56 protein-coding genes (2 of these 56 only partly in view) are annotated in these 56878 nt (G+C 68.3%); 24 read left to right on the top strand and 32 right to left on the bottom strand.

The window, feature by feature from the left end:
• The 4 genes from ACWGE0_RS01895 to ACWGE0_RS01910 all read left to right on the top strand — a co-directional run.
• Positions 1-21: the 3' portion of a carbohydrate ABC transporter permease gene (locus tag ACWGE0_RS01895; RefSeq protein WP_452258986.1), read on the top strand. 876 nt of this gene lie to the left of the window's left edge; the window shows 21 of its 897 coding nt (coding positions 877-897); the start codon falls outside the window, past its left edge; it ends in the stop codon at positions 19-21.
• Positions 18-836, top strand: coding sequence for a carbohydrate ABC transporter permease (locus ACWGE0_RS01900; protein ID WP_452258987.1), 819 nt, complete (start codon positions 18-20; stop codon positions 834-836). Before ACWGE0_RS01895 ends, ACWGE0_RS01900 begins: the two co-directional genes overlap by 4 nt.
• Positions 837-839: 3 nt before the next feature.
• Entirely contained in the window at positions 840-3575 is a 2736-nt protein-coding gene (locus tag ACWGE0_RS01905) for a glycoside hydrolase family 2 TIM barrel-domain containing protein (RefSeq protein ID WP_452258988.1), read from the top strand.
• A gap of 67 nt (positions 3576-3642) precedes the next feature.
• Positions 3643-4647: an LLM class flavin-dependent oxidoreductase gene (locus ACWGE0_RS01910; RefSeq protein ID WP_452258989.1), complete on the top strand. Its 1005-nt coding sequence runs from the start codon at positions 3643-3645 to the stop codon at positions 4645-4647.
• On the opposite strand, the gene ACWGE0_RS01915 is transcribed toward ACWGE0_RS01910, so the two are convergent.
• A complete protein-coding gene (locus tag ACWGE0_RS01915) occupies positions 4644-5906 on the bottom strand; it encodes a lanthionine synthetase LanC family protein (protein WP_452258990.1) in 1263 nt (420 codons plus the stop codon). The genes ACWGE0_RS01910 and ACWGE0_RS01915 overlap by 4 nt on opposite strands.
• 24 nt (positions 5907-5930) lie before the next feature.
• On the opposite strand from ACWGE0_RS01915, the gene ACWGE0_RS01920 reads away from it, so the two are divergent.
• Together ACWGE0_RS01920 and ACWGE0_RS01925 are read left to right on the top strand one after the other, a co-directional pair.
• Positions 5931-6782, top strand: coding sequence for an aminoglycoside phosphotransferase family protein (locus ACWGE0_RS01920; protein ID WP_452258991.1), 852 nt, complete (start codon positions 5931-5933; stop codon positions 6780-6782).
• A 30-nt stretch (positions 6783-6812) separates the two neighbouring features.
• Positions 6813-9854 (top strand): BTAD domain-containing putative transcriptional regulator, encoded by a 3042-nt coding sequence (locus ACWGE0_RS01925; protein WP_452258992.1) that lies wholly within the window; start codon positions 6813-6815, stop codon positions 9852-9854.
• An 18-nt stretch (positions 9855-9872) separates the two neighbouring features.
• Here the strand turns inward: ACWGE0_RS01925 and ACWGE0_RS01930 are convergent, their stop codons facing one another.
• The 4 genes from ACWGE0_RS01930 to ACWGE0_RS01945 all read right to left on the bottom strand — a co-directional run bounded on the left by ACWGE0_RS01930 (position 9873) and on the right by ACWGE0_RS01945 (position 13181).
• The gene (locus tag ACWGE0_RS01930; RefSeq protein WP_452258993.1) at positions 9873-10646 is read right to left on the bottom strand and encodes an ABC transporter permease; all 774 of its coding nucleotides are present in this window, start codon (positions 10644-10646) and stop codon (positions 9873-9875) included.
• The gene (locus ACWGE0_RS01935; RefSeq protein ID WP_452258994.1) at positions 10643-11593 is read right to left on the bottom strand and encodes an ATP-binding cassette domain-containing protein; all 951 of its coding nucleotides are present in this window, start codon (positions 11591-11593) and stop codon (positions 10643-10645) included. The genes ACWGE0_RS01930 and ACWGE0_RS01935 overlap by 4 nt, the downstream gene beginning before the upstream one ends.
• 67 nt (positions 11594-11660) lie before the next feature.
• Positions 11661-12779: a MalY/PatB family protein gene (locus ACWGE0_RS01940; RefSeq protein ID WP_452258995.1), complete on the bottom strand. Its 1119-nt coding sequence runs from the start codon at positions 12777-12779 to the stop codon at positions 11661-11663.
• A gap of 210 nt (positions 12780-12989) precedes the next feature.
• Entirely contained in the window at positions 12990-13181 is a 192-nt protein-coding gene (locus ACWGE0_RS01945; RefSeq protein WP_452258996.1) for a hypothetical protein, read from the bottom strand.
• On the opposite strand from ACWGE0_RS01945, the gene ACWGE0_RS01950 reads away from it, so the two are divergent.
• On the top strand, positions 13176-14162 hold the full coding sequence (locus ACWGE0_RS01950; RefSeq protein ID WP_452258997.1) for a DUF222 domain-containing protein: 987 nt from the start codon (positions 13176-13178) through the stop codon (positions 14160-14162). The genes ACWGE0_RS01945 and ACWGE0_RS01950 overlap by 6 nt on opposite strands.
• A gap of 150 nt (positions 14163-14312) precedes the next feature.
• On the opposite strand, the gene ACWGE0_RS01955 is transcribed toward ACWGE0_RS01950, so the two are convergent.
• The 4 genes from ACWGE0_RS01955 to ACWGE0_RS01970 form a co-directional block, all read right to left on the bottom strand.
• Positions 14313-14774, bottom strand: a complete 462-nt coding sequence (locus ACWGE0_RS01955) for a winged helix-turn-helix transcriptional regulator (protein WP_452258998.1) — start codon at positions 14772-14774, stop codon at positions 14313-14315.
• Positions 14771-15715 (bottom strand): LLM class F420-dependent oxidoreductase, encoded by a 945-nt coding sequence (locus tag ACWGE0_RS01960; RefSeq protein ID WP_452258999.1) that lies wholly within the window; start codon positions 15713-15715, stop codon positions 14771-14773. Before ACWGE0_RS01960 ends, ACWGE0_RS01955 begins: the two co-directional genes overlap by 4 nt.
• Positions 15712-16812, bottom strand: a complete 1101-nt coding sequence (locus tag ACWGE0_RS01965; protein ID WP_452259000.1) for an acyl-CoA dehydrogenase family protein — start codon at positions 16810-16812, stop codon at positions 15712-15714. Before ACWGE0_RS01965 ends, ACWGE0_RS01960 begins: the two co-directional genes overlap by 4 nt.
• 125 nt (positions 16813-16937) lie before the next feature.
• A complete protein-coding gene (locus ACWGE0_RS01970; RefSeq protein WP_452259001.1) occupies positions 16938-18422 on the bottom strand; it encodes an alpha/beta hydrolase in 1485 nt (494 codons plus the stop codon).
• A gap of 122 nt (positions 18423-18544) precedes the next feature.
• Between ACWGE0_RS01970 and ACWGE0_RS01975 the strand changes: the two genes are divergently transcribed.
• Positions 18545-19597 carry a hypothetical protein gene (locus ACWGE0_RS01975; protein WP_452259002.1) on the top strand — a complete coding sequence of 351 codons (1053 nt, stop codon included), beginning with the start codon at positions 18545-18547 and terminating at the stop codon, positions 19595-19597.
• Between the two features lie 66 nt (positions 19598-19663).
• Here the strand turns inward: ACWGE0_RS01975 and ACWGE0_RS01980 are convergent, their stop codons facing one another.
• The 5 genes from ACWGE0_RS01980 to ACWGE0_RS02000 form a co-directional block, all read right to left on the bottom strand.
• Complete coding sequence (locus tag ACWGE0_RS01980; RefSeq protein ID WP_452259003.1) at positions 19664-20413, bottom strand: glucose 1-dehydrogenase; 750 nt, start codon at positions 20411-20413, stop codon at positions 19664-19666.
• On the bottom strand, positions 20414-21919 hold the full coding sequence (locus ACWGE0_RS01985; protein WP_452259004.1) for an aldehyde dehydrogenase family protein: 1506 nt from the start codon (positions 21917-21919) through the stop codon (positions 20414-20416).
• 25 nt (positions 21920-21944) lie between these two features.
• On the bottom strand, positions 21945-22793 hold the full coding sequence (locus ACWGE0_RS01990; protein WP_452259005.1) for a 3-oxoacyl-ACP reductase: 849 nt from the start codon (positions 22791-22793) through the stop codon (positions 21945-21947).
• A 17-nt stretch (positions 22794-22810) separates the two neighbouring features.
• Positions 22811-23896 carry a Zn-dependent alcohol dehydrogenase gene (locus tag ACWGE0_RS01995; RefSeq protein ID WP_452259006.1) on the bottom strand — a complete coding sequence of 362 codons (1086 nt, stop codon included), beginning with the start codon at positions 23894-23896 and terminating at the stop codon, positions 22811-22813.
• Positions 23897-23986: 90 nt separating this feature from the next.
• A complete protein-coding gene (locus ACWGE0_RS02000) occupies positions 23987-24178 on the bottom strand; it encodes a ferredoxin (protein WP_452259007.1) in 192 nt (63 codons plus the stop codon).
• Positions 24179-24223: 45 nt separating this feature from the next.
• Between ACWGE0_RS02000 and ACWGE0_RS02005 the strand changes: the two genes are divergently transcribed.
• Both ACWGE0_RS02005 and ACWGE0_RS02010 read left to right on the top strand, forming a co-directional pair.
• Positions 24224-25384 (top strand): acyl-CoA dehydrogenase family protein, encoded by a 1161-nt coding sequence (locus tag ACWGE0_RS02005; RefSeq protein WP_452259008.1) that lies wholly within the window; start codon positions 24224-24226, stop codon positions 25382-25384.
• Between the two features lie 9 nt (positions 25385-25393).
• Positions 25394-26308 carry an acyl-CoA dehydrogenase family protein gene (locus ACWGE0_RS02010; protein ID WP_452259009.1) on the top strand — a complete coding sequence of 305 codons (915 nt, stop codon included), beginning with the start codon at positions 25394-25396 and terminating at the stop codon, positions 26306-26308.
• On the opposite strand, the gene ACWGE0_RS02015 is transcribed toward ACWGE0_RS02010, so the two are convergent.
• From ACWGE0_RS02015 to ACWGE0_RS02035, 5 genes are all read right to left on the bottom strand, one after another.
• The gene (locus ACWGE0_RS02015; RefSeq protein WP_452259010.1) at positions 26309-27280 is read right to left on the bottom strand and encodes a hypothetical protein; all 972 of its coding nucleotides are present in this window, start codon (positions 27278-27280) and stop codon (positions 26309-26311) included. It abuts the gene before it with no gap.
• Positions 27281-27299: 19 nt separating this feature from the next.
• Positions 27300-28262, bottom strand: a complete 963-nt coding sequence (locus ACWGE0_RS02020) for a hypothetical protein (RefSeq protein ID WP_452259011.1) — start codon at positions 28260-28262, stop codon at positions 27300-27302.
• On the bottom strand, positions 28262-29230 hold the full coding sequence (locus tag ACWGE0_RS02025) for a hypothetical protein (protein ID WP_452259012.1): 969 nt from the start codon (positions 29228-29230) through the stop codon (positions 28262-28264). The genes ACWGE0_RS02020 and ACWGE0_RS02025 overlap by 1 nt, the downstream gene beginning before the upstream one ends.
• Positions 29231-29272: 42 nt before the next feature.
• Positions 29273-30361 carry an NAD(P)H-dependent flavin oxidoreductase gene (locus ACWGE0_RS02030; protein ID WP_452259013.1) on the bottom strand — a complete coding sequence of 363 codons (1089 nt, stop codon included), beginning with the start codon at positions 30359-30361 and terminating at the stop codon, positions 29273-29275.
• A gap of 111 nt (positions 30362-30472) precedes the next feature.
• A complete protein-coding gene (locus ACWGE0_RS02035; RefSeq protein ID WP_452259014.1) occupies positions 30473-32059 on the bottom strand; it encodes an acyl-CoA synthetase in 1587 nt (528 codons plus the stop codon).
• A 74-nt stretch (positions 32060-32133) separates the two neighbouring features.
• Here ACWGE0_RS02035 and ACWGE0_RS02040 point away from each other — a divergent pair, with 74 nt between their 5' ends.
• Entirely contained in the window at positions 32134-32925 is a 792-nt protein-coding gene (locus tag ACWGE0_RS02040) for a crotonase/enoyl-CoA hydratase family protein (protein WP_452259015.1), read from the top strand.
• Positions 32926-33032: 107 nt separating this feature from the next.
• Positions 33033-33770 carry a hypothetical protein gene (locus ACWGE0_RS02045; RefSeq protein WP_452259016.1) on the top strand — a complete coding sequence of 246 codons (738 nt, stop codon included), beginning with the start codon at positions 33033-33035 and terminating at the stop codon, positions 33768-33770.
• Positions 33771-33773: 3 nt separating this feature from the next.
• On the opposite strand, the gene kstD is transcribed toward ACWGE0_RS02045, so the two are convergent.
• From kstD to ACWGE0_RS02065, 4 genes are read right to left on the bottom strand one after another with little or no spacing between them, the layout of a single operon-like run.
• Positions 33774-35483 carry a 3-oxosteroid 1-dehydrogenase gene (kstD, locus tag ACWGE0_RS02050; RefSeq protein WP_452259017.1) on the bottom strand — a complete coding sequence of 570 codons (1710 nt, stop codon included), beginning with the start codon at positions 35481-35483 and terminating at the stop codon, positions 33774-33776.
• Positions 35480-35932, bottom strand: coding sequence for a pyridoxamine 5'-phosphate oxidase family protein (locus ACWGE0_RS02055; protein WP_452259018.1), 453 nt, complete (start codon positions 35930-35932; stop codon positions 35480-35482). The genes kstD and ACWGE0_RS02055 overlap by 4 nt, the downstream gene beginning before the upstream one ends.
• Positions 35925-37454, bottom strand: a complete 1530-nt coding sequence (locus ACWGE0_RS02060) for an acyl-CoA synthetase (RefSeq protein WP_452259019.1) — start codon at positions 37452-37454, stop codon at positions 35925-35927. Before ACWGE0_RS02060 ends, ACWGE0_RS02055 begins: the two co-directional genes overlap by 8 nt.
• Before the next feature lie 25 nt (positions 37455-37479).
• Positions 37480-38523, bottom strand: a complete 1044-nt coding sequence (locus ACWGE0_RS02065; protein WP_452259020.1) for an LLM class F420-dependent oxidoreductase — start codon at positions 38521-38523, stop codon at positions 37480-37482.
• 45 nt (positions 38524-38568) lie between these two features.
• Here ACWGE0_RS02065 and ACWGE0_RS02070 point away from each other — a divergent pair, with 45 nt between their 5' ends.
• The 5 genes from ACWGE0_RS02070 to ACWGE0_RS02090 are packed head-to-tail and all read left to right on the top strand — an operon-like array spanning position 38569 to position 43025.
• A complete protein-coding gene (locus ACWGE0_RS02070; protein WP_452259021.1) occupies positions 38569-39528 on the top strand; it encodes a Zn-ribbon domain-containing OB-fold protein in 960 nt (319 codons plus the stop codon).
• A 7-nt stretch (positions 39529-39535) separates the two neighbouring features.
• Complete coding sequence (locus tag ACWGE0_RS02075) at positions 39536-40591, top strand: thiolase domain-containing protein (RefSeq protein WP_452259022.1); 1056 nt, start codon at positions 39536-39538, stop codon at positions 40589-40591.
• Positions 40592-41734 carry a thiolase domain-containing protein gene (locus tag ACWGE0_RS02080; protein ID WP_452259023.1) on the top strand — a complete coding sequence of 381 codons (1143 nt, stop codon included), beginning with the start codon at positions 40592-40594 and terminating at the stop codon, positions 41732-41734.
• Complete coding sequence (locus tag ACWGE0_RS02085; protein WP_452259024.1) at positions 41731-42591, top strand: TIGR03619 family F420-dependent LLM class oxidoreductase; 861 nt, start codon at positions 41731-41733, stop codon at positions 42589-42591. The genes ACWGE0_RS02080 and ACWGE0_RS02085 overlap by 4 nt, the downstream gene beginning before the upstream one ends.
• On the top strand, positions 42588-43025 hold the full coding sequence (locus tag ACWGE0_RS02090; RefSeq protein ID WP_452259025.1) for a nuclear transport factor 2 family protein: 438 nt from the start codon (positions 42588-42590) through the stop codon (positions 43023-43025). Before ACWGE0_RS02085 ends, ACWGE0_RS02090 begins: the two co-directional genes overlap by 4 nt.
• 48 nt (positions 43026-43073) lie before the next feature.
• Here ACWGE0_RS02090 and ACWGE0_RS02095 read toward each other — a convergent pair whose 3' ends face one another.
• Entirely contained in the window at positions 43074-44300 is a 1227-nt protein-coding gene (locus ACWGE0_RS02095; protein ID WP_452259026.1) for a cytochrome P450, read from the bottom strand.
• 142 nt (positions 44301-44442) lie between these two features.
• Between ACWGE0_RS02095 and ACWGE0_RS02100 the strand changes: the two genes are divergently transcribed.
• Positions 44443-45570, top strand: coding sequence for a steroid 3-ketoacyl-CoA thiolase (locus ACWGE0_RS02100; RefSeq protein WP_452259027.1), 1128 nt, complete (start codon positions 44443-44445; stop codon positions 45568-45570).
• Here the strand turns inward: ACWGE0_RS02100 and ACWGE0_RS02105 are convergent.
• The 4 genes from ACWGE0_RS02105 to ACWGE0_RS02120 are packed head-to-tail and all read right to left on the bottom strand — an operon-like array spanning position 45554 to position 47964.
• On the bottom strand, positions 45554-45943 hold the full coding sequence (locus ACWGE0_RS02105) for a hypothetical protein (RefSeq protein ID WP_452259028.1): 390 nt from the start codon (positions 45941-45943) through the stop codon (positions 45554-45556). The two genes, ACWGE0_RS02100 and ACWGE0_RS02105, sit on opposite strands and share 17 nt — an antisense overlap.
• On the bottom strand, positions 45904-46323 hold the full coding sequence (locus ACWGE0_RS02110; RefSeq protein ID WP_452259029.1) for a hypothetical protein: 420 nt from the start codon (positions 46321-46323) through the stop codon (positions 45904-45906). Before ACWGE0_RS02110 ends, ACWGE0_RS02105 begins: the two co-directional genes overlap by 40 nt.
• A 10-nt stretch (positions 46324-46333) precedes the next feature.
• Positions 46334-47200: an SDR family oxidoreductase gene (locus ACWGE0_RS02115; protein WP_452259030.1), complete on the bottom strand. Its 867-nt coding sequence runs from the start codon at positions 47198-47200 to the stop codon at positions 46334-46336.
• Positions 47197-47964, bottom strand: coding sequence for an SDR family oxidoreductase (locus ACWGE0_RS02120; protein ID WP_452259031.1), 768 nt, complete (start codon positions 47962-47964; stop codon positions 47197-47199). The genes ACWGE0_RS02115 and ACWGE0_RS02120 overlap by 4 nt, the downstream gene beginning before the upstream one ends.
• Before the next feature lie 63 nt (positions 47965-48027).
• Between ACWGE0_RS02120 and ACWGE0_RS02125 the strand changes: the two genes are divergently transcribed.
• Genes ACWGE0_RS02125 through ACWGE0_RS02140 form a run of 4 tightly spaced genes read left to right on the top strand, consistent with a single transcriptional unit; the run spans position 48028 to position 51323 of the window.
• Positions 48028-48795 carry an enoyl-CoA hydratase family protein gene (locus tag ACWGE0_RS02125; protein WP_452259032.1) on the top strand — a complete coding sequence of 256 codons (768 nt, stop codon included), beginning with the start codon at positions 48028-48030 and terminating at the stop codon, positions 48793-48795.
• Positions 48770-49567 (top strand): CoA transferase subunit A, encoded by a 798-nt coding sequence (locus ACWGE0_RS02130; RefSeq protein ID WP_452259033.1) that lies wholly within the window; start codon positions 48770-48772, stop codon positions 49565-49567. Before ACWGE0_RS02125 ends, ACWGE0_RS02130 begins: the two co-directional genes overlap by 26 nt.
• The gene (locus ACWGE0_RS02135; protein WP_452259034.1) at positions 49564-50277 is read left to right on the top strand and encodes a CoA-transferase subunit beta; all 714 of its coding nucleotides are present in this window, start codon (positions 49564-49566) and stop codon (positions 50275-50277) included. The genes ACWGE0_RS02130 and ACWGE0_RS02135 overlap by 4 nt, the downstream gene beginning before the upstream one ends.
• Entirely contained in the window at positions 50274-51323 is a 1050-nt protein-coding gene (locus ACWGE0_RS02140) for an NAD(P)H-dependent flavin oxidoreductase (RefSeq protein WP_452259035.1), read from the top strand. The genes ACWGE0_RS02135 and ACWGE0_RS02140 overlap by 4 nt, the downstream gene beginning before the upstream one ends.
• Here ACWGE0_RS02140 and ACWGE0_RS02145 read toward each other — a convergent pair.
• From ACWGE0_RS02145 to ACWGE0_RS02160, 4 genes are read right to left on the bottom strand one after another with little or no spacing between them, the layout of a single operon-like run.
• Positions 51307-52437 (bottom strand): acetyl-CoA C-acetyltransferase, encoded by a 1131-nt coding sequence (locus ACWGE0_RS02145; protein WP_452259036.1) that lies wholly within the window; start codon positions 52435-52437, stop codon positions 51307-51309. The genes ACWGE0_RS02140 and ACWGE0_RS02145 overlap by 17 nt on opposite strands.
• A 19-nt stretch (positions 52438-52456) precedes the next feature.
• Positions 52457-53050, bottom strand: coding sequence for a TetR/AcrR family transcriptional regulator (locus ACWGE0_RS02150; protein WP_452259037.1), 594 nt, complete (start codon positions 53048-53050; stop codon positions 52457-52459).
• A gap of 14 nt (positions 53051-53064) precedes the next feature.
• Positions 53065-53808, bottom strand: coding sequence for an SDR family oxidoreductase (locus tag ACWGE0_RS02155; RefSeq protein ID WP_452259038.1), 744 nt, complete (start codon positions 53806-53808; stop codon positions 53065-53067).
• Positions 53805-54893 (bottom strand): acyl-CoA dehydrogenase family protein, encoded by a 1089-nt coding sequence (locus tag ACWGE0_RS02160; RefSeq protein WP_452259039.1) that lies wholly within the window; start codon positions 54891-54893, stop codon positions 53805-53807. The genes ACWGE0_RS02155 and ACWGE0_RS02160 overlap by 4 nt, the downstream gene beginning before the upstream one ends.
• A 42-nt stretch (positions 54894-54935) precedes the next feature.
• Here ACWGE0_RS02160 and ACWGE0_RS02165 point away from each other — a divergent pair, with 42 nt between their 5' ends.
• Complete coding sequence (locus tag ACWGE0_RS02165; protein ID WP_452259040.1) at positions 54936-56423, top strand: FadD3 family acyl-CoA ligase; 1488 nt, start codon at positions 54936-54938, stop codon at positions 56421-56423.
• A protein-coding gene (locus ACWGE0_RS02170) for an enoyl-CoA hydratase (protein WP_452259041.1) crosses the window boundary here: on the top strand, positions 56420-56878 show its 5' portion. The gene runs 372 nt beyond the window's last position; only the first 459 of its 831 coding nucleotides appear in the window; it begins with the start codon at positions 56420-56422; its stop codon lies beyond the right edge, outside the window. Before ACWGE0_RS02165 ends, ACWGE0_RS02170 begins: the two co-directional genes overlap by 4 nt.

The following is a 56878-nucleotide window of genomic DNA, read 5'->3' on the forward strand; positions in this document are numbered from 1 at the left end:
CTGAAGGGAGACGTGCGGTGAAGCCGGGCCGTCTGCTCACCTACCTGGCGCTGGCGATCGGCGCGCTGATCACGCTGTTCCCCTACTACCAGCTCGTGGTGATGGCCTCCAACACCACCGCGGACATCTACTCGACGCCGCCGAGGTTTTGGTTCGGCGGGCACCTGCTCGAGAACATCGGCGAGGTGTTCGCGAAGGTCGACTTCTTCGGCTCGGTGCTGAACACGCTGGTCGTGGCGATCGCGACCACGTTGCTGGTGCTGTTCTTCGACTCGCTCGCGGCCTTCACGTTCGCCAAGTACGACTTCCCCGGCAGCAACGTGTTGTTCGGCATCCTGCTGGCGACGTTCGTGGTGCCGACGCAGCTCGCGGCGATCCCCCAGTTCAACCTGATGGCGGCGTTCGGCTGGGTCGGTGACCTGAAGGCGCTGATCATCCCGGCGGCGGCCAACGCGTTCGGGATCTTCTGGATGCGCCAGTACGCCCGCGGCGCGATCGCGGACGAACTGCTGGAGGCCGCACGGGTCGACGGCGCGGGCTTCTTCCGCACCTACCTCTCGGTCGGTCTGCCGGTGCTGCGGCCAGCGCTCGCGTTCCTCGGCATCTTCACCTTCGTCAACACGTGGAACGACTACCTGTGGCCGCTGGTCGTGCTGATCGACTCGAACCACGTGACGCTGCAGGTGGCGTTGTCGCAGCTCAACGGCCTCTATCTGAAGAACTACGCCGTCGTGATGGCCGGGACGCTGGTGGCGATCGTGCCGCTGGTGATCGTGTTCCTGATCGGCGCTCGCCACTTCATCCGCAACATCGCCGCCGGCGCAGTAAAGGGTTGAAACTTGTCGTACATCGAAGAAATCGATCCAGGCACCGGCGCACTGCCGCCGCGTGCGTTCTTCACCTCGGACGCGGCTTCGTTGTCGCTCAACGGGACCTGGGGCTTCCGCCTGGACGACGGCGAGTGGGGCACCATCACCGTGCCCGGCCACTGGCAGCTCCAAGGCCATGGCGAGCCCGCGTACACCAACGTGCGGTACCCGTTCCCGGTCGAGCCGCCGTTCGTGCCTTCGGAGAACCCGACGGGTGACTACCGGCTCACGTTCGACCTGCCAGCCGACTGGCCCGATGAACCTGCCGTGCTGCGTTTCGACGGCATCGACTCGTGCGGACGGATCTGGCTCAACGACGTCGAACTGGGCATCACCCGCGGCAGCAGGCTGCCGACGGAGTTCGAGGTGGGACACCTGCTTCGCTCTGCCGGGAACGTGCTGGTGGTGCGGGTGCACCAGTGGTCGTCCGGCAGCTACCTGGAAGACCAGGACATGTGGTGGATGTCCGGGATTTTCCGCTCGGTGACGCTGTTGTCCCGGCCGCGCGGTGGCGTCGCCGACTACCAGATCCACGCTTCCTACGATCACGTCACCGGGCTCGGCACGCTGGAGGTCGCCGGCGCGATGGTCACCGTGCCCGAGCTGGACGTGCACGATCTGCTGCCCGGGCAGTCGATTTCGGTGCCTGTCGAGCCGTGGAGTGCGGAAAGTCCACGGCTGTACGACGGTTTCGTACACACAGCCGTCGAACGGGTGCCGGTGCGGATCGGCTTCCGGACCGTCGCGATCGAGAGCGGCGTGCTCACGATCAACGGCGCCCGCGTGGTGTTCCGCGGTGTGAACCGGCACGAGCACCATCCGGAGTTCGGCCGCGCGGTGCCCCGCGAGTTCGCCCTCGCCGACGTTCTGCTGATGAAGCAGCACAACGTCAACGCCGTGCGCACCAGCCACTACCCGCCGGACCCGTACTTCCTCCAGCTGTGCGACGAGTACGGCCTGTGGGTGATCGACGAGTGCGATCTGGAGACCCACGGGTTCGAGAAACTCGACTGGGCCGGCAACCCGAGCGACGACCCGCGCTGGGCCGAGTCCTATGTGGACCGCATGCGCCGGATGGTCGAGCGGGACAAGAACCACCCGTCGATCGTGCTGTGGTCGCTCGGCAACGAGTCCCACACCGGCCGCAACCTCTCCGCGATGGCCCAGTGGACCCGTGACCGCGACCCGTCCCGCCCGGTGCACTACGAGGGCGATTTCGACTGCGAGTACGTCGACGTCTACAGCCGCATGTACGCCTCGCACGAGGAAGTCGACCAGATCGGGCAGGACAGGACGCACGGCATGCCGTTCGTGCTGTGCGAGTTCGCGCACGCGATGGGCAACGGGCCGGGCGGCATGCTCGAGTACCGCGAGCTGTTCGAGCGCTATCCGACCGTGCAGGGCGGGTTCATCTGGGAGTGGATCGACCACGGGCTGCAGCGGGACGGGCACTTCGCCTACGGCGGTGACTTCGGCGAACCGCTGCACGACGGCAACTTCGTGATCGACGGACTGGTGTTCCCGGACCGCACGCCGTCGCCGGGCCTGCTGGAGTTCGCGAAGGTCTTCGAACCGGTCCGGATCACCGGGACCGGCTCGGGCATCCGGATCGCGAGCCTCTACGACCACGGATCGCTGGACCACCTGCGGTTCGACTGGGTGTACGAGGCCGACGGAATCGAAATCGCGTCGGGCGCCCTCGACGTGCCCGTGGTCGCCGCCGGCGAGCACGCCGACGTCCCACTGCCCGACCTGGCTTCCGCTCCGGGTGAAGGCTGGCTGACCGTCCTCGCGTCCCTGGCCGAGGCCACGAGCTGGGCCGATGCCGGCCACGTCGTCGCCTGGGGCCAGATCTCCGTCGCGCAGGCGAACCCGGTCACCCCGATCAGCGGTGTGGAACTGGTCGGCGTCGGCGACGTCCTGTGGCTCGGCCCCGGCGAGTTCGACCCGGCGACCGGCCTGCTGACCCGGCTCGGCGAGTACCCGGTCGAAGGTCCCCGCCTCGACCTGTGGCGTGCCACGACCGACAACGATCGCGGCTCGGACAACCCGGAGGACCGGGCGTGGCGTGAAGCGGGCCTGCACCGGTTGCAGCACCGCGTGATCGAGGTCGACGTCCAGGAGACCGCGCTGGTCGTGCGGACGCGGGTGGCGCCGCCGAGCTGGGCGTTCGGCATGTTCGCCGACTACCACTGGACCGCCGACGGCAACCGGCTGCGCCTGCACGTCGACGTGACGCCGGACGGCGACTGGCCGTGCACACTCCCCCGGCTCGGCCTGCGGATGGCGTTGCCCGCGGCCCTCGACACCGTCGAGTGGTTCGGCGCGGGCCCCGGCGAGGCGTACGCGGACAGCCGTCAAGCGGCCAGGACCGGCCGCTTCTCGTCCACTGTGGACGCACTGCAGACGCCGTACGTCTTCCCGCAGGAGAACGGCAACCGCGCGGACGCCCGCTGGCTGCGAATCGGTGACCTGAGGATCGAGGGCGAGCCGGTGTTCGACTTCACCGCCCGTCGCTGGACCAGCGAGGACCTCGACGCCGCCCAGCACACGGACGACCTCAAGCCGCGCGAGCACGTGTATCTGAACCTCGACCTGGCTCAGCACGGCCTGGGCACCGCGTCGTGCGGACCGGGTGTGCTGCCGCAGCACCGGCTCCACGCGCAGAAGGCGAGCTTCTCGGTCACGTTCACGCCGCCGGCCTGACCCGTTCCACGATGTGGACCTAGTTGAGACGTCACCTATCCTCGGAAGGAGACTTGAGGGAGGTTCCGTGCCGCAGAAGTCAGACCCGTTGCGAAAGCTGGGTTTTCTCACCATCGGGCTGTTCGACGAGCACAACCCGGGCGCTGGTCACCGGACCACGCTGGACATCATCGCGCTGGGCGAGGAGCTCGGGTTCGACAGCGCCTGGGTGCGGCACCGGCACCTGCAGTTCGGGATCTCGTCGCCGGTCGCGATCCTGGCCGCCGCCAGCCAGCGGACCAGCAGGATCAGCCTCGGCACCGCGGTGATCCCGCTGGGCTGGGAGAACCCGCTGCGGCTCGCCGAGGACCTGGCGACCGTCGACGTGCTGTCCGGCGGCCGGCTGAACCCCGGGGTCAGCGTCGGGCCGCCGATGCACTACGACGACGTCAAGCACGCGCTGTACCCGCAGACCGCGGACGTCGAGGACTTCAGCTACGACCGGCTGCAACGGCTGCTGGACTTCGTGGGCGGCGAGAAGGTCACGGACTTCAGCGGCACCGAGGGCATCGAGGTGTTCTCGGACCGCGTGCAGCCTCACGCGGCCGGTCTGCGCGAGCGGATGTGGTATGGCGGCGGAAGTCTGCGGTCGGCGAAGTGGGCGGGCTCGCACGGGCTGAACCTGTTGTGCAGCAACGTGGTCCAGGCCGAGGAGTCGGAGGACTTCGCGGAGATCCAGCTGTCGCACATCAAGACGTTCCGCGAGCAAGGTGGCGGGCGGGTGTCGCAGGGGCTGGTGGTGATCCCGACCGACTCGGCCACGCCGGAGCAGCGCGCGAAGTACCAGGACTACGTGGAGAAGCGCACCGCCCGCACCGGCACGCCGTTCGGGCCGCGCCGGTACATGTTCGAACGCGACATCATCGGCACGTCCGCGGAGATCGCCGACGAGTTGTACGCGCACCTCGCGTTCCAGCAGGTCGACGAGGTGGCGTTCGCGCTTCCGTTCAGCTTCGACCACGAGGACTACGTGCAGATCCTCACGGACCTCGCCACGAAGCTGGGTCCGGAACTGGGCTGGCAGCCTTCTTAAAGCGCCCACCAGGTGTCCATGCGTGGCACGGCGGTCGCGTCGCCCTGAGCGGCGCGACCGGCGTGGAACAGGAATCCGGCGATGCCCGCCGCGCCCTGCATCCAGCCGAGGCCCGCGGGCAGCAGCGGGTCGTCCTCGCGGTGCTCGATGAACCGCCAGCACACGCCGTTGCCGTCCGGAATCGCCCGTTCGACCACCGCGTCAGCGAGGTGCAACGCGAAGTCCCGGTCACCTGAGTCCAGCAGGACGTCACCCACGCCCGCGGTTCCGCAGCAGCGGCCGTCGTTGTCCCAGAAGCCCGGATAACGCCGTTCGGGCAGACCTGATGTACGAACGCTGTGCAGGCATCGGCTGTGCCAGTCCATCACCGGTGCGCCCGCCACCTCGGACACGCCCGCGTGACGCAAGGCCTGCCACAGCAACGAGGTTCCGGTCGGCCCGTGACACCAGCCGTAGCTGAACGGCCCGTACCCCTCCAGTGGGGGAAGGATGAGCGGGGCGCGGAAGCCTCCGTCGGCCGTGTCCGCCAAGGTCACGAGGTGCTCGGCACCCAGAGCGGCCGCCTCGACGAGGTCCGGGCGACCGAACTCGGCACCGGCCACGGCGAGCGCGGCCGCGATACCGGAGAGTCCGTGCGAGAAGTTCGGCATCTCCCGTTGCCACACGCACGACCGCACCGGCACTTGCCGCCAGTTCAGTCCGGCCGGCACCTCCTCGCGCTCGGCCAGCAGGATCTCGGCCGAGGTCTTCGCCAGCTCCTCCGCTCCGGCCACACCGTGCCGCTGGGCCCAGATCGCACCCAGCAGCACACCTGCCGTGCCGAGTGTCGCGTCGTGGCAGTGGGCGCCTTCGAGAAACCGGGGCGGGCGGTAGCGGTCGTTCGGCCAGCCGTCCGGTGTGGACAGCTCGAGAAGGCGCGCGACCGCCGCGTCGGATCCGGGCGCGTCCAGAGCCGTCAGCACGCCGATCGAACTGACCAGACCACCGAAGAAGTCGTAGTTCGTGGCCGTGGCGATCCCGGCCCGGACCTGGCCCGCGATGGCGTCCGCGAGCCGTTGTTCCGCTGCGGTCCACGCGCGGCTCAGCCGGATCTCGGCCAGCACGTGCGCCAGCCCGCCAACGCCCGCGTACATGCCGTCGCGACCGTCCGGATCCAGCTCCTCGCCAACGGACGGCGGAATCCAGACGGCGTCGTCGTAACGGACCTGATCCAGCACCCATCGCCAAGCAGCCTCGGCGGTTCCCCAGTACGTCCCCATCCCCCGATGATTACATTGGCGGAGGTGACTGTGGAGCCGATACTCGCCGCCGCCGGGCTGACCGAGTGCACGACGAGCCCTTTGGGTGGCGGCACGTACAACTCGGTGTTCCGGGTGTCGGCGCGTGAAGGCGAGTTCGTGCTGAAGGTGTCGCCCGGTGATCAGCCCGGGTTGACCTACGAGCGCGATCTCATGAAGACCGAGGCGATGTTCTGCACGCTGGGGTCCGCGGTCGCGCCGGTGCCGGAGGTCGTGTTCAGCAACGACCACGCTCTGCTGGCGACCTGTCTGCCAGGACAGCCCCTCTTCGGACGGTCCGATGTCGACCATCCGCTGATCCGCCGGCAGCTCGGCATGGCGGTGGCGGCGTTGCACGAGGTCACCGGGCCCGGTTTCGGCTATCCGCAACTCGGCCTGCACGACACGTGGACCGAGGCGTTCTTCGGGATGTTCGACGCGGTGCTGGCCGACGCCCGGAAATACGGCGTGCCACTCCCGATCGCTGACCTGACCAGGCACAGGACCGCGTTCGACGAGGTGACACGGCCCGCGCTGGTGCACTTCGACCTGTGGGACGGCAACATCCTCGCCGGCACCGGACTCACGGGGCTGGTCGACGGCGAGCGGGCGTTCTGGGGCGATCCGGTGGCCGAGTTCGTGTCGCTCGCCCTGTTCGGGTCGATCGAGGACGATCCGGATTTCCTGACGAGCTACGGGTTCGAGTTCACCGAGGCCTCGCGCGTCCGGCTCGCGGCCTACCAGGCCTATCTCTACTCGATCATGCTCACCGAACGGGTGCCGCGCGGCAGCACCGGCGACACGATGGAGATCATGATCACCGACGCGCTGACGCGCGCACTCGGCGTTCTCTCCTGATCGCCGGACGTGATCTGGGAAGCTGGACCTGTGCGAGTGGCATTGCTGGGCCCGACGACCGTGGTGGCCGAGGACGGCACACCGGTCGACATCGGTGGTGCCCGCGTCCGCATGCTGCTGGCACGCCTCGCGCTCGACCCCGGCCGTCCGGTGCCGACCACCACGCTGATCGACGACCTGTGGGGTGAGCAGCCGCCCGCGGACGCGTCGAACGCCCTGCAGTCGCTCGTGTCGCGGCTGCGCAAGGTCTGTCCCGTCTCGCTGGAACCGGGCGGTTACCGGCTCGGCATCGCGACCGGTGACGTGGACGTCTTCCGGTTCGAACAGCTGCGTGCCGCCGGACGTCTGGACGAGGCGCTCGCGCTGTGGCGCGGTGAGGCACTGGCCGACGTGCGGGAAGCTCCGTTCGCCCAGGTAGCGGCGACGAAGTTCGACGAAGCCCGCCTCGCGGCCGAGGAAGAGCGGTCCAGCACGGGCGAACTGGACGTCGCCGCCCTCACCGCGATGCACGAGCGGCACCCGCTGCGCGAACGCCTGGCGGGGCTGCTGATGCGCGCGCTGTGCGCACAGGGCCGTCAGTCCGACGCGTTGCAGATCTACTCTGCGGTGCGCGGCAGGCTGGCCGACGAACTGGGCGTCGATCCGTCCGCCGAGCTCCAGCAGGTCCACCTCGCGGCGTTGCGCGGCGAACTCGGGCCGCGCGCGGCGGTCGACCGGTTGCCGGTGCGGCTCACCAGCTTCGTCGGGCGTGACGACGAGCTCGCGGAGATCACCGGACTGCTCGGCCAGGCCCGGCTGGTGACGCTGGTCGGGCCCGGTGGTGCGGGCAAGACGCGGCTGGCCACCGAGGTCGCGGCCCGGCATCCGTTGCACGCCAAGGGACGTGTGTGGTTCGCGGCGCTGGCCGGCGTGCGGGCGGCGGAGGACCTCGCCGGTGTGGTGCTCGGCGCGTTCGAACTGAGCTTCGGCACCGGAGATCCGTTGCGGCGGGCCAGCGAGGGCATGAACCGGATCGCCGACGTGCTCGGCGCCGGCGAGTCGTTGCTGGTGCTGGACAACTGCGAGCACCTGATCAGCGCGGCGGCCGAGTTCACCAACGAACTGCTGCGCCGCGTGCCGAACCTGCGCGTGCTCGCGACCAGCAGGGAACCGCTCGCGATCGACGGTGAGTCGCTGTGCCCGGTCGGCCCGCTGAGCGTGCCCGACGGACAGGCCGACGTGTCCGAGTTCGGCGCGGTGCGGCTGTTCCTCGACCGGGCGAGCGCGGTGAAGCCTGGTTTCCAGCTCGACGAGTCCACTGTGGACGATGTGAGGCTGATCTGCCGCAGGCTCGACGGCATGCCGCTCGCGCTGGAGCTGGCGGCCGCGCGGCTGCGGTCGATGACGGTCCGGCAGATCACCCAGCGCCTCGACGACAGGTTCCGCCTGCTCACCTCGGGCAGCCGGACGGCACTGCCCCGCCAGCGCACGTTGCGCGCGGTCGTGGAGTGGAGCTGGGACCTGCTGACCGAGGAAGAGCTCCGGCTGGCCAGACGGATCGCGGTGTTCCCCGCCGGCGCCGACCTGACGGCGATCGAGCAGGTCTGCGCAGAAGACTCGTTGTACGTGCTGACGTCACTGGTCGAGAAGTCCATTGTGGACGTGATCGAGCTCGACGCCGAACCGCGGTACCGGATGCTGGAGACGATCCGGGTCTACGCTGCCGAGCAGCTCGAGGCGTCCGGCGAGAAGCAGGAGATCGTCGACCGCTTCCGGCGCTACTACCGGGATCTGACCGGCCGCTGGGAGCCGCTCACCCGCACGGCCCGTCAGGTCGAGGCGATCGGCGTGTACGAGGCCGAGCAGGACAACATCGTGGCCGCCCTGCGCGGGGCGATCGACGAGCACGAGGTCGGGCTGGCGGCGGACCTGCTCGCGGGCGTGTTCTGGTACTGGCTGGTCAAGGGCGACAACGAACGCGCCGAACTCTCGGTGCGCGACGTGCTCGCGCTCGGCGACGAGCTGCCCGCGGACGTCCACGCCACCTTCCGGGCGATGCAGCTGATCATGGCGGCACAGCCGGGCCTGCCCGCCACCGCCGAGGCCGCGCAGGTGATCGAGGACTGCGTGAACTCGGGAGCCGCCCAGAAACACGCGTCGCTCGCGATCGCGCTGCCGATGCTCGCGTTCCTCAGCAAGAACCAGGAATTGGCCCGCCGTGAGGTGAAACGGGCGGCGGCGAGCGAGGACGCCTGGGCGAGAGCCGGAGCGGACTGGGCACTCAGCTTCATCCTGGTCGACGAGGGCGATCTCGAAGGTGCCGAACTGGCCCGCGACCGCGCGTACGAGCAGTTCGTGGCCGTGGGCGACCGGTGGGGCTCGGCGATGACGCTCGGCATGAAAGCCACGTTCGTCTCGCACACCGGCGACAACCAGGCGGCGATCGAGCTGTACAAGCGGGGTCTCGACGTGGCGCTGGAGCTGCGGTCGCTCGACGACGCCGTGCAGCAGCGGTGGCGGCTCGCGGTCGAGTACGCCCGGCTCGGCGACCACGCCACGGCCGAGCGCGAGGTGATCGAGGCCGAGCAGTACGTCCGGAGCATCGGCAACGACCAGATGTCCATCATGATCGACTATGCGAAGGCGGAGGTCCTGCTGCGCGCGGGCCGGATCGCCGAGGCACGCGAGCTGAGCTCCCGTTTCAAGCGGCGTGCCACTCTCTCGGCCGTGCTCGGTTCGTTCGTCACGGAGTGGTCGGCCATCCTCGACAGCCGCATCGCCATCGCCGACGGCGATCTGGCCGAAGCCGAGAAGCGTGTCGCCGTGGCGATCGGCACCACGTCGGACCGCGGCGACATGCCGGACCTGGCGACGGTGACGGAGTTGCTCGCCCAGATCCGGTACGCGCAGGGCCGCCACGAGGCGACGTCCCGGTTGCTCGCGCTCGCGGCCGTGATTCGCGGGCGGATCGACATGGGTGACTCGGACATGCGGAGGCTGGTCGCCGAACTCGGCGAGCCGGAACCGTTGGGGATCGCCAAAGCCGAGGCACTGCGGGAAGTAGGCGAAGAGGCGGGCATCAGCGACAGCTGACACCCGCCTCCCGTCGGCTCACACCCGGCGGCGGTAAGCCCACATCGCCAGCGGGAAGAACACCGCGACCGCCGCCACCATCCAGATCAACGATCCGGTCAGCGGTCCGGCGATCGCGCCGCCGTTCAGCAACCCGCGCAGCGCGTCCGCCAGCAGCGAGACCGGGCTGATGTCCGCCCACGCCTTCAGCCAGCCCGGCATCGTCGAGGTGCCGACGAACACGTTGCTGCCGAACGTCAACGGCATGATCAGCACGAACATCAGGCCCTGCACCGCCTGCGGGGTCTTGAGCAGCATGCCCACGAACACCGAGGCCCAGCAGAAGCACAGCCCGAACGCCAGCGCGAGCCCGACCGCGATCAGCAGCTCCGCCGGACCGGTCTGCACCCGGAAGCCCATGACCGTCGCGACGATCAGCAACACCAGGATGCACACGACGTACCGCACGATGTCCGCCAGCACCGCCCCGATCAACGGCGCGGATCTCGCGATCGGCATGGCGCGGAACCTGTCGAACACGCCCTTGGAGACGTCCGTGTTCAGCTGCACGCCCGCGGTCATGCTGGCCTGCAGGATGTTCATCACCAGGATGCCCGGCACGAGCATCTGCAGGTACGCGTCCGTGTTCCCGGCGAGCGCACCGCCGAACAGGTAGGTGAACATCACCAGGAAGACGATCGGCGCGATCGTCACGTCCGCGAGCTGCTCCGGGTTCTTGCGGATCTTCAGGATGCCGCGCCAGGCCAGCGTGAGCCCGTGCCGCGCACCGCGGTCCAACGCGATGGTGCTCATACCAGGCTCCCTTCACTCTGCTTGCCGGTCAGCGCCAGGAAGACCTCGTCGAGCGACGGCAGGCGCAGTGCCAGTTCGTCCGCGGTGATCCCGGCTTCGTCGAGCTTGCGGACCAAAGTGGACAGCAGCACCGGGTCGTTGACCGGCGCGGTCAGCAGCCCGGAGTCGTCGTTGCGGGTCGGCCGGACCCCGGTGAGATCACCGAGAATCCGTTGCACGGCATCGAGATCGAGCAACGACGTCGGCCGCACCTGCAACGTCTGCCCGCCGACGCGCCGCTTCAGCTCGTCCGGCCGGCCCTCGGCCACCACGCGGCCGTGGTCGAACACCGTGATCGTGTCCGCGAGCTGGTCGGCCTCCTCCAGGTACTGCGTGGTAAGCAGGACCGTCACGCCGTTCGCGACGAGCTTGCGGACCACGGCCCACACCTCGTTGCGCGCGTGCGGGTCCAGCCCGGTGGTCGGTTCGTCCAGGTACAGCACGGACGGGCTGCCGACCAGGCTCGCCGCGAGGTCGAGCCTGCGCCGCATGCCTCCGGAGTACGTCTTGGCGGCTCGGCCTGCGGCGTCCGTAAGTTCGAACTGCTCCAACAGCTCGGCCGCCTTCGCACGCGCCCCCGCACGTGAGTAGTCGAGCAGCCGGGCCAGCAGCACGAGGTTCTCCGTGCCGGACAGGTCCTCGTCGACCGACGCGTACTGCCCGGTCAGCCCGATGAGGGACCGCACGGCCCTCGGATCCTTCACCACGTCATGCCCGTGCACCGTGGCGTGCCCCGCGTCCGGGCGCAGCAACGTCGCCAGCACCCGCACCGCCGTGGTCTTGCCCGCGCCGTTCGGCCCGAGCACCCCCACGACCTTCCCCTCCGGCACCTCCAGATCGACCCCGTCGAGCGCTTTGGTCTCCCCGTAGTGCTTGACCAGGCCTTCAGCCCTGATCGCGAGCGACATCGTTCGTTCCTCCCTGTGTCGGGAGAACAGTGCGCCGCGCCGCTGACAGGGCGCGCACAGCACGCTGTCAGCGGCTGGCAGCCATCCGCCGGACCGCCTCGGTGATCACCTCTGGCGACGTCGCGATGTTGAACCGCGCGAACCCCGCTCCGCCGGTGCCGAAGCCGTCTCCCAAGGTCAGCGCGACGCGGCCGCGTTCGAGGAACAGCCCTGCCGGGTCGTCGCCCAGCTTCCGGCAGTCCAGCCACGCCAGGAACGTCGCAGGGGACGGCCGATAGCCGATCTCGGGCAGGTGTTCGGCGAGCAGGTCGGTGAGCAGCTTCCGGTTGTCCTCGAGACCGTCCAGCATCGCGTCGAGCCAGTCGCCGCCGTCACGCAACGCCGCCGTGTGCGCGATCGAGCCGAGATGGCTGGGGCCGTGACTGACCTCCTCCGGCAACCGGGCGAGGTCGTCGGCGGCTGCCGGTCCGGCGATGGCGACAGCGGCTTTGAGGCCCGACAGGTTCCAGGCCTTCGAGGCGGACATCAGGGAGAACCCTCGGTCGTCGACGCTGAGGTACGGCACGAAGGTCGTTGTTTTGGAGACGATCGGCGCGTGGATCTCGTCGGCGATCACGCGAACGCCGTAGGTTTCGGCGAGTTGGGCTACAGCGGTGAGTTCGTCGGCGGTGTGCACGGTGCCGGTCGGGTTTTGCGGGCTGCACAGCAGGAACACCGGCTGCTTGGCTTTGATGTGCTTGAACGTCTGTTCCAGCACATCCAGGTCCAGGCGGTCGTTCGTCAGTGGTGCTTCGACGATCGGCAGGCCCATGCTGCGCACGAACAGGTAGAACGGCGGGTACACGGGTGGGGTGACGATGACCAGGTCCGCGTCGACCAGTTTGATCATCTCTACCAGGCCGAGCATGACGTCCGGGACGATCGCGGTGCGTTCGATCGCTATGCCGTCCCAGTTCCACCTGGTTTTGGCGAAGTCTTTGAGCGCCTCGGCGTAGGCGGTGCCGGCCGGGTAGCCGGTGTCGCCTTGCTGGACCGCGTCGATGATCGCGCGCTGCACCGGTTCTGGTTGGTCCACGTCCATCTCGGCCACCCACAGCGGCAGGACGTCTTCCGGGTATTGGCGCCACTTCACGCTTGTGCGGTGGCGTAACCGTTCCAGCGACACCTGGGTCAGCGGGTTCTCCATGACTGTCACGGTAGATGGTTTGACGGCTGGCGCCGACCCGGCACATGCCCTCCTTCGTCGGGCGTGTGCCGGACCGAATTTCTGTGGTCACCGTGCTTGGGTGGTTGCGGGGCGTGGACCGGTTGCGTGCGTCGGGTTCCGGGGGCGTGGGTGGTTGCTAGCTGCGGGTTGCGTTGTCGGGAAAGAATTTGTCACTCGATCGTGTGTTGCTTAGCCCCCTTTGACGTTTTTGATCACGAATAGAATGGGCGTATGGAAGCGGTCGAGGTTCTCGATGCTCTCGCCTATCATCAGAAACAAGTTGCTTATCATCAGGCTCAGGCCATTCGCGTGCTCGCGGATTACGCTGTCGCGTGCGCTGGTGATGAGTTCTTCGATGCCGAGATCGCGGCGGCGATGCACTGGACATCCCGGTGGACCACCGACCAGGTCCACATGGCGGTGGAGCTGGCCAGCAAGTTGCCGCAGACGTTGAACGCGTTGGAGAAGGGCGAGATCGACCTTTACAAGGCCCGTGTGCTGTACGAGCGGACGTTGCCGTTGACCGCAGACCTGGCCGCCGAGGTCGAGGAACGGGTGCTGGTCAAGGCGCCGGAGCAGACCGGTGCGCAGATGCGGCAGCTCACCAACCGGGTGGTGATGCGTGTCGATCCCGAGGGGCACAAGGCGCGGGCCGAGGAGCGCAAGAAGCAGCGCTGCACAGGCATCGACTCGTTGGAAGACGACATGGCCAGGATCTGGGCGTTCCTGCCCGCGCACCTGGCCGCCGCCTGCTCCGCCCGCGTCGACGCCATCGCCCAGCAGGTCAAGACGCCGCAGGACCCGCGCACGCTCGACCAGGTCCGCGCCGACGTGTTCGCCGACCTGCTGCTCGCCACCCCGGACAAGGCCAGCGCCGTCAAGGTCGAGCTGTACGTGACCGTCTCGGCCGCCACCCTGATGGGTCTGTCCGAACAGCCCGGCGAGCTCGCCGGCTACGGCCCCATCACGCCCGGCCTGGCCCGCGAACTCGCCGGTGACGCCACCTGGCGCCGCCTGCTCACCGACCCCACGACCGGCGAAGCCTTGGAGTTCGGCACCAGCACCTACCGCCCACCCGCCGCGCTGCGCAGGTTCGTGTGGGCCCGAGACCGCACCTGCCGCTTCCCCGGCTGCATGCGCCCCTCGCACAAGTCCGAACTCGACCACACAATCCCATTCCCGCTGGGCAGCACCTCAGCGGACAACCTCGGCGCGTTCTGCAAACGCCACCACCGCGTAAAACACCGCTCAGCCTGGCAAGTGAGCCAACCGAAACCAGGCCGATTCTGCTTCAAAAGCCCAGCCGGAAAAACCTATCAACGCCATCCAGAACCAGTACTAGGCGACCCGCCGCCCTTCTGATCAATCCTTAAATCGCAACTCGCACCTGGCGACCACTAACGCAATCCGCGCCATTCGCATGCAACTGGTCCACGCCCCGCAACCACCCAAGCACGGTGACCACAGAAATTCGGTCCGGCACACGCCCGACGAAGGAGGGCATGTGCCGGGTTAGGTCTTGCCCTCAAACGGACCAGCATGAGCAACAACGTTGTGCGCAGTGATCTCCCCACCACAACACCGGCAGGCGAGAAACGCCTCAGCCACCTGACCACACGCACTGTGCTCCAACACAACCGGCGGACCATCAGGATCCGGCACGTACGTGTCCCCCCACTTCATCAGCACGACGATGGCGGGAAACAACTCCAACCCAGACCGGGTGAGCCGGTACTCGTCCCGGTCCTCCGCATACGCCACCCGCTCCAGCAACCCGGCCTCCACCAGAGACTTCAGCCGAGCGGACAACGTTGGACGCGGGATGGTCAGGTTCCGCACGAACTGCCCGTACCGGCGCACCCCGAAGAACGCCTCACGCAGGATCAACAGCGTCCACCGCTCCCCCACGAGATCAAGCGCTCGCCCAACGGATTCCCCACGGAACCGGCGGTCGAGAGCGCCAGGGTCGATCATCGGCGTCCTTTCGTCAACAGCGGGGAGAGCGTGGTCAACAGCCGCCGACCAGCCGGATCCTCCGCCGTGGCAGGCACAAGCCCAACATGCGAAGCACCCGCTTCAAAATACGAGTCCACCCGGCGAACGACGTCGTCCGCCGACCCGACCGCACCGACAGCCGAGATCAACGAAACCGGAATGTCCTGCGCCAGCTCAGCACGCGACGCACCAGCCCGCGCACGCGCAACCAGCTCGCCGTGACCAAGGGCCGTGAACATCTCGCCGTACCCAGGCGGAGCGAGGTAGACAGCGAGCTGGGACCGCAACTGCCGAAGAGTGGCCTCGCCGGGATCGAGAGCAGCCGGAATCCACACCGCGACAGGCGGAGGCGGAACGTCGGCAGAACCAGAAAACCCCGCGCACACGCGGGCGACGTGATCGGCGCTGACCAGGTTCAGGACCACCTCGTCCCCCTCCTCCACCGCCACCCGCGTCATCGCCGGCCCGAACGCCGCCACCGAGATCGGCGTACCAGGAACCGGCTGCTGCAACCGGAACCCGGCGACCCGGTTGCCGTTCAAGATCGCCCGAGTGTCCCGGACGGTCTGCCGCATCCTCCGGACAGGCTCGAACGGTCGCCCATGCCACTCGGACACGATCCGCGGACTGGACGCGCCCAACGCCAAACCGGCCCGCCGCCCGGTTGTCGCGACCACAGTGGACAGTCCCAAAGCCAGCGCCACCGGACTCCGCACCCCGACCGCGAGCGGCCCGATCTTCAGCGAGATGTCCGACGTCCGCAGTCCGACGGCCGTGGCCAGTGCGAACGCGTCGAACGTCGCCATCTCCCCGATCCACAACGTGCCGAACCCGGCTTCGTCAGCCACCACGGCGATGTCGAGCGCCTCCGTCGGCGGCCGATCCAGCCAGAACGGCGTCACCACACCAACGGACGTCACAGCTGCTCCGTTTGCGCCGGCACACCGAGCAGCACCTTGCCCGGCAACTCGTACGAGGCCGCGTTGACCTGGAAGTGCGCGGTCGCGGTGTGCGCATCGCGGAACCGTCGCTGAAGTGGCGCACCGTCGTAGATCGCGCCACCACCGGCCAAGTCGTAAAGGTCAGCGACGACCACCCGCGCCGTACGGGTCGCGTGCGTTGCCGCCAGCCGCAACGCCGACCGCGCACCCACCGGCACCGGCTCATCACCCTGCGCCGCCTGCCATGCCTCGGCAATCGCCGAGTAGAAGAAGGCCCGAGCAGCCCGGAGCGACGCGTCAGCCGAGGCCACCGCCGCCTGAACCGAGGTCCGCTCCGCCAAAGTGCGACGAGATCCGAGCGGACTGCGATGCACCGCCAAGGCCACGAAGTCGTCCAGTGCGCCGAAAGCGTTGCCCAGAGCAGCCGCCGCGACCGACAAAGCGAAGAACCCGAACACCGGAAAGCGGTACAGCGCGGCAGCACCGGCCGGTGGTCCGTCCAGAACGGACAGAATCCGGTGATCAGGAACGAACACGTCACGAGCCACCGAGTCGTGACTTCCGGTGCCGCGCAACCCGGTCGTGTGCCAGGTGTCGAGCACCTCCAGCGACGACTTCGGCAGCGCGGCCACCTTCAGCACCCCGGACGAGTGCACGAACCCGGCGAACAACCAGTCGGCGTGCTGGATCCCCGAGCAGAACGACCACTGCCCCGACACGACCTCCCCGCCGTCGGCCGCGACACCACGACCCTTGGGCGCCCACACCCCCGCAGCCACCGATCGCGGATCACCGAACACCTCGTCCGCGCCGGCCGAGGGCAGATAGGCGGCGAGCAATCCGCTCGTGGCGGCGATCGACACGCACCACCCAGCGGAGGCGTCACCACGGGCGATCGTCTCGGCGGCGGCCAGCGTCGAGGCCGGATCGGACTCGGCACCGCCCAGCGAACGCGGCACACCCAGCCGGAACAGCCCCGCGTCCCGGATCGCTGCCAGCAGTTCGGGAGCGAGCGCGCGCCCGGCCTCGGTCTCCGGGGCGACCTCACGGGCCAGCTCGGCCACGACAGCCAGCACGGTTCCTCCTGGATCAGCGGTTCAGTTTTCTTACCGGTTCAGTTTCCTTACCGTAGCCACGCCGGCAGCGACAAAGCAAGAGGGGCCCCACCCGTGAAGGTGGAGCCCCTCTCGACGAACAACGGTCAGGCGAACGGCCCCTTGTCGATGCCGCACGTCTTCTGCGCAGGCAGGACACCGGTGAAGAGGTACTCCCGCTTCACCTTCTCCGCGCACGCGCTGCGCACGTACATGGAGGTGTGCCCGTAGCCCTCGACCGTCAGGAATCCGGTGCGAGCCATCTCCGCGGCACCGTCACGAGCACCGTGCAGCGGCGTCGACGGGTCGAACCTGCTGTTGATGAACAGGATCGGCGCCGACGTCCAGCGGTTCCACGGACCGGTGAAGCGGTCGTCGTCACGGCCCTGCCAGAACGCGCAGGCCATCATGTCGTAGACCACCGCACGGCCCCAGTACGGAACGCGCTCGTCCTCGCTCTTCCCGTACTTCGTGTAAGCAGCGGTGTCGCGCGGGAAGTCGCTGTCCGAGCACTGCACGGCGTTGAACCCCTCGAACCGGTTCGAGATGTAGTCGGCCGCGGAAGCGGTCAACGACGCCGGCGCCTCGTGGACACCCTGCAGGATCCGGGCGGTGTCCTGCCAGGTCTCCGGCTGCGCCAGCGCGTCCCAGACGAGACTGATCAGCGAGACGCGGTCGAACCGGCCATCCGGCGTGGTGACAGGAGAAGCCGTCACCTTCGCCACCAGGTCCGCCCACTTCTGCTTCAGGTCGCCGCCCGCGAACGCACACTTCGCGCCCGGCGCCGCACAGAGCTTCAGGAACTGGTCGAACGTCTCGGCGACCCCGCGCGGCACGTCCTGGCGGGTGTCCAGCGGCACGGTCGTGCCCTGGTCACCGTGCCCGGTGGCGTTGCCGATGAAGTCGAGCGAGCCGTCGAACGCGAGCGCGCGGACCTTGTCCGGGAACATGTTCGCGTAGATCGCGCCGAGGTGCGTGCCGTACGAGATGCCGTGGTACGTCAGCTTCTTGTCACCGACGGCCTTGCGCAGCAGGTCCAGGTCACGTGCCGTGTTCGCGGACGAGACGTGGTCCAGCAGGTCGCCGGACTTCGCCTCACAACGGCGCACGAACTCGCGGTACGAGTCGTAGAAAGCAGGCTCGTCCGCCGCGGTGTTCGGGTACACCGGAATGCCGTTCAGGAACGTCTGCTGCTCCTCGACGCTGTCGAAGCAGCGCACCGTCGCGGAACGGCCGATGCCGCGGGGATCCCACGACACCACGTCGAACCGCGCCCGCAGCTCCGGCGAGAACAGCCACTCCCACTTGCCCCGCCCCCGCAACCGGTCGACGCCGGACGCGCCCGGCCCGCCGAAGTTCACGAACAGCGAACCGATCCGCTTGGCGGGGTCGGTCGCGGGCATCCTGATCAACGCGAGGTCGATCTTCGTGCCCGACGGCTGGTCGTAGTCGAGCGGCACCTTCGCGGTCGAGCACTGGAACCCGTCCTGGCAGTCCTGCCAGCCCAGCACGGGCGTCTGCGCTTCTTCCGCCGCCACGGCGGCCGGCGCCAGCCCGATCAGCAGCGCAGCAGTGATCAATATTGATTTCAAATACAGCTCCCCAGGTCTGACCTCTCGATCACGAAGACGCCAGGAAGCGCGATGAGGTTGCCCACGCCGGGCAACCGCTTTCCGGTCTGCGGCGTGATCACTGCGACGAAGGGGGAGCTTCGATGAAACGCGGACTGGCGATACTCGCCGCGACCTTGTCAATGACCGCCGTGGTGCCACCGCAAGCCGGGGCGGCCGATCTGACCGGCTGGGCGGTGGGCTTTCTGCCCATGCCCGAGGGGTACCCGGCACGGGCGCACATCGACGGAACCGACAGCAACGGGAACTACTCGGGCACCATCCTCACCGACCAGGGCAGTGTGCTCGTCACCTGGACCGACCGCGCCGCAACCGTGCACGGCAGGCCGGCAGGCTTCAACACAGCCCGCGTGAACGACCAGAACCGGGCCGGGATGATCGTCGGTGTCTCCACGCACCTCGAGGACCCGCGCGAACAACGAGCGTGGATCTTCGACGCACGCGGGTTCACCCTGCTCGCGCGGCCGGCAGGGTACACCGACACCTGGGCGACCGCGGCCAACGACCGAGGCGACATCTTCGGCGCGGCGACCAGGGACCGGAGCACCGATGAGTGGGAACCGTTCGTGTGGCCAGCCGACAATCCCGCCGCACCGAAAGCCGTCGGGCTGCCGAAGGAGTTCTCCGAGCGGCTCTACGGCTTCGTCGACATCGACCACGACGGCAGCCTGATCTACAACACTCACGACGGACCGGGACGGTGGAAGGACGGCACGTTCACGGCACTACCGACCTATGTGGATGGTGTGCAACCGCCCGCCACGGCGGGTCACGCCGACGGTGGCCAGTTCGTGGGAAAGGCGCGACTCACCACCGAAGTGCCCATCCTGGACGGCGGCGTCTACTGGCCGGCACCGGACGCCCGCCCGCAACCGCTGCCGGGCTGCACCTGGGCGTTCGACATGAACCGCGACCGCCTGGTGCTCGGCACCGAGGAGACTCCGTTCGGCACCCCGCAGTACTACGGAGTCTGGCATCACGGCAGCTACACGGGACGGCTCCCCGCCCTCCCGACGCACCCGCTGATCGCTCCGCGGTTCGTCGGGGACGACGGTGCGATCGTGGGTATCGCCAGGGAGGAAGGCAACAACACGGCGTTGGGCAGGCCGGTGATCTGGCGGCAGTTCAGCGGTTGAGCACGTGGGTCGCGGTAGCCCCACAGCGTTCGACCAGCCGAGATCTACCGCAAGCGGTTCAGCGGTTCAGCGGTTGAGCGCGTGGGTCGCGGTAGCCCCTCCGTCCACGGCGATCTCCGCACCCGTGCAGTACGCGCTGTCGTCGCTGGCCAGGAAGAGGACGACGTTCGCGACGTCCTCCGGCTGACCGACCCTGCGCAGCGCCACCTTCTTCCCGATCGGGGAGATGTCGATCGGTCGCCCCAGCGTCTCGCTCACCATCGGTGTGTCGATGGCGCCGGGGTGCACCGAGTTGACCCGGATGCCGTGCTGGCCCAGTTCCAGCGCGGCGACCTTGGTCATGCCGCGGATCGCGAACTTCGACGCCGTGTACGCGACCAGGTAGGGCATGCCGGCCAGGCCTTCGACGGACGACACGTTGACGATCGAGCCGCCGCCCGCTCGCGTCATCGACTCCACCACCGCGCGCATGCCCAGGAACGTGCCGACCTGGTTGATGCCGATCACGCGCTGGTAGTCGGCCAGCGTGGTGTCGGCCAGGGCGGAGAAGTGCAGGATGCCCGCGTTGTTCACGAGAACCGTGATGTCGCCCAACGTGTCCACGGTGGACGTGATGACCGACGCCCAGTCCTCCTCGGACGACACGTCGAGGTGGCTGTACTCGGCACCCAGTTCGGCGGCGAGCTCCTTGCCCTGGTCGTCGAGCACGTCGGTGAGCATCACCCGCGCGCCCTCCGCCACGAACCGGCGCGCCGCGGCCGCGCCCTGACCGCGGGCGGCGCCGGTGATCAGGGCGACCTTGCCGTCCAGCCGCATCTACATCAGCTCGTCGGTCAGCGGCATCATCACGGTCTTGAGCTCGGTGTAGGCCTCGTAGGCGCTCTGCCCGCCCTCACGTCCCAGACCGGACTGCTTGTAGCCGCCGAACGGCACGTGCGGTTCGAGCTGGAACCCGTTGATGCCGACCATTCCGACGCGCAACCGCTTCGAGACGCGGAACGCGCGGCGGACGTCGTTGGTGTAGACACCGGCGCCCAGGCCGTACTCGGTGTCGTTCGCGATCCGGATGGCTTCTTCTTCGTCGTCGAACGGCACGACGGTCAGGACCGGCCCGAAGATCTCGTCCCGGGCGATGGCCATGTCGTTGGTGGCGTCGGCGAAGATCGTCGGGGCGACGAAGTTCCCGGACGCCAGGTCGCCTTCGAGCCGGGTGCCGCCGGTGACCAGGCGGGCGCCGTCCTCCTGGCCGCGCTCGATGTAGCCGAGGACGCGCTCGAGCTGCTTGCCGTTGATCAGCGGAGAGGCCAGCACGGCGGGGTCGAACGGATCGCCGAACGTCACCGCGCTCGCGAGCATCGACGCCATGTTGATGAACTCTTCCTGCACGTCCCGCTGGACCAACGCCCGTGTGTGCGCGACGCACGCCTGACCGGACAGGCCCATCGTGACCATGCCCATGCAGGTCATCGCGGCCAGGCCGACGTTCGGGGCGTCCGCGAAGACGAGCGCGGGCGACTTTCCGCCCAGTTCCAGCGAAACGCGCTTCATCGTGCCCGCGGAGGCTTCGACGATCCGGCGGCCGACCGCGCGGCTGCCGGTGAAGCTGATCTTGTCGACGCCGGGGTGGGTGATCAGCGCTTCGCCGGTCGGGTTGCCGGGGCCGGTGACGAGGTTGACCACACCCTCGGGCAGACCGGCTTCGATCAGCAGCTCGACCATGCGGATCACGCAGAACGACGCGTACTCCGACGGCTTCACGACGACCGTGCAGCCCGCGGCCAGTGCGGGCGCGAGTTTCTGGGCGAACAGCACGAACGGCGCGTTCCACGGCAGGATCGCCGCGACGACACCGACCGGTTCGCGGAAGGTCATCGCCAGGTGGTCGCCGCCCTGGTACGGCGGCAGGGTCTGACCGCCGACCTTGTCGATCCAGCCCGCGTGGTGGTCGAAGATGTCGGCCGCGATGCCGACCGAGGTGGCGTAGATCTGGCCGAACGTCAGCGGTACGCCGTTGTCCAGCGCCTGCAGGCCGCGCAGCTCGTCGGAGTGCTCCCGCAACAGGTCGCCGTACCTGCGCAGGATCTTGATGCGCTCGCCGGCGCCTGACCGCGGCCACGGTCCCTCGTCGAACGCCTTGCGGGCGGCCAGCACCGCGGCGTCGACGTCCTTCGCCGACGCGACGGCGAAGCTGCCGATCTCCTCGGCGGTCGCGGGGTGGTGGTGGGTCCAGGTCTCGTCCGTCTCGCGGAACTCGCCACCGATGAGGAGCCGGCCGTCCTTCAGGCCCAGCGTGTCGCGGTGCGGTTGGACGGTGAGCGGCACAGCTCCTCCTACAGCGCAGTATGTTTCAGAGACTCATCGTGTCCGTGCAGGCGAAAGTCCTTTGTGGATCCCGGTCGGCGAAGTAGCCGTCGAGATCGCTCAGGGCGTCGAACTTCTGTTCCACGGTGGGTGGGGCCATCAGTGCGACCATGCCGCCGTGCACGACGAAGACCTGGCCGTTGATCTTGTCGCCGGACGGTCCCGCCAGATGCGCCACGAACTTCGCGACGTGCTCCGGCGCCAGCGAGTCGTCGCCGTCCGGTGCCTCACCGAAGACGTGCGCGGTCATTCCGGTTCTGGCGCGCGGGCAGATCGCGTTGGCGCGGACGCCGTAGCGGGACGTGCCTCGGGCGGTCGCGACGGTCAGCGCGGCGATGCCGGCTTTGGCCGCCGCGTAGTTGGCCTGGCCTTCCGAGCCGAGCAGGAACGCCTCGGAGGAGGTGTTCACGATCCGGCCGTAGACCGGCGCCCCCGCCGCTTTCGACTGTTGCTTCCACAGCGACACCGCGTTGCGCGACAACAGGAAGTGGCCACGCAGGTGCACACGCACGACCAGGTCCCATTCCTCGTCGGACATGTTGAACAGCATCCGGTCACGCAGCACACCGGCGTTGTTCACGACGACGTGGAGCCCGCCGAACTGCTCGACGGCCGCGGCGACGAGGGCGTCAGCGGTGCTCCGCTCCCCCACGTCACCCTCGACCACCACGCACTTCGCACCCAGCTCCTCGATCTCGGCCGCAGCGGCCTCGGCCGAGCCCGGCAGGTCGTTCAGCACCAGGGAGGCACCGGCTCGCGCGAGCTCCAGTGCTTCCGCCCGGCCGAGTCCGGCACCCGCACCGGTGACGACGGCGACCTTCCCCGCAAGGTCCACAGAAGACTCCCAAAGTGTCAGTCGAAGAGAATGACCTGGCGGATGAGAGATCCTCCGCCGCGCAGGGCCTGCAGGCCTTCGTTGACGTCCTCGAGCTTGATCCGTTTGCTGATCATGCCTTCGAGGTCGATCCGGCCCTGCCGCCACAGCGCGATCATGCGCGGCACGTCCCGGCGGAAGTTCGCCGTCCCGTAGAACGACCCGTGCAAGGTCTTGTCGTGCAGGAACAGTTCTTGGGCGCTGAACGACACCATCGCGTCCGCCCGGCCCGCGCCGACGACGACCGTGTGGCCACCGCGGCGGGTCAGATCCCACGCCTGGCGGATCGTGGCGGGGATGCCGACCACGTCGAACACGTAGTCGAAGCCCATGCCGAAGTTCAGCTGGTTGTTCAGGTCCACGATGCCGTCGGGCGTCGTGGCGTGCGTCGCGCCGAAGTTCTTCGCGACGTCGTGCTTCTCGAGGACCGGGTCCACCGCGACGATCCGGGTGGCAGCGGCCAGCCGCGCGCCCTGGATCACCGCGACACCGACACCGCCGCAGCCGATCACCGCGACACTGGAGCCCGGTTCGACCTTCGCGGTGTTCAGCACCGCGCCGACGCCGGTCAGGATGCCGCACGACAGCAGCGCCGCGATCTCCCACGGCACGTCGTCGTCGATCTTCACCGCGGCATCCGCGGGAACGACCATCTCCTCGGCGAACGCGCCAAGGCCCGCGTACCCGAACGCCGGGTTGCCACCGACGACGAACCTCGGTGACGTGAAAGCGGAAATGGTGTGCACGAGGCACAAGTGGGACTGGCCGGTCACGCACTGGGCGCACTTCCCGCACGGCGGCACGAACGTGATCGCCACGTGGTCGCCGACCGCCAGCTGCGTCACGGCGCTGCCGATCTCCACGACCTCACCGGCGCCTTCGTGGCCGACGACACCGGGGGTCAGGGCGGGCAGCGTTCCGTCCATTGCGGACAGATCGCTGTGGCACACCCCGCACGCCCTGATCTTGATGCGGACTTCCTGCGGCCCCGGCGCGGTGGTCGTCACGTCGTCCCGGAGCTCTAGCTTGTCGTCACCGACCTGGTTGAGCACGGCTGCCTTCACCCGGTATCACTCCTCGCTGAGCTCACGGCCGGCCACGGCACCTGGCACCCGTCGCACACTAGAATCTGTTCCTGTTCGTGACAAGGCCCATCAGCGTGAGAGCCGCAGCGCGCCCTTGGGGCAGGACGCGACCGCACGTTCCGCCAGCGCCACCTCGCCGTCGGCGAGCTCACCGTCCCGGATCTGCAAAACCTCGTCATCGTCAAGGTCAAACACCTCGGGCAGGATTGACATGCACTCACCGTGCGCCTCACACAGCGAAGGGTCGACGTCGACCTTCATCGCGGCCTCCTGACATGAAGTAGAACTTGTTCTAGAGTAGCCGTCATGCGCATCGGTTTCACGCCCGAACAGGAGCAGTTGCGCCAGGAGTTGCGGGCGTACTTCGCCGCGCTCATGACGCCGCAACGCCGGGAAGGCCTCGCCGGAGGCAGCGACTACGGCGACCCGGAGGTCTACAAGGACACCGTCCGCCAGATGGGGCTCGACGGGTGGCTGACCATCGGCTGGCCGGAGGAGTACGGCGGCCGCAACCGGCCCATGATCGAGCAGCTGATCTTCCTCGACGAGGCGTCGACGGCCGGTGCGCCGGTGCCGTTCCTGACGCTGAACTCGATCGGGCCGACGATCATGGCGTACGGCACGCCCGAGCAAAAGGCGTTCTACCTGCCGAAGATCGCGTCCGGGGAGATCCACTTCGCCATCGGCTACTCGGAACCGGAAGCGGGCACCGACCTGGCGGGGTTGCGCACACGGGCGGTCCGGGACGGCGATGACTACGTGATCAACGGCCAGAAGATGTGGACCAGCCTCATCCAGTACGCGGACTACGTCTGGCTGGCCTGCCGCACCGACCAGGAATCGCAGCGCCACAGGGGTTTGAGCATCATCATGGTGCCGACCACCGATCCCGGCTTCTCCTGGACACCCGTGCCGACGATGTCCGGGCCGACCACCAGCGCGACGTTCTACGACAACGTGCGCGTGCCGGCGACGAACCTGATCGGCGAGGAGCACAAGGGCTGGAAGCTCATCACCAACCAGCTCAACCACGAACGCGTCGCCCTGTGTTCAGCCGCACCGTTGCAGACCGCATTGCGCGAAGTTCGTCAATGGGCTCAGGACACCGGCGCCGACCAGCACGAGTGGGTGCGGCTGCACCTGGCTCGCGTGCACGCCAAGACCGAGTTCCTCAAGCTGATCAACTGGCGGATCGCGTCCGGCGGTGACGAGGCGCCCTCCCCCGCGGAAGCCTCCGCCACCAAGGTGTTCGGCACCGAGTTCGCCACCGAGGGCTACCGGCTGCTGATGGAGGTGCTGGGCGCCAACGGAATCGTGCGCACCGGGTCGCCGGGAGCACTGCTGCACGGCCGGGTCGAACGCATGCACCGGTCGTCGCTGATCCTGACGTTCGGCGGCGGCACCAACGAGATCCAGCGAGACATCATCGCGCGCGTGGGCCTCGGTCTGCCCGCCGTACCTCGGTAAGGAGACTTCGTGGACTTCACCCTGACCGAGGCACAGCGCGAACTGGCGGCGCTGACCCGCAAGATCCTCGACTCGTCGGACACGCCGTGGCTCGACCTGGTCAAGTCCGGCGTCGTGCCCGAGTCCCCGGACGAGTTCGGCGTGCTGGAACAGTGCTCGGTGCTGGTCGAGCTGGGTCGCGCGGTCTCCCCGGTTCCTTACCTGCCGACCGTGGTGGCGTCGTCCGCGCTGGCCGAGTTCGGTACGCCGGAACAACGTTCTCGCTGGCTGAAGCCCGGAACTGTGTTGTCCGTGGCGCTCTCCGAGGACACCGATGGCGCCAAGACCACTGTGCCGTTCGCCGGTGCCGCGGAGGCTTTCCTGGTGTCACACGGGGAACAGGTGTTCCTCGTCGAGGCCGGTGACCTCGCCATCACCGCACAGGAACTGGTCGACGGTTCCGAGGCGGGATGGTTCGAGTTCTCCGGCGGCGAACTGGTTGAAGGCCTCACGCCGGAGTGGCTCGTCGCGCGGTACACGTTGGGGCTGTGCGCGTTGCAGCTCGGGGTGACCGAACGCGCGTTGGAGCTGACGGCGGAGTACGCGCGAACCCGTGTGCAGTTCGACCGGCCGATCGGCAGCTTCCAGGCGGTAGCCCAACGGCTCGCTGACGCGTACATCGACGTCGCAGCCATCCGTTTGACGTTGTGGCAGGCGGCGTGGCGGCTCTCCGAAGGCCTTGACGCAACCGCAGAAGTGGCGACGGCCAAGTTCTGGGCCGCCGACGCCGGGCATCGTGTCGCCCACACCGCCGTGCACGTCCACGGCGGTACGGGCATCGACATGAGCCACGACGTGCACAAGTACTTCACGGCGGCCAAGCGGTGCGAGTTCGAGCTGGGCGGGGCGACCGCCCAGCTCCTCAAACTCAGCGCGGCACTCTGATCAGCCGCACCAGAACCAGCGCGCCGGCCGGGAGTCCCCGTCGGCGTGGATGTAGGTGCCGATCAACGCACCCTCGTCGGTGATGTCGCCGTAGTACGCGGTGGCGACCACCGGCAGGTTCGCGGAGTCCACGGGGTAGTGCACACCCCACTGCCACAAGGTCGCGACGCCGTTGACCGCGCCGAACACCACGTGACCGCTGGAAGTCCTGCCCCACGGCGTGGTGCCGGCCTCCCAGGTGGCGACCTGCTGCCCGGCCAGGTTCCACTCCGCGAGGCCGGACGGGGCGGGGTGCAGCACCCGGTCGTTGTCGAAGACCATCCGCTGCTTGCCGCCGGGGAGTTCCGTCCGCTGCCCGGTCTCGACGTCGATCACGAACCCCGACGCGCCCGAGATCTGGACGACCTTCCCGTCGTCGCTGATGCCGATGCCGGGTCCGGGCAGGAACGTCTTCGCGGCACCGCTGTTGGGCCACACCGTGGTGTTCCGAGTGTTCGGCGTGTCGCTCTTCCACACCTCGCCGACCACGTCACCGTTGTTGTTCACGCCTTTGGCCTGCGAGTTGAGGCCCTCCGGCGTGTCCAGCAACTCATAAGCACCGTCGCGGTACCGGAAGGCCACCGTGCGGTGCTGGTCCAGGATCTCCTGCCGCCCGACGACGACCCCGCTGTTGTTCACGTCGGTCGGCCGGATCGCGGTCAGCCACCAGCCGGACGGAGTCATCTCGGTCAACACGCCGTTGTCCCACACCAGGCCGCTCTCGACGTGGGAGCTCGACCCGACCATGGCCTCTCCGACGATGAACCGGTTGTTCTCGCTGCTGCCACTTGTCCTGGCATACCTCGAGTCGTCCGGCACCGGCAGGTCGTGCGCCATCCAGCGGCACGGGTCGGCCACGGCGTGCGGCGCCGCCGCCGTGGACGCCAGCACCAACCCGCTGAACAGCACGCCGATCACACGTCTGTGCTTCATGTTGTCCCCCATTTTCGGCTCAGCCGCACCAGAACCAGCGCGCCGGGTGCGTCGACCCGTCGAGGTCCTCGTAGGTGGCGATCAGCGCGCCTTCGTCGCTGATGTCGCCGTAGTACTTGACGTTCGGCAGCTTCGCCGAGTCCACGGGGTACCGGATGCCCCACTGCCACAAGGTCGGGGTGCCCATGACGGCACCGAACACGACGTGACCGCTCGACGTCCTGCCGAACGGTTCCGTGCCGCCCGCCCACGTGGCGACGTGCTCGCCCGCGGTGGTCCACTCCTTGATGCCGGCCGGGGAGTAGTGCAGCACCCGCTCGTTGTCGAAGACCATCGGGGTACGGGCTCCCGGCAGCTCCATCATCGACGTGTTGCTGACGTTGATCACGAACGCCGACTCCGAGTACTCCGACACCATCACGGCCTCTGGACGGTTGCTGATGCCGATGGCCTGACCTCTGGTGAATCCGTGCAGGTACTCACCGCCGACCCAGACGACGATCGAGCGGACGTCCGGCGCGTCGTTGCTCCACATCTCGCCGACCACGTCGCCGAGCTGGTTGACGCCGATCGCCTGGGAGTTGTAGGCGCCCGGAGTGTCCAGAACCTCGTAAGTACCGCCGAAGTAGCGGAAGGCCACGTGGCGAGACTCGCTGCGGCGCTCCATCCGCCCGACGACAAGGCCGCCGTCGCTCACGTCCTTCGGCTCGATCGAGATCGTCGAGGAGTCCGGTGAGGCCATCTGGATCAGCGTGCCGTCGTTCCACACCAGACCGCGGCCGACGCCGTCGATCCTGGCAGACCCCACGATGAACCGGTTGTTCTCACTGCTGCCGGTCGTCTTGGCGTAGGTCGCACCGGTTGGCAGCGGCAGGTCGTGCGCGATCCACCGGCACGGGTCGGCCGCGACGGCCTGCGGTGCCGTAACGGTGGACGCGAGCACCAACCCGGCGAGAAGGACGCCGAACGAACGCCCCCGCATCAGCCGCACCAGAACCAGCGCGCCGGGTGGGTGGTGTCGTCGGCGTTCTTGTAGGTGCCGATCAGGGCACCCTCATCGCTGATGTCGCCGTGGTAGCCGAGCGCCGGCTGCTTCTCGGAGTCCACCCCGTACCTGATGCCCCACTGCCACAGCACCGCGGTGCCCATGTTCGACCCGAACACCACGTGGCCGCTGGACGTCCTGCCGTAGGGATCGGTGCCGCCCTCCCAGGTGGCGACGTGCTCGCCGGCGAGGTTGCGCTCCACCAGCCCGCCCCACGAGAAGTACAGCACCCGGTCGCCGTCGATGACCGCCGGCGTGCGGGCGCCGGGCATCTCGATCTGCTGCCCGGTCGCGAAGTCGATGACGAATCCCGACGTGGCGGTCAGCTGCACGACCTTGCGGTCGTCGCTGATGCCGACGGCCTGGCCGTTCAGGAAGTCCTTGCGCGCGCCGCTGCTCGGCCACACGACGACCTGCCGCACCTCCGGCGCGTCGTCCCGCCACATCTCGCCGACCACGTCGCCGAGGTTGTTGACGCTGATCGCCTGCGAGCTGTGGGTCGCCGGAGTGTCCAGGGCCTCGTAGGTGCCGTTGCGGTAGCGGAAGGCCCGGTAGCGCGAGTAGCTCCAGAGGTCCTGACGGCCGACCACGACCCCGCTGTTGTTCACGTCCTTCGGGTGGACGGCGATCATCGAGGAACCCGGCGAAGCCATCGGGACGAACCCGCCGTTGTCCCACAGCAGGCCGCTCTCGGCACTACCGCCGCCACCGACCCTGGCCTCGCCCACGATGAACCGGTTGCTGTCGCTGCTCCCGTTGGTCCTCGCGTAGAACGACGCGGCCGGCAACGGCAGGTCGTGCGCGATCCACCGGCACGGGTCGGCCGCGGCGGCCTGCGGTGCCGTGGCGGTGGAGGCGAGCACCAACCCGGTCAACAGCACACCAAATACACGTCTTCGCTGCATGTTTCCCCCTTGAAACGTCCCCAGGCGGAAACAAGATACGTGTCAACGGGACAGTTTGGTCAACCTCTCGACAGTCTCACCGAACTCCCGCAGCAGATCCGCCATCACGTCCGCGACCGGGCGCACCTCGTTCATCCGCCCGACCACCTGCCCGACCGGCATCGACACCACGGACGGGTCGTCGGACCGGGCGATGCGCAGGTGCGCCTCGCTGACCAACAGGTTCTGCAACGGCATCGGCAACGGCTCGGGTGCACCAGGTGCGGACCACGCCTCGGTCCACCGCGTCTTCAACAGCCGCGCCGGTTTGCCGGTGTAGATCCGGGTGCGGACCGTGTCGCTCGAAGTGGCTGCCAGCAATGCTTTCTGGGTGAGTGGACTCTGCGTGTACTCGGCCGTCGTCAGCCAGTACGAGCCCATCCACACACCGGAAGCGCCCAACGCCATCGCTGCGGCGGCTTGGCGTCCCGAGCCGATCCCGCCTGCTGCCAGCACCGGGACGTCCACCGCGTCCACGATCTCCGGCACGAGCACCATCGTGGCGACCTCGCCGGTGTGCCCGCCTGCCTCATATCCCTGTGCCACCACGATGTCGACGCCGTTCTGCACGTGCCGGCGGGCGTGTTCGGCCTTGCCCGCGAGGGCGGCGACCGGAACACCTGCCGCGTGCACGCGTTCGATGACGTCGGTGGGCGGTGAGCCCAGGGCGTTGGCGATGAGCCGGATCGGGTGTTCCAGCGCGATGTCGACGTGTGATCGGGCGACCGAGTGCAGCCAGCCGAGCACGCCCTCGCCGCCCTCACCGTCCGGCAGTGGTGGCACGCCGAGCTTCAGCAGCGTCTGTTGCACGAACTCCTTGTGGCTCTGCGGAATGAGCTCGGCGAGATCGACCTGGGTGCCCTCTTTCGGCACCGTGGCGGGCATGACGATGTCGACGCCGTACGGTTTGCCGTCGGTGTTGGCGTCCATCCACGTCAACGCGCGGTCGAGGTCTTCCGCGTCGTTGAACCGCACGCAGCCCAGGACACCGAGCCCGCCGGCCCGGCTGATCGCCGCCGCGACGTGCTCGGACGGCGTGAAGCCGAAGATCGGGTGCTCGATGCCCAGCTGGTCACACAGGCTGGTGCGCATGATCCTCCGCATCGTTGAACGGCGCCCCGAACGCGTGCTCGTCACACCGGCTGGTGCGCATGATCCTCTGCATCGTTGAACGGCACCCCCAATGCACCGAGCGCGTGCTCGTCACACCGGCTGGTGCGCATGATCCTCCACGTGGCGCCTTGCCCACTGGTAGTCGGGTTTGCCGCTCGGCGTGCGGCCGATCTCGCCGACCAGCCACAGCGACCGCGGCACCTTGTAGCCCGCGAGCGACTCCCGCACGTGAGCGTCCAGTTCGGACAGTGTGGGCGTCGCGCCGTCGCGTGGTTGCACGAGTGCGCCGACGCGTTGGCCGAGCAGGTCGTCCGGAATGCCGATCACGAGCGCGTCGAAGACGTCCGGATGCGACTTGAGGACCGCCTCGACCTCTTCCGGGAACACTTTCTCGCCACCGGTGTTCACGCAGGTGTTGCCGCGGCCCAGCAACGTGATGTCGCCGTCGGCCTCGAACCGCGCGTAGTCGCCGGGCACCGTGAACCGCTTGCCGTCGACCTCGACGAACATCCGCGCGGTCTTCTCGGGGTCCTTGTAGTAGCCGAGCGGGATGTGCCCGCCGCGCGCCAGCTTGCCGATGACACCGGGCGCCGGTTCGAGCTTGTTGCCGTCTTCGTCGATGACGATGGTGTCCTCGTTGAGCTTCACCTTGGTGCCGTCGGTCTTCTCGATCTCCTTGGGCACCGCGCCGATGCCGGTCGAGCCGGTCTCGCTCGACCCGATCGACTCCAGCAACGTCGTGTGCGGCAGGAGTTCCTGGTACTGCTTCTTGACCGTGAAGGAGAACAACGCCGCGCTGCTGTTGATGATGAACAGCGAGGAGGCGTCGTACTCGCCGCGCTGGAACTCCTCGATCAACGGCCGGCCCATGGCGTCACCGGTGATCGCGGCGACCTGAACCTTCTCCCTTTCGATCGCACGCCAGATCTCGGCGGGGTCGAACTTCGGCACCAGCACCACCGTGCTGCCGCAGAACAACGCGCCCAGCACGGCCCACTGGGCGGCGCCGTGGATCAGCGGGGGCAGGCAGAGCCGGATCAGGCCGTAGTCCTTGCCGGACTTCGCCTGGTGCCACTCGTCGGTGAGCCGTTCGCCGGTCACGAAGTCGATGCCGCCGCCGAGCGTGCGCCACACGTCCTCGTGGCGCCACATCACGCCCTTCGGCATGCCGGTCGTGCCGCCGGTGAAGAGGATGTAGAGGTCGTCCGGGCTGCGTGGCCCGAAATCCCGCTCGCCCGACTCCTCGGCGAGCGCCGTCTCGTAGTCGGCGCCGGCGAAGGGTTCCTCGGTCTCGTCGTCGATCACGACGGTGTGCCCCGGAGCCCCCACTTCCGCCACGAGGGGCGAGTACCGCCGTTCGTGTATGAGCGCGACCAGATCCGCTTCCCCGAACAAGTACTGCAACTCGTTCTTGGTGTAGCGGTAGTTGACGTTGATGACCACCGCGCGCAGCTTGTAGACCGCGTACATGGCCTCGACGAGCTCGATCGAGTTGCGTGCGTAGAGCCCGACGTGCGAACCCTGCGTCACGCCGTGCTTTGCCAGATGATGCGCCAGTTTGTTGGCTCGCGCCTCAAGTTCGGCGTAGGTGACCCTCCGGTCGCCGCACACGAGGGCGATCCGGTCGGGCACGGTGTCGGCGGCGTGTTCAACGAGGTCTGCGACGTTGAGGGCCATGGTGGTCAAAGTAGAACGTGTTACTGTTCTGGACAATCCCCCGTGCGGTCAGACTCGATCCAGGAGGCGCGCGAATGACGACCACGACGGAACCACACGCGTTGGTGGACCTGGTCGGGAACGTCCTGGTCGTCACGATGAACCGCCCGGAGGTCCGCAACGCGTTGTCGGGCCCGATGATGGCGATCATGCGCGAGGCCTGGGACCGCGTGGACAACGATCCCGACGTGCGCGTCTGCATCCTCACCGGCGCGGGCGGTTCCTTCTGCGCGGGCGCCGACCTCAAAGCCATGACGTCCAACCACCCCAGCGAATCCGCCGGGAAGTACGACTTCTCCGTCATCGAACCGCTGCTGAAAGGTCGTCGATTGACGAAACCTCTCATCGCCGCGGTGGAAGGCCCCGCGGTCGCCGGCGGCACGGAAATCCTTCAGGCGACCGACATCCGCGTGGCCGGCGAGAGCGCGCGGTTCGGCGTCTCCGAGGCGCGCTGGGGCCTGTTCCCGCTCGGCGGCTCAGCGGTCCGGTTGCCGCGCCAGATCCCCTACACCGTCGCCGCCGACCTGCTGCTGACCGGCCGGCACATCAAAGCCCCTGAAGCCAAGGAAATCGGCCTGATCGGTCACGTCGTGCCGGACGGCCAGGCGCTCGACAAGGCGATGGAACTGGCCGGACTCATCACGGCGAACGGTCCGCTGGCGGTGCGGGCGATCCTGCAGACCATGCGGGAGACCGAGGCGATGCACGAGAACGACGCGTTCAAAGTGGACGCTCGGCTCGGCATGGAGGTGTTCTCCAGCGAGGACGCGAAGGAGGGTCCGCGTGCCTTCGCCGAGAAGCGGAAGCCGGAGTTCAAAGGCCGTTAGATAGCTGCCCAACCGATTCGTTCGCGTCCGTAACACTTCTCGGCGACCCTCCGAAATGCGTATCAACATCCGCAGTCCGGGGGTCAGTCTTGAAGCACTCTGATGAGTTGGTCGACAACGGTATCGACGGAGACGTCAGCGGCACGTCGTTCCAAGCCAGATCGATCGGCGGGGACGTCTACGTGGGCACGCCCGTCAAGCCGCGGTCCCGCAAGGGTTTGTGGCTGACCGTGCCCGCGACAGCAGCTGTCGTCACCATCACCGCGCTGGCGTGGGAACTGGACGAACCGGGCAACCCAACGCCCGTGGCCACCACCACGGTCGCGACGGACACCGGTACGACGTCGGCACCTGCCGCCACCACCGGCGCACCTGCCCGTTCGACGGCAGCCGGTGCCGCCCGTCCCGCACCGGTGAACCAGGCGCCGCGGCCGTCCGGTGGCGCGCTGGCCACGGTCACACCCCTGCCCACGACCGCGATCACCATCGCGGCGGCTCCCCCGCCCGCGGAGTCCGGCGTGCGGTACAGCGGCACGGTGCCGTTCGGCAGCTACAACCTCGACCTCCCGCAACCCCGCGACATGGACGGCATGAACGTCTGGCCGCTCACCCCCGGCCGCCTGCACGGCGACGAGGGCTACTGGCTCGCGGAGTGGGTCGGCGACGGCGTCCCCGGACGGGACGAGTGCGCCGCCGACCTCACGCAGCGCGCGACGAGGGACGCGGAGAACCTGATCGTCGGCAGCCGGGTGTGCGGGAAGACGCCGGGCGGCCGGATCTTCCTGGTCGAGGTCGTCACGATGGACAGCGCGACGATCACCGGCCAGGTCACCGTGTGGGAGTAGCTCCTAGACGTTGCTGGCCGCGATGTACCCGAAAGTCATGGCCGGGCCGATCGTCGACCCCGCCCCGGCATAGCTGCGCCCCATCACCGCGGAGCTCACGTTGCCCGCCGCGTACAACCCCGGAATCACCGAACCGTCCGGCCGCAGCACGCGGGCACGCGCGTCGGTGACCATGCCGCCCTTGGTACCCAGATCGCCTGGCACGATCTTGAAGGCGTAGAACGGCGGCGCCCACAGCGGTGCCAGGCAGGAGTTCGGGAACACCGCCGGGTCCGTGTAGTAGTGGTCGTAGGCGCTGTCGCCGCGCTTGAAGTCGGTGTCGCGGCCAGTGAAAGCCTGGTTGTTGAACCGGCTGACGGTGGACTTCAAAGCAGCGCCGGGGACGTTGATGGCAGCAGCCAGCCCGTCGAGCGACCAGTTCTTCACGACCGCGCCGGCCTGGTACCACCCGTCCGGCAGCGGCAGGGTGGGTGCGACGTCGGCGAACAGGTACCTGTTGCGGTAGTTCTGGTCGACGACGAGCCAGGCCGGGATGCAGGGCGAGGTGGGGTTCTTGTCGTACATGGTGTGCACGACGTCGCTGTAGGGCGCGGCCTCGTTGACGAACCGCTGGCCCGCCGCGTTGATCATCAGGCCGCCGGGCAGGGTGCGTTCGGCGAGGCAGAAGTACGGCGTGCCGGGCACCGGGATGGCCGGGCCCCACCAGGCGTCGTCCATCAGGTCGAGCGCGGCGCCCGCACGGAGGCCCGCGCGGTGACCGTCGCCGGTGTTCTCCTTGGCGCCGACGGTCCAGGCCGTGCCGATGGGCTGGCGCTGGTACTGGGCGCGCATCGACGCGTTGTGCTCGAACCCGCCGGAGCCCATGATCACGCCACGACGTGCACGAACCAGCCCGCGGGACGTCAGGACTCCCTTGACCGCGCCGTTTTCCACGTGCAGGTCTTCCAACCCCGTGTTCAGCCAGACTGGCACGTTCGCCTGCATCAGACCCGCGCGCAGACCGCCGGCCAGTGCTTGGCCCATCGTCAACGGCTTCTGGCCCGCCAGCGCGGCTGCTGTGCCGCGGGCGAGAGCGGCCGCGGCCGTTGCGGCGCCCTTCGCGTTGACCAGGGCCAGGGCGAGCCACTTGTAGTCGGCGCCGTAGATGACCATGCCCGCGGGGGTGGCGAGGTAGGGCGCGTTGAGGTTCGCCAGTTCCGCGCCGAGGATGCGGCCGTCGATCATCTCCGGCTCGATGGACCGGCCCTTGGCGATGCCGCCGGGGTATTCCGGGTAGTAGTCGCTGTAGCCATCCATGTGCCGGAAGCGCAGCGGGCTGTTGCGCATGACGAACGAGATCATCTGCGGCCCGTACGTCAGGTACGCCTGTTGCCGCACGACCGGGATGTCACCTACGACCGCAGCGAGGTACTGCCGCGCCTTCTCCGGGGTGTCGGGGATGCCGGCGGCGAGGATGACCTCGTTGTTGGGGATCCAGATCCCGGCACCGGACCGGGCGGCGGAACCGCCGTACGTCGGCGCCTTCTCCAGGACCACGCAGCTCAGTCCGCGTTTGGCCGCGGTGAGGGCGGCGGTCATGCCTGCCGCGCCCGCGCCGACCACCACGACGTCGAACTCGCCGATGGGGTCCGCGGACGCGGGCGAGGTCTTCACGAGTCCCGAGGCCAGCGCCAAGCCGGCTCCGGCGAGCACCTGACGGCGGTTCAGGTTCATGGGGTCACTCCCGACATCGTCTTCCGGTGGTCCCAGCTGGCTGTGCGAGTCGGACGGAAGATCACGGCGACGCGCCTGGACATCGCCTTGCGGAGGGCTTCGCGGGCCGTGTCGTCGTCGCCGACCTCACCGAAGTTGCGCGCCACCACGGCGTCCACGACCGGGCCGAGGTCCGTGAACTCGGTGACGCCCTCCATGTGCACGCCGCGCAGCTGGTCGTAGGTCTCCCCCGCCTCGGCCAGCACGCTGCAACGCGGATCTCGTCGCAGGTTCAGGATCTTCTGCGACTTGCGGTCGGTACAGAACACGATCTCGCCGTCCAGCACCGCGAACCACATCGGTGCGAGGTGCGGCAGGCCGTTGCGGCCGATGGTGGCGACGATCAACGTCTTCTGACCGTCCAGGAACGACTCGATCTCGGCCGGCGTCATCTTGATCGCGTCACGCACGGCCCGCACTTCCTTGGCTGCGCAGCTTTCGCTTGTACAGCTTGCCGTTCGGATCACGAGGCAGCTCGGCCATGTACTCGATCGTGCGTGGCAACTTGAACTTCGCCAGCCTCGTGCCGGCGAACTCGAGCAGTTCGCGCGTCAGGTCATCGTCGGGCTCGACACCGTCGGCAGGTTGCACGACGGCCTTGATCTCCTCGCCCCAGTCCGGGTGCGGCACGCCGAACACGGCCACGTCCGCCACCTTGGGATGGCACACCAGCTCGCCCTCGATCTCCGCCGGGTAGATGTTCACGCCACCGGAGATGATCATGTCGTTCTTGCGGTCGCACAGGAACAGGTAGCCGTCCTCGTCCAGATAGCCGATGTCCTGCAACGTGAAGAGCTTGCCCACTCGTGCGGCGCGGGTCTTCTCCGCGTCCTTGTGGTACTCGAAGGTCGCGTCGCCCATCCGCATGTAGACCAGGCCGCGCTCGCCCACCGGCAGCTCGCTGCCGTCCTCGCCCAGGATCTTGATCTCCGACGTCGGCCAGGGCAGGCCGACGGATCCGGGTTTGCGCAGCCATTCCTGGGCGGTGATCGCGGTGCCGCCACCCTCGGTGGCCGCGTAGTACTCGATCACGACCGGTCCCCACCAGTCGAGCATCCGGCGCTTGACCTCGAGCGGGCACGGCGCGGCACCGTGAATCATCGACCGCAACGACTTCAGGTCGTACTTGGCCTTGACGTCGTCGGGCAGCGCCAGCAACCGGTGGAACTGGGTCGGCACCATGTGGCTGTGGGTGACCTCGTACCGGTCGATCAGCCGGAGCATCTCCTCCGGTGCCCAGTGGTCCATCAGCACCGCGGTGTGGCCCAGCTGGATCGAGATGACGACGAAGTTGAGCACCGCCGTGTGGTAGAGCGGCGACCCGCACAGATGCACGTGCCCGTCGTGCGGCTTGATCCCGAAGATGCCGAAGAACCACGGCGCGGACGGCGGAATCACGTCCGGATCCGCACCCGTCAACGGCCTGCGCACGCCCTTGGGCCGGCCGGTGGTGCCGGACGTGTAGAGCATCGGCGAACCGGTCGTGCGGACGTCCGGCCTGCCTTCCTCGCCCTCTCCGAGCTTGGTCAGCGGCTCGAACCCCGCGATGTCGCCGACGGAGAACCGGGCGCTCGCGGGCAGGGTCGCCGAGGCTTCCGTTGCGGCGTCGGCGAACCGTTCGTGCGCGACGAAGGCCTTGGCGCCGCTGTCCTGTACGAGGTATCCGACCTCGGCCCCGGTCAGGTGCCAGTTCGCCATCACGACGTAGAGGCCGGTCTGGTAGGCGGCGAAGTACACCGCGACCAGTTCGGCGCTGTTGGGCAGCATCAGCACGATGCTGTCGCCGGGTGCCAGCCCCAAGGCCTGGAACCCGCGCCCGTACCGGTCTGCAGATGCCGCGAGCTCCGAATAGGTGATCTCGCGACCGCTCGGATCGACCAGCGCGGTCAGGTCCGGCTGATCGGCGGCGATGTTCCAGAGTCCTGTGACCACACCCTCAAAGTAGAACGCGTTTCACCTACTGACAAGCCTCCGACACCGCCTTGATCGATGCCACGTCGCGGCAGCCGACGAGCAGCATCGTGACGCCCGCCTTCTCCCACCGCCCGATCTCCTCGCGGACGTGCTCGGCGGTGCCGACGATGCTGATCTCGGCCACCAGTTCGTCCGGAACCGCTTGCACGGCCTCCTCTTTGCGCCCCGACAGGAACAGCTTGCCGATGTCCCGCACCGCCTCGCCGTATCCCATCCGGGTGAAGACCTCGGCGTGGAAGTTCATACCGGGCGCGCCCATTCCGCCGATGTACAAAGCGACGAACGGCTTGAGCTGGGCACGAACGCTCACCGGATCGTCCGTCACGACGACCTGACAGGTGGCCGCTACCTCGAAGTTCTCCCTACTGCGAGTCGAATCCTGTTGGCGCGACTTCGCGAACCCGTCGTCCAGCCACTCGTCGTACATGCCGGCGAGCCTGGGGGCGTAGTAGATCGCGAGCCAGCCGTCGGCGATCTCCGAGGTCAGCGCGACGTTCTTCGGACCCTCCGCCCCGAGCCAGATCGGCAGGTCAGCGCGCAGCGGGTGGGTGATGGGCTTGAGCGGCTTGCCCAGCCCGAGCGAGCCCGGACCCTGGTAGGGCAACGGGAAGTGCGGACCGTCGTTGGTGACCGGTGCTTCGCGGGCCAGCACCTGACGCAGGATCGAGACGTATTCCCTGGTCCTGGCAAGGGGTTTGGCGAACGGCCGGCCGTACCAGCCCTCCACGACCTGCGGCCCGGACACGCCCAGACCCAGCACGAACCGTCCACCGGAGAGGTGGTCGAGGGTGAGCGCGTGCATCGCGCAGGCGGCCGGTGTGCGGGCCGACATCTGCACGACGGACGTGCCGAGACGGACCCGCTGGGTGTCGGATCCCCACCACGCCAACGGGGTGAACGCGTCCGATCCCCACGCCTCGGCGGCGAACACCGCGTCGAAGCCGAATTCCTCCGCCGCCGCCACGAGTTCGGGGGCGTTCGGGGGTGGCGCGGCACCCCAGTAGCCGAGCTGCAGACCGAGCTTCATGCACCCATCTTGCCACCATTTCGAGAACCTGTTTCACTTTGATCTGTGACACGGCCGCCCAGTACGAAGCCGCTCAGTGCTCCGCTCGACGTGGGCTTCGACTACACGCGCTCGCTCGGCCCGACGCTGGGCCGGTTCCTCTCGGATCTGCGCCGCCGCAAGGTGACGGGGATCCGCGGTTCCGACGGCCGTGTGCACGTGCCGCCGCTCGAATACGACCCGGTGACCGCCGAGCGGTTGACGGAGTTCGTGGACGTGGCGTCGACAGGTGTCGTGCGCGGCTGGTCGTGGATCCCCGAACCACTGGAAGGGCAACCGCTCGACCGGCCGTTCGCCTGGGCGCTGATCCAGCTCGACGGCGCGGACACCGCGTTGCTGCACGCTGTCGACGCGGGAACCCCATCCGCGATGTCGACAGGCGCGCGCGTACGGGTGCGATGGCGTGACGAACGCGTTGGTGCCATCACGGACATCGAGTGCTTCGAGCTCTCCGATGAGGCTTCTGATGATCCGGTTGAAGCCGACGACGTCACGATGGTGACCACGCCGGTGAACCTGCACTACACGCATTCCGCGTCACCGACCGAGGATCCGTTCCTGCGCGGCCTGATGGAAGGCCAGCTGATCGCCCAGCGCTGCCCGGAGTGTTCCAAGGTCTACTTCCCGCCGCGACCGGCCTGCCCCACCGACGGCGTGCCGACGACGGACCGGATCGAGCTGTCCGACCGCGGCACCATCACGACGTTCTGCGTGGTCAACGTGCCGTTCCTCGGCCAGCGCATCCCACCGCCCTACGTCTCCGCGTACGTGCTGCTGGACGGCGCGGACATCCCGTTCCTGCACCTGTTGCTCGGCATCGCGCCCGAGGACGTGCGGATGGGCATGCGGGTGGAGGCGGTGTGGAAGCCGCGCGAGGAGTGGGGTCCGACGATGCAGAACATCGACCACTTCAAGCCTTCCGGCGAACCGGACGCGCCGTTCGACTCCTACTCCCAGCATCTGTGAGGCTCGCGTGCGTGACATTGCGGTAGTCGGCTTCGCGCAGACGCCCTGCGTGCGCGAGACCGACGGCACCACCAACGGTGTCGAGATGCTGGTGCCGATCTTCCACGAGGTGCTCGGCGGGCTCGGCCTGACCAAGTCCGACATCGGGTTCTGGTGCTCCGGCTCGTCCGACTACCTGGCGGGCCGGGCGTTCTCGTTCGTGTCGGCGGTCGACGCGATCGGCGCGTTTCCGCCGATCATGGAGTCGCACGTCGAGATGGACGCGGCCTGGGCGCTGTACGAGGCCTGGGTGAAGCTGCTGTGCGGCGAGGTCGACACGGCGCTGGTCTACGGCTTCGGCAAGTCGTCGGCGGGTCAGCTGCGGCGGGTCATGGCGATGCAGCTCGACCCGTACCTGGTGACGCCGCTGTGGCCGGACTCCCTTGGGCTGGCCGGGATTCAGGCTCGGATGGGCATCGAGGCCGGGCTCTGGGACGAACGTGAGATGGCGTCGGTGGCCGCGCGGAGTCGGGCGGCGGCCGTGTCGAACCCGCTCGCGCAGCTGTCCGGAAACGTCGAGGTCGACGAGCTGCTGGACTCGCCGTACGTCGTGGATCCGTTGCGGCGGCACGACTGCGCGCCGATCACCGATGGCGCGGCGACGATCGTGCTGGCCTCCGGTGACCGGGCGCGGGAGTTGTGCGAACGTCCGGCGTGGATCACCGGCTTCGAGCACCGGGTGGACTCGCCGTCGTTCGGGGCGCGCGACCTGCTGGCGTCTCCCTCGACGGTGGCCGCGGGCAAGGCGGCCGGTGCCGACGGGGTCGAGGTGGCGGAGCTGCACGCGCCGTTCAGCCATCAGGAGATCCTGCTGCGCCAAGCACTCGGGCTCGGTGACGACGTCGTGCTCAACCCGTCCGGTGGCGTGCTGGCCGGCCACCCGATGTTCGCGGCCGGGCTGGCGCGGATCGGTGAAGCGGCACGGCGAGTGCACGACGGATCGGCTTCGAAGGTGCTCGGTCACGCCACAAGTGGGCCTTTGCTCCAACAGAACCTCGTCTGTGTCATGGAAGGACGGGTGTAGATGCGACCGGCAGCAGTGGTCGGCACCGGCCAGACGCACCACGCCGCGAAACGCCTCGACGTGTCGATGGCGGGCCTGTGCCGCGAGGCGATCGACCGCGCAATGGCCGACGCCGGCGTGGACTGGCCGGACATCGACGCCGTGGTGCTCGGCAAGGCACCAGACCTGTTCGAGGGCGTCATGATGCCCGAGCTGTTCCTCGCGGACGCGCTGGGCGCCGTCGGCAAACCGTTGCTGCGCGTGCACACCGCCGGTTCGGTCGGTGGCAGCACCGGCAACGTGGCCGCGTCGCTCGTGCAGTCCGGGGTGCACAACCGTGTGCTGGCGGTGGCGTTCGAGAAGCAGTCCGAGTCGAACGCGATGTGGGCGCTGTCCGTGCCGACGCCGTTCACGATGCCCGTGCACGCCGGCGCGGGTGGTTACTTCGCGCCGCACGTCCGTGCCTACATCCGCCGTGCGAGCGCTCCCGAACACATCGGCGCGATGGTCGCCGCCAAGGACCGCCGCAACGGAGCCCTTAATCCTTACGCGCATTTGAAGCAGCCGGACGTCACTGTCGAGTCGGTGCAGGCCTCGAAGATGCTGTGGGACCCGATCCGGTACGACGAAACGTGCCCTTCCTCGGACGGCGCCTGCGCGGTGGTGATCTCCGCCGAGCCCACGTCGTCGCGGGCCGCGTGGATCCGCGCCACGGCGATGCGCACCGAGCCGACGACGTTCGCCGGACGCGACCAGGTCAACCCGCAGGCCGGTCGTGATGCCGCACGGGCGTTGTGGAAGCAGGCGGGCATCACCGACCCGCTGTCCGAAGTGGACGCCGCCGAGATCTACGTGCCGTTCTCGTGGTTCGAGCCGATGTGGCTCGAGAACCTCGGGTTCACCGACATCGGCCAGGGCTGGAAGCTCACCGAGGCGGGCGAGACCGAGATCGGCGGCCGGCTGCCGGTCAACCCCAGCGGTGGCGTGCTGTCCTCGAACCCCATCGGCGCGTCCGGCCTGCTGCGGTTCGCCGAGGCCGCCATGCAGGTCATGGGCACCGCAGGAGACCACCAGGTGGACGGCGCGCGGGTGGCTCTGGGTCACGCGTACGGCGGTGGTTCGCAGTTCTTCGCCATGTGGGTCGTCGGATCGGAGAAGCCGTGAAGTTCACCGTTGGCATCGCCATGAGCCCGCTCGACCAGCTGACCGAGTTGGCCCAGTGCGCAGAGGAATGTGGCTACGCGTCGATCGCGCTGCCGGACTCGCTGTTCTTCTCGGAGAAGGTCTCCGCGGACTACCCCTACACGCCCGACGGCTCCCGGATGTGGAACGCCGAAACCCCGTGGGTGGACCCGTTCGTCGCCGCCGCCGCGATGGGGGCCGTGACGTCGCGGATCCACTTCTACACCCAGGTCCTGAAACTCGGCTCCCGCAACCCGTTGCTGCTCGCCCGCCAGGTCGGCTCGGTCGCGCACATGACGGGCAACCGCTTCGGGTTCGGCGTCGGTCTCGGCTGGTCGCCGGAGGAATTCGAGTGGTGCGGCGTGCCGTACAAGAACCGCGGCCCCCGCGTGGACGAGATGATCGACGTGCTGAAACTCGTGCTCGGCGGCGGGATGGTCGAGTACCACGGCGACTACTTCGACTTCGATCGGCTGCAGATGTCGCCGGCGCCCACTTCGCCAGTGCCGTTCTACGTCGGCGGCCACTCCGCCGCCGCGTTGAAGCGCGCCGCCCGCGTCGGTGACGGCTGGACGTCGGCCATGATCAAGTTCGAGGAGCTCAAGTCGGTGATCGCCCAGCTCACCGACCTCGGCTGCTTCGAGCGGCCGTTCGAGATCCAGGCCGTGTGCATCGACCGGTTCGGGCTCGACGGCTACAAGCAGCTCGACGAGATCGGCGTGACCGACACGATTGTCGTGCCCTGGCTGTTCTACGGCGTGGGGTTCGACGGCAGCCTGCAGGCCAAGAAGGACGGACTTCGGCGCTTCGCCGACGAGGTGATCGGAGAGTTCGCGTGACCGCAGTGACCTGGACGGCGTCCAAGACAGAAACCCCCGCCCGTGTGGCCTCGTGGCGTTCTATGGAGGCAGTGTCGAGCGGCAAGAAGGACGAATGGCTGGCGTTGTTCGCCGAGGACGCCGTGGTCGAGGACCCGGTGGGGCCGTCGATGTTCGACGCCGAGGGCAAGGGACACCACGGCAAGGAGGCGATCGCGGCCTTCTGGGACCTGGCGATCGCCAACGTCGAACGCTTCGAGTTCGCGATGCACGACTCGTTCGCGGCGGGTTCCGAGTGTGCGAACGTCGGGGTGATCAGCGCGTTTCTGCCGGGCGGGGCGCGCGTCGACACCGAGGGCGTGTTCGTCTACAACGTCGGTGAGGACGGGCTGATCAAGTCGGTGCGCGCGTTCTGGGAGACCGAGCGGGCGATGGCGACCCTGCGCACGGAATGAGCTGAAGCCGAGCCCTCCGCCCCTGCCCCGGGCGGAGGGCTCGGCCGTTCACGCGTACTGGACGCGGAACTCCTTGATGCCGTTCAGCCATCCCGACCGCAGCCGCCGCGGTTCCGCGACCTGCTTGATGTTCGGCATGGCGTCGGCGATCGCGTTGAAGATCAGGTCGATCTCGAGGCGGGCCAGGTTCGCGCCGATGCAGAAGTGCGCGCCACTGCCGCCGAACCCGAGGTGCGGGTTGGGATCGCGGGTGATGTCGAACTTCTTCGGGCTCTCGAACACTTCCTCGTCGAAGTTCGCGGACGAGTAGAACATCCCGACCCGCTGCCCCTGCTTGATCTCCACGCCGCTCAGCACGGTGTCCGCCATCGCGGTGCGCTGGAACGACACCACCGGCGTGGCCCACCGGACGATCTCGTCGCCGGCCGTCGCGGGACGTTGCTCCTTGTACAGCTCCCACTGCTCGGGGTGGTCCAAGAACGCCTTCATGCCGTGCGTGATGGCGTTGCGCGTGGTCTCGTTGCCGGCGACGGCGAGCAACAGCACGAAGAAGCCGAACTCCTCCGACGCGAGCCCGGCGCCGTCCACATCGGCCTGGACGAGCTTGGTGACGATGTCCGCGCGCGGGCACTGGCGGCGGTCCTCCGCCATCGTCCACGAGTAGCCGAGCAGCTCCGTGGCCGCGGCGAGCGGTTCGATCTCGAACTCGGGGTCGTCGTAGGCGATCATCTGGTTGGACCAGTCGAAGATCTTGCGCCGGTCCTCCTGCGGGATGCCGATCAGCTCCGCGATCGCCTGCAGCGGCAGCTCGCACGCCACGTCGCTGACGAAGTCGCCGCTGCCCTTGGCCAGCGCCTCCTCGACGATCCGCTCGGCGCGCGCGGTGAGTGCGCCACGCAGGGCGTTGACCGCTTTCGGCGTGAAGCCGCGGGACACGATGCCGCGCTGCTTCGTGTGCGTCGGCGGGTCCATGTTCAGCAGCAGGAGCCGCTGCATCTCGATGTTGTCGCGGGGCATGTCGTCCTTGAACCGGATGATCGCCGTGTTCTCCCGGCTCGAGAACAGTTCGCTGTTGCGCGAGATCTCCTTGACGTCGTGGTGCCGGGTCACCACCCAGTAGCCGTCGTCGGGAAACCCGCCCTGACCGTGCGGTTTGGAGTTCCACCAGATCGGCGCGGTCTGGCGCAGTTCGGCGAACTCCTCGAACGGCAGCCGACTCGCGTACATGTCGGGGTCGGTGAAGTCGAAGCCTTCCGGGATGCGCGGCTTGCCCACAGGCACCTCCTAGGTGGAACGCGTTCTATCCGATTCAAACACGGTTGTGCCTTGTGTTGAAGCCCCCATACGACCAATCTGGTCATGTACAGGAACGTGTTCTAGTTTCTGGTTCTCGTTTCGCCAGTCTGAGGAGGCTCGCGTGGGCAGTCCGGTGATCGTGGGAGCGGTGCGCACGCCCATCGGCAGGCGCAACGGCTGGTTGTCCGGCCTGCACGCTGCCGAGCTCCTCGGTGCGGCACAACAGGGTTTGCTTGACAGGACCGGTCTCGATCCGTCCACTGTCGAACAAGTCATCGGCGGCACCGTCACGCAGGCCGGCGAGCAGTCGAACAACATCACCCGCACCTCCTGGCTGCACGCGGGCCTACCGCAGACCACCGGCTGCATGACCGTCGACGCCCAGTGCGGCTCCGCCCAGCAGTCCACGCACCTCATCGCCGGACTCATCGCGGCGGGTGCCATCGACGCCGGCATCGCGTGCGGGGTCGAGGCCATGAGCCGCGTGCCGCTGCGGTCGAACATCGGCGACTCCGGCATGCCGCGCCCCGACTCGTGGACGATCGACCTGCCCAACCAGTTCGTCGCCGCCGAAAGGGTGGCGGAGCGGCGTGGGATCGGGCGCGAGGAGGTCGACCGGTTCGGCGTGCAGTCGCAGAACCGGGCGCGGGCGGCGTGGGCCGCCGGGAGATTCACGGCCGAGGTCGTGCCGGTGAAGGTCGGCGAGGACCTGGTGGACACCGATCAGGGGTTGCGGGAGACGTCGCTCGAGGCGCTGGCGGCGTTGAAGCCCGTGGTGCCGGACGGCGTGCACACCGCCGGGACGTCGTCGCAGATCTCGGACGGCGCGTCCGCGGTGATGGTCGTGGACGAGCAGTTCGCGCGGGCGCACGGGTTGCGGCCCCGCGCAAGGATCGTTACGCAGTGCCTGGTCGGGTCGGATCCGTACTACCACCTGGACGGGCCGGTGGACGCCACCGCGCGGTTGCTGGAGCGCAGCGGGATGAAGATGGCCGACATCGACCTGTTCGAGGTCAACGAGGCGTTCGCGTCGGTCGTGCTGTCGTGGGCGGCGGTGCATCGGCCGAACCTGGACCGGGTCAACGTGAACGGCGGGGCGATCGCTCTCGGGCACCCCGTCGGCAGCACCGGGACGCGGCTGATCACCACGGCGTTGCACGAGTTGGAGCGGCGGGACGCGACCACGGCGTTGATCACGATGTGTGCGGGTGGGGCGTTGGCGACCGGCACGATCATCGAACGGATCTGAGGTCCTCGGCCGGGTACGGGGTCCGCCGGCTCTCGTGCTGGAAGCGGCGGTAGAAGTCCTTCATCACCGCGGCCGTCGCGTTGTGGCGACTCAGGATCTCCATGACCCGTGGCGGAACTCCTTGTGAGCGCAGGGCGTATGCGAACCACATGACCAGGTGCGTCGCGGTGTAGTGGCGGTCGTAGTCCTGGTTCTCGGCGAAGAACGCGGTCTCCTCCTCGGACAGGTCGAACCGGGAGGAGATCGCGAGGCCGTAGTCGGCGAAGTACAGGCGCTCGCCGTCGGTCAGGATGTTCTGGAAGTGCCCGTCGAAGTGCAGCAGGCCGTGGGAGTTCATGAACTCCACCCCGGCCGCCATCTCCCGTTCGACCATCTCGCGGTCGATGCCCTCAGCACCTCTATGCAGGGACCCACCTCCGGCCCCCAGTAGTCGACCGCCTGATCAAGTTTCTCGGGCAGCACCTGGCCGGGGTGCGGCAGGACCCGCCACTGGTACATCAGCGGAAAGCCCTCGTGCTCGCCCGCCAGCACCCAGTCCGTCGTCATCGTGTGCACGGCGAGTTCGCGCCAGCGCCGAAGCCCGACGCGCAGATCAACCCGACGCCGTAGTGGGTGTGCATGGGCAGGTCGAAGAGGTTCGCCGCCGATCCCCGATCCGATCGGCTCGGCGCGTTCCACCAGGTCATCGAGTTCGCGGTCGCTGAGCAGCGACAGGGCGGTGGAGACGGCGGCGTAGGAGGTCAGGCGGGTCACATGATCGACGTTACTGGGCTCCGTACACCGGGACCGGGTGATCGTCGGCGACCAGCTTGCGCACGACGCCTCCCAGCTCGTCCGGCGACCACCGTTCGCCCTTGTCGATCTCCGGCCCGCGCTGCCATCCATGCACCACGCAGACCCGTCCGCCGTCGACCTCGAACATCCGGCCGGTCACGTCCCCGGCCTCCTCGCTGCCCAGCCACACGACCAACGGTGAGATGTTCTCCGGGGCCATCGCGTCGAACCCGTCCTCCGGCACCGCCATCGACTCCGAGAAGGTCTGTTCGGTCATCCTGGTCCGGGCGGCGGGCGCGATCGCGTTGACCGTGATCCCGTACCGGGCCAGCTCAGCAGCTGCCACCAGGGTCATCGAGGCGATCCCCGCCTTGGCCGCCGAGTAGTTCGCCTGCCCGACGCTGCCGAACAGTCCGGCGCCCGACGACGTGTTGATCACCCGGCCCGACACCGCGCCACCGGCCTTGTGCACGGCGCGCCAATGCGCGGCCGCGTGGTGCAGAGGCGCGAAGTGGCCCTTGAGGTGAACGCGGACGACCTCGTCCCACTCGTCCTCGCCGCAGCTCACGATCATCCGGTCGCGCACGATCCCGGCGTTGTTCACGAGCACGTCCAGCCCGCCGAACGTCGTCACCGCGGCCTCGACCACGCGCGCGGCGCCGGCCCAGGTCCCCACGTCGTCGGTGTTCACGACGGCCCCCGGCCCGATCAGGGCCGCCACTTCCTTGGCCACCGCCGCGGACAGGTCGTTGACCACGACGCGTGCTCCAGCAGCAGCGAACGCCAGAGCGTGCGCACGGCCGATGCCCCGCCCTGCTCCCGTGACGATGACTACCCGGTCGTCGAGCAACGTCATGACGAACCTCCATCGGTGTCCGCGGCAGAGAGGAACGCGGGTGACTCTCCCCCGCCGTGCACGACCAAAGTCGAACCGCTGACGTAGGACGCCAGCGGAGAAGCGAGGAACACGGCACACGCACCGATCTCGTCCGGCGACGCGAGCCGACCCAACGGCACGGTCCGAGCAACGGCGGCGATGCCTTCCTCCGAGCCGTAATGCAGGTGGGACTGCTCGGTGCGCACCATGCCCACGGCCAACGCGTTGACCCGCACTTTCGGCGCCCACTCGACGGCCAGCGACGCGGTCAGGTTGTCGAGGCCGGCCTTCGCAGCGCCATAAGCAGCGGTTCCCGGCGACGGTCTGCGTCCGCTCACGCTGCTGACGTTCACGATCGACCCACCGGCGGGCTGCGACTGCATCACCGCGTTCGCCGCCTGCGACACCAGCAACGGCGCCAGCAGGTTCAGCTCCACGATCTTCTGGTGGAAGCGCGGCGAGGCCTTGTCGGCCAACGCGAACGGCGCACCGCCGGCGTTGTTCACCACGACGTCCAGCTGGCCGTGTTCAGCGACGAGCTGATTCACCAGCTGGGAAACCTGATCCGCATCCCGGACATCACATGGCATGAAGGAAGCGCCCGTGACCTCTGCGGGACGCCGGGCGCAGGTCACGACCACCGCTCCCGCCGAGAGGAACGCGCGGGTGATCCCGAGTCCGACGCCACGGACACCGCCCGTCACGAGGACGACTGCTCCGTCGAGGTTCAGTTCCACCAGCACCTACCCCGGTCGCTCCGGCGCTGCTAAGTTACCAAGCAATCGCTTGGTTCGGAAGGCGGCGCGATGGGAATCTCCAGCAGCCACACCGAAAACGGCATCATCGAAGTCACCATCGACTATCCGCCGGTCAACGCCATCCCCTCGCGCGGCTGGTTCGAGCTGGCCACCGCGATCACCCGCGCGGGCGAGGACCGGGAAGCCAGGGTCGTGATCCTGCGGGCCGAGAACCGCGGGTTCTGCGCGGGCGTCGACATCAAGGAGATGCAGCGCTCCCCCGGTCACGAGGCGCTCATCGCCGCGAACCGGGGATGCGCCAAGGCTTTCGCGGCCGTGTACGACTGCGAGGTGCCGGTGATCGCCGCGGTGAACGGCTTCTGCCTCGGTGGTGGCGTCGGGCTGGTCGGCAACGCGGACATCATCGTCGCGTCCGACGACGCCACGTTCGGGCTCCCCGAGGTCGACCGGGGTGCGCTCGGCGCGGCCACGCACCTGGCCCGGCTCGTGCCGCAGCACCTGATGCGGACGCTCTATTACACGGCCCGCAACGTCAGCGCGCAGACACTGCACCACCACGGCAGCGTCGTGGAGGTCGTGCCCCGTGCGCAGCTCGACGACGCGGCGCGCGAGATCGCCAAGGAGATCGCGAAGAAGGACACCACGGTCATCCGCGCGGCCAAAGAGGCCATCAACGGCATCGACACGCAGCGCGTGCACACCAGCTACCGCTTCGAGCAGGGCTTCACCTTCGAGCTGAACCTCACCGGCGTGTCGGACGACGCCCGGCAGGCCTTCCTGGACGGAAACCATGCGCGACAAGCGAATGACGGCTGACGAGGTCGTCGCCGGGATCAAGGACGGGATGACCGTCGGCATCGGCGGCTGGGGCTCCCGGCGCAAACCGATGACCCTGGTCAAGGCGATCCTCCGCAGCCAGGTCAAGGACCTGACGATCGTCACGTACGGCGGGCCGGACGCCGGGCTGCTGTGCGCGGCGGGCAAAGTGCGCAAGCTCGTCTACGGGTTCGTCTCGCTCGACACCATCCCGTACGACCCGTGGTTCAAGCGGGCCAGGGAGACCGGCGCGATCGAGGTGCTGGAGCTGGACGAGGGCATGTTCCAGACCGGGCTCAGGGCCGCCGCACATCGCCTGCCGTTCCTGCCGATCAGGGCAGGCCTCGGCTCGGACGTGCTCACCTACGCGCCGGAGCTCAAGACCGTCCGTTCGCCTTATGACGACGGCGAGGAGCTGGTCGCGATGCCCGCACTGAAGCTCGATGTGGCGTTGGTGCACCTCAACCGCGCGGACAAGCACGGCAACGCCCAGTACCTCGGGCCCGACCCGTACTTCGACGACCTGTTCTGTCTGGCCGCGGACCGGCGTTACGTCTCGTGCGAGCAGGTCGTGGACACGTTCGACGGACCTCCGCAAACCTTGCTGCTCAACCGGATGATGGTCGACGGCGTCGTGGAAGCACCGGGTGGGGCGGGCTTCACGAGCTGCGTGCCGGACTACCCCCGTGACGAGGCCCTCCAGCGCGAGTACGCCGCGGCGGCCGCCGACCAGGAGACGTGGGCCGACTTCGAGAAGAGGTTCCTGGGATGAGCGACGTCACGAGGGCCGAGATCTGCGTCGCGGCCTGCGCCGACCTGTTCGCGGGCGCCGGTGAGACGCTCGCCAGCCCGATGGGGCTCATCCCGTCTCTCGGCGCGAAACTGGCCCGCCTCACCACCGAACCGGACCTGTTGCTGAGCGACGGCGAGGCGTTCCTGCTCACGCCCGAGTCCACTGTGGAGGGATGGCTGCCGTACCGGAAGGTGTTCGACGTCGTCGCGCACGGCCGCCGGCACGTCGTGATGGGCGCGAACCAGGTCGACCGGTTCGGCAACCAGAACATCTCCGCGATCGGCGACCACGCCAAGCCCACCCGGCAGTTGCTCGGCTTCCGCGGCGCGCCCGGCAACACGGTCAACCACCGCACCAGTTACTGGGTGCCGCGGCACAGTCCGCGCGTGCTGGTCGAGGCCGTCGACGTGATCTCCGGCGTCGGCTACGACCACGCCGTCGGGCCGTTCCACGACATCCACAGGGTCGTCACGAACCTCGCCGTGCTCGACTTCGACACCCCGGACCACTCGATGCGCATCCTCTCGGTCCACCCAGGCGTTTCGGTCGACGAAGTGCAGAAGCAGACGTCGTTCCCGCTCACCACCGACGACGTCACCGAAACACGGCTGCCGACCGACGAGGAACTCGAGCTGATCCGCACGAAGCTCGACCCGGACGGCAAGCGGGACAAGGAAGTCCCGTCATGAGAACCGCGCTGACCGACCTGGTCGGCATCAGGCATCCGGTGGTGCAGACCGGCATGGGCTGGGTCGCCGGGCCGCGCCTGGTGTCCGCGACCGCCGAGGCGGGCGGGCTGGGCATCCTGGCCTCGGCCACGATGACCTACGCCGAGCTCGAAGCCGCCATCAAGGAAACCCGCTCCCGCACGTCCGAACCGTTCGGCGTGAACCTGCGCGCGGACGCCCAGGACGCACCGGAACGCGTCGACCTGCTGATCCGAGAACAGGTGAAGGTCGCTTCCTTCGCGCTGGCCCCGAAACCGGACATGATCGCGAAGCTCAGCGACGCCGGCGTCGTCGTGATCCCGTCGATCGGTGCCGCCAGGCACGCGGAGAAGGTCGCGAAGTGGGGCGCCCACGCGGTGATCGTGCAGGGCGGCGAGGGTGGCGGCCACACCGGTGGCGTGGCAACGACTCTGCTGCTCCCGAGCGTGCTCGACGCCGTGGACATCCCGGTGATCGCGGCCGGCGGGTTCTTCGACGGACGAGGTCTCGCAGCAGCCCTCGCGTACGGCGCTGCCGGGATCGCGATGGGCACGAGGTTCCTGCTCACCCAGGAGAGCACCGTGCCGGAGGCGGTCAAAGCCGCTTATCTGCAACGAGATCTCAACGGCACGGTCGTCACCACCCGCGTCGACGGCCTGCCGCACCGGGTCCTGCGCACCGATCTCGTCGATCACCTGGAACGCTCCGGCAAGCTCAGCAGCCTCACCAGAGCGATCACCAACGCGGCGAGGTTCCGTCAGCACACCGGCCTGTCCTGGAACCAGATGATCCGCGAGGGCCTGGCCATGAAGCACGGCAAGGACCTCACCTGGTCCCAGGTGATCATGGCCGCGAACACGCCGATGCTGCTGCGCGCCGGACTGGTCGAGGGCAGGACCGACGCGGGCGTGCTCGCCTCCGGTCAGGTCGCCGGGCTGCTCGACGACCTGCCCACGTGCGAAGAGCTGATCACCACCATCGTCACCGATGCCGAGAAGATCATCGACAGGCTCAGAGACGTTCGATGATGGTCACGTTCGCCTGACCGCCGCCCTCGCACATCGTCTGCAACCCGTACCTGCCACCGGACCGCTCCAGCTCGTGCAGCAACGTGGTGAACAACTTCGTGCCGGTCGCGCCGATCGGATGCCCCAACGCCAGCGCTCCCCCGTTGACGTTGACCCGGCCCAGGTCGATCTTGAGTTCCTTGGCCCAGGCCATGGCGACGGACGCGAACGCCTCGTTGATCTCGAACAGGTCGATGTCGGCGAGCGACATCCCGGCGCGCTCCAACGCATAGCGGGTGGCGCGGATCGGCGCGGTCAGCATGTAGATCGGGTCCGAGCCGCGGGCGGACATGTGGTGCACCCGAGCCCGGGGCGTCAGCTTGTGTTCGCGCACAGCCTGTTCCGACACCACCAGCACCGCTGAAGCACCGTCGGAGATCTGCGACGACAACGCGGCGGTCGTCCGTCCACCCGGCCGCAACGGCTGCAGCGCCGCCATCTTCTCCGCACTGGTGTCCGGCCGCGGGCACTCGTCCGCCGCGACCCCGTTGACCGGCGCGATCTCGCGGTCGAACCGGCCCTCCTTGATCGCGGTGATCGCCCGCAGATGGCTCTGCAGCGCGTACTCCTCCATGTCCCGCCGCGACAGATCCCACCGGACGGCGATCAGATCGGCCGCACGGAACTGGTTGACCTCCTCGTCGCCGTAGCGGTGCTGCCAGCCCTCGCAACCCTCGAACGGGCTCACCGTCATCGCCGACCCGATCGGCACCTGCGACATGTTCTGCACGCCGCCCGCGACCACGACGTCCGCCGTGCCGCTCATGACCGCCTGCGCCGCGAAGTGCAGCGCCTGCTGGCTCGACCCGCACTGCCGGTCGACCGTCACACCCGGCACCTGCTCGGGGAAACCGGCGGCCAGCCAGGAGGTCCTGGCGATGTCGCCCGCCTGCGGTCCCACGGTGTCCACGCACCCGAAGATCACGTCGTCCACGTCGGTCGGATCGACGTCCACGCGGTTGAGCAGCGCCGTGATCACGTGCGCACCGAGATCGGCGGGATGCACGTGGCTCAGCTCGCCGCCACGCCTGCCCGCCGGGGTCCGCACAGCCTCGATGATGTACGCCTCGGCCACGAGGGCCCTCCTTCTACGTCTACGACTTCGTCCGCCGCCTGCCCGTGGCGATTCCGTCGAGCAAGATCGCGAGATACTGGTCGGCGACCGCCTCCGCCGACAGTCCGCCGTCCGGCCGGTACCAGCGCACGGCCACCCACACCGTGTCGCGGATGAACCGATAGGCGAGATCCACGTCGAGATCGGCGCGGAACACGCCCGCGCCCATGCCGTCCTCCAGCAGCATCGTCCACAACTTGCGGAACTCCACGTTGCGGTCCTCGATGTAGGAGAACCGCTCCAGCGGCATGAGGTGCTTCGACTCGTTCTGGTAGATCGCGACCGCGGCGTGCCGGGTGTCGATCGCCTCGAACGACGCCACGACCAGCGCCTTCAACGTCTGCTTCGGCTCCAGGCCGGCCTCGACGATCTCCCGGTACCGCGTGAACAGCTCGTCCAGGAAGCTCCGCAGGATCTCGTCCACCATCGACTCCTTCGAGTCGAAGTGGTGGTAGAGGCTGCCGGACAGGATGCCCGCCGCGTCCGCGATGTCCCTGACCGTGGTCTGCCCGTAACCACGTTCGGCGAACATCCGTGCCGCGAGCTCCAGCAGCTCGGCCCTCCTGCCGCTCATCCGTCGTTCCTTCCTCACGGGTGCTGACTGCTCACCGAGACGACCTCACCCGTCAGGTACGACGAGTAGTCGCTGGCGAGGAACACGATCACATTCGCGACCTCCCAGGGCTCGGCGGCGCGCCCAAAGGCCTCCCTGGACGCGAGCTCGGTCAGCAACTCCTCACTGGTGACCTTGGTCAAGAACGGGTGCGCCGCCAAGCTCGGAGCGACCGCGTTCACCCGGATGCCAAGATCGGCCACGTCCATCGCGGCGCATCTGGTGAGCGCCATGACTCCGGCTTTCGCCGCCGCGTAATGGGCTTGACCCTTCTGGGCACGCCAGCCGATCACACTGGAGTTGTTAACGACGACACCGCTTCGTTGGACGACCATTTGGCGTAATGCGGCCCTGGTGCAGCGGAAGGTTCCGTTCAGCGTGACGTCCAGGACGCGGGACCACTCGTCGTCGGTCATGTCCAGCACCGACTTCTCACCGCCGAGACCCGCGTTGTTGACCATCACGTCGATCCGGCCGTACCGCTCGACTGTGTTGTCGACGAGTTCCTGGACCTGCTGCTCGTTGGTCACGTCGCACGGGATCGCGTGATCGGTCCCGAGTGCCTCGTGGGTCTCCTTGAGGCGGCGCTCGTGCCAGTCGCTGATGACCACCGTCGCGCCTTCTTCGAGGCAGCGTTTCGCGGTGGCCGAGCCGATGCCGGTGCCCGCCGCCGCCGTCACGACGACGATCTTGCCCTTGAGCAGGTCGTGGCCGTTCACCTGTGCTCACTCCCTCTGGGCAGCCCCAGGATCCGATGGGCGATGATCTCGCGCTGGATCTCGTCCGAACCGCCGTAGATCGTCTCCGCGCGGCTGAACAGGAACATCCGCTGCCACTCGGCACCGTCGATCATCGACTCCGGACCGAGGGCGTCCATCGCGAGCTCACCGAGCCTGCGGTGCCAGCTTCCCCAGAACAGCTTCAGCACGGACGCCTCCGGCCCCGGCTCGTCGTTCAGCGTTCTCAGCGTGTGCGAGCGCATGACGTGCAGCTCGAGCCATGCCCTGGTGAGCCGTTCGTCGTCCGGTGCTTTCGCCATGATCGCGTCGAGTTGCCGGCGGAAGCTGACCTGGTGACCGAGCATGGCGGTGCCGCGTTCGAAGCCGAGCGTGGCCATCGCGATCTTCCAGCCCTGGCCGGGCTGTCCGACGACGTTCTCCCGCGCCGTGACCGCGCCGTCGAAGAAGACCTCGTTGAACTCCGACGTGCCGGTGAGCTGGCGGATCGGCCGCACCTCGACACCCGGCTGGTCCATCGGCACGAGCAGGTACGAGAGGCCCTGGTGGCGCTGGGAACCCGGTTCCGTCCGGCACAGGACGAAGATCCAGTCCGAGTAGTGCGCGTTCGACGTCCAGATCTTCTGGCCGTTGATCACCCACCGGTCGCCGTCGAGCGTGGCCTTCGTCTGCACGTTGGCCAGATCGGAGCCCGCGCCCGGTTCCGAGTAGCCCTGGCACCAGAGCTCGTCGAGGCTGCGGATCTTGGGCAGGAAGCGTTCCTTCTGCTCGGGCGTGCCGAACGCGATGAGCGTGGGGCCGAGCAGTCCCTCGCCCACGATGTCGACCTTCGCGGGCGCGTCGGCCTCCGCGTACTCCTCGTGGAAGACGACCTGCTCGGAGACGCTGCGCTCGCCGGGCCAGCCGAGGCACGTCCACCCGTGTGCCGCCAGGTGCCGGTGCCACCGCAGCCGTCCCTCGAACGCCTCGTGCTCGCGGCCGGGTCCACCCAGGCCGCGCAGCGCAGCGAACTCACCGACGAGGTTGGCGGACAACCATTCCCGCACCTCGCGCCGGAAGGACTCCATGCGCCATACTCTAACCTACCAAGCACTTGCTTTGGAGGCCTGATGAACGACGCCGTGGCCGGTGATCCAAGCAGGCAAACGGTTTCAGCTGTGCTCGACCACGCGGCTGCTTCGTACATCGACGCGGAAGCGTTGGTGGACGGGAAGGTTCGCCTCACCTTTCCCGAGCTTCGCGCTGCCGTGCACGACACCGGGCGAGCGCTCGTCGGCATGGGCGTGCAACCGGGCGATCGGGTGGCCTTGTGCGCGCCCAACTCCCATCACTGGGTGATCGCGGCACTCGGGGCGTTGCACGCGGGCGCCGCGCTGGTGCCGATCAACACGCGGTTCACCGCTGTGGAGACGCTCGACGTCCTGCACCGCAGTGCGGCGCGCGTTCTGATCGTGGAGGGCGAGTTCCTCGGTCGTGATCGGCTGGCCGAACTGCGCGCGTTGTCGCCGGATCTTCCTGAGGCCGTGCGCTTACCCGTCGAGTGGATCGCTGCTGCCGCAAGGCTGCCGGAGATCTCCCCAGAACAGCTCTGCGACGTCATGTTCACGTCGGGCACGACCGGGCGCAGCAAGGGAGCGATGAGCGCGCACCGGCAGTCGCTCGGGGTGGCGGCGGCGTGGGCTGCCTGCGGTGAGTTGACGTCGGCGGACCGGTACCTGATCGTCAACCCCTTCTTCCACACCTTTGGTTACAAGGCCGGGATCCTGGCCTGTCTGCTGAGCGGCGCCACGATCGTGCCGCAGCCGGTGTTCGACGTCGTGGAGACCATGCGGCTGATCGAACGCGAGCGGATCACCGTGCTGCCAGGGCCTCCGACGATCTTCCAGTCGTTGCTCGACCATCCAGAACGCGGCTCGTTCGACCTGTCCAGCCTGCGGCTCGCGGTGACAGGGGCGGCGGTGGTGCCGGTGGCGCTGATCGAACGGATGCGGGCGGAGCTGTCGCTGACCGTGCTCACCGCCTACGGCCTGACCGAGGCCGTCGTCGCCACCATGTGCCGCCCTGGCGACTCGCCGGAGACCGTCGCGCACACGTGCGGGGCGCCGATGGCGGACTTCGAGTTGAGGCTGGGCGAGCAGGACGAGGTGTTGCTGCGCGGGCCGAACGTGATGCTCGGCTACCTCGACGACCCGGAAGCCACCGCCGCGGCCATCGACGCCGACGGCTGGCTGCACACCGGCGACGTCGGGCGGATCGACGACCGTGGCTACCTCTCGATCACCGACCGCCTCAAGGACATGTACATCTGCGGCGGTTTCAACGTCTACCCCGCCGAGATCGAGCAGGCACTGGCCCGGCTGCCGGGAGTCGCGGAGTCGGCCGTGGTCGGGGTCTTCGACGAACGGCTCGGCGAGGTCGGGGTCGCGCACATCGTCACCTCACCTGGCTTGTCGCTGACCTCGGACGAGGTGATCGCGTTCTGCCGGGAACGGCTGGCGAACTACAAGGTGCCGCGCGCCGTCGAGTTCCATCCCGCGCTCCCCCGCAACGCCATGGGCAAGGTCCTCAAAACCCAACTGCGCAAGGAGAACGCGTGACTGTCTCGTATGAGCGGCGGGACGCGGCCGCCGTCGTGACCATGAACCGGCCGGAGTACCGCAACGCGCAGAACTCGGCGATGACCTACGCGTTGGACGAGGCCTTCACCCGCGCGGTCGACGACGACGAGGTCAAGGTGATCGTGCTGGCCGGTGCCGGCGACCACTTCTCGGCGGGACACGACATCGGTTCGCCTGGCCGGGACGTCGACACGTCGTTCGAGCGCAAGGCCGTGATGTGGTGGGACCACGTCGGCCGCGAGGGCGGCGATCTCCGGTTCGCCCGCGAGATGGAGGTCTACCTCGGGATGTGCCGGCGGTGGCGGGAGATCCCGAAGCCGACGATCGCGATGGTGCAGGGCGCGTGCGTCGCGGGCGGCCTCATGCTGGCGTGGGTGTGCGACCTGATCGTGGCCGCCGAGGACGCGTTCTTCGCCGATCCCGTGGTGCGCATG

This window comes from Lentzea sp. NPDC054927 (assembly GCF_053610285.1).

Excerpts from the sequence above, each read along its gene's own strand:
- ACWGE0_RS02020 (WP_452259011.1), bottom strand. The coding sequence starts at position 28,262 with ATGCGGGGGCGTTCGTTCGGCGTCCTTCTCGCCGGGTTGGTGCTCGCG.
- ACWGE0_RS02025 (WP_452259012.1), bottom strand. The coding sequence starts at position 29,230 with ATGCAGCGAAGACGTGTATTTGGTGTGCTGTTGACCGGGTTGGTGCTC.
- ACWGE0_RS02140 (WP_452259035.1), top strand. The coding sequence starts at position 50,274 with ATGAGAACCGCGCTGACCGACCTGGTCGGCATCAGGCATCCGGTGGTG.
- ACWGE0_RS01930 (WP_452258993.1), bottom strand. The coding sequence starts at position 10,646 with ATGAGCACCATCGCGTTGGACCGCGGTGCGCGGCACGGGCTCACGCTG.
- ACWGE0_RS01935 (WP_452258994.1), bottom strand. The coding sequence starts at position 11,593 with ATGTCGCTCGCGATCAGGGCTGAAGGCCTGGTCAAGCACTACGGGGAG.
- ACWGE0_RS02000 (WP_452259007.1), bottom strand. The coding sequence starts at position 24,178 with ATGAAGGTCGACGTCGACCCTTCGCTGTGTGAGGCGCACGGTGAGTGC.
- ACWGE0_RS02080 (WP_452259023.1), top strand. The coding sequence starts at position 40,592 with ATGCGACCGGCAGCAGTGGTCGGCACCGGCCAGACGCACCACGCCGCG.
- ACWGE0_RS01915 (WP_452258990.1), bottom strand. The coding sequence starts at position 5,906 with ATGGGGACGTACTGGGGAACCGCCGAGGCTGCTTGGCGATGGGTGCTG.
- ACWGE0_RS02030 (WP_452259013.1), bottom strand. The coding sequence starts at position 30,361 with ATGCGCACCAGCCTGTGTGACCAGCTGGGCATCGAGCACCCGATCTTC.
- ACWGE0_RS02125 (WP_452259032.1), top strand. The coding sequence starts at position 48,028 with ATGGGAATCTCCAGCAGCCACACCGAAAACGGCATCATCGAAGTCACC.
- ACWGE0_RS02065 (WP_452259020.1), bottom strand. The coding sequence starts at position 38,523 with ATGAAGCTCGGTCTGCAGCTCGGCTACTGGGGTGCCGCGCCACCCCCG.
- ACWGE0_RS02105 (WP_452259028.1), bottom strand. The coding sequence starts at position 45,943 with ATGGTCGAACGGGAGATGGCGGCCGGGGTGGAGTTCATGAACTCCCAC.
- ACWGE0_RS01980 (WP_452259003.1), bottom strand. The coding sequence starts at position 20,413 with ATGCGGCTGGACGGCAAGGTCGCCCTGATCACCGGCGCCGCCCGCGGT.
- ACWGE0_RS02165 (WP_452259040.1), top strand. The coding sequence starts at position 54,936 with ATGAACGACGCCGTGGCCGGTGATCCAAGCAGGCAAACGGTTTCAGCT.
- ACWGE0_RS01975 (WP_452259002.1), top strand. The coding sequence starts at position 18,545 with ATGAAACGCGGACTGGCGATACTCGCCGCGACCTTGTCAATGACCGCC.
- ACWGE0_RS02115 (WP_452259030.1), bottom strand. The coding sequence starts at position 47,200 with ATGACGTTGCTCGACGACCGGGTAGTCATCGTCACGGGAGCAGGGCGG.
- ACWGE0_RS01940 (WP_452258995.1), bottom strand. The coding sequence starts at position 12,779 with ATGGAGAACCCGCTGACCCAGGTGTCGCTGGAACGGTTACGCCACCGC.
- ACWGE0_RS02035 (WP_452259014.1), bottom strand. The coding sequence starts at position 32,059 with ATGGCCCTCAACGTCGCAGACCTCGTTGAACACGCCGCCGACACCGTG.
- ACWGE0_RS02015 (WP_452259010.1), bottom strand. The coding sequence starts at position 27,280 with ATGAAGCACAGACGTGTGATCGGCGTGCTGTTCAGCGGGTTGGTGCTG.
- ACWGE0_RS01955 (WP_452258998.1), bottom strand. The coding sequence starts at position 14,774 with ATGATCGACCCTGGCGCTCTCGACCGCCGGTTCCGTGGGGAATCCGTT.
- ACWGE0_RS01950 (WP_452258997.1), top strand. The coding sequence starts at position 13,176 with ATGCACTGGACATCCCGGTGGACCACCGACCAGGTCCACATGGCGGTG.
- ACWGE0_RS02005 (WP_452259008.1), top strand. The coding sequence starts at position 24,224 with ATGCGCATCGGTTTCACGCCCGAACAGGAGCAGTTGCGCCAGGAGTTG.
- ACWGE0_RS02040 (WP_452259015.1), top strand. The coding sequence starts at position 32,134 with ATGACGACCACGACGGAACCACACGCGTTGGTGGACCTGGTCGGGAAC.
- kstD (WP_452259017.1), bottom strand. The coding sequence starts at position 35,483 with ATGAACCTGAACCGCCGTCAGGTGCTCGCCGGAGCCGGCTTGGCGCTG.
- ACWGE0_RS02150 (WP_452259037.1), bottom strand. The coding sequence starts at position 53,050 with ATGAGCGGCAGGAGGGCCGAGCTGCTGGAGCTCGCGGCACGGATGTTC.
- ACWGE0_RS02135 (WP_452259034.1), top strand. The coding sequence starts at position 49,564 with ATGAGCGACGTCACGAGGGCCGAGATCTGCGTCGCGGCCTGCGCCGAC.
- ACWGE0_RS02160 (WP_452259039.1), bottom strand. The coding sequence starts at position 54,893 with ATGGAGTCCTTCCGGCGCGAGGTGCGGGAATGGTTGTCCGCCAACCTC.
- ACWGE0_RS02130 (WP_452259033.1), top strand. The coding sequence starts at position 48,770 with ATGCGCGACAAGCGAATGACGGCTGACGAGGTCGTCGCCGGGATCAAG.